Origin of the sequence: Flavobacterium sp. (genome assembly GCF_046153165.1) — a bacterium.
GTDB lineage: Bacteria > Bacteroidota > Bacteroidia > Flavobacteriales > Flavobacteriaceae > Flavobacterium.
The window spans coordinates 1-57671 of the sequence record NZ_JBJXEN010000011.1 but is presented as its reverse complement, the minus strand read 5'-3'; the positions used below and the strand labels follow the sequence as shown (position 1 = coordinate 57671).

At 31.9% G+C, this 57671-nt stretch carries 44 protein-coding genes and 1 pseudogene (1 of these 45 running past the window's edge); 9 read left to right on the top strand and 36 right to left on the bottom strand.

All coding sequences use genetic code 11. The annotated features are described in order from the left end of the window. The 17 genes from rodA to uvrC all read right to left on the bottom strand — a co-directional run. A protein-coding gene (gene rodA / locus ACKVOV_RS01850) for a rod shape-determining protein RodA (RefSeq protein WP_409205078.1) crosses the window boundary here: on the bottom strand, positions 1 to 1129 show its 5' portion. 128 nt of this gene lie to the left of the window's left edge; the window shows 1129 of its 1257 coding nt (coding positions 1–1129); its start codon is at positions 1127 to 1129; the stop codon falls past the left edge of the window. Then, on the bottom strand, positions 1130 to 3070 hold the full coding sequence (mrdA, locus tag ACKVOV_RS01845) for a penicillin-binding protein 2 (protein WP_409205077.1): 1941 nt from the start codon (positions 3068 to 3070) through the stop codon (positions 1130 to 1132). It abuts the gene before it with no gap. Beyond that, the gene (locus ACKVOV_RS01840; RefSeq protein WP_409205076.1) at positions 3067 to 3573 is read right to left on the bottom strand and encodes a rod shape-determining protein MreD; all 507 of its coding nucleotides are present in this window, start codon (positions 3571 to 3573) and stop codon (positions 3067 to 3069) included. Before ACKVOV_RS01840 ends, mrdA begins: the two co-directional genes overlap by 4 nt. Next, on the bottom strand, positions 3566 to 4396 hold the full coding sequence (gene mreC, locus ACKVOV_RS01835; protein WP_409205075.1) for a rod shape-determining protein MreC: 831 nt from the start codon (positions 4394 to 4396) through the stop codon (positions 3566 to 3568). Before mreC ends, ACKVOV_RS01840 begins: the two co-directional genes overlap by 8 nt. 91 nt (positions 4397 to 4487) lie before the next feature. Then, positions 4488 to 5516 carry a rod shape-determining protein gene (locus ACKVOV_RS01830; protein WP_409205074.1) on the bottom strand — a complete coding sequence of 343 codons (1029 nt, stop codon included), beginning with the start codon at positions 5514 to 5516 and terminating at the stop codon, positions 4488 to 4490. A gap of 53 nt (positions 5517 to 5569) precedes the next feature. After that, the gene (gene purH / locus ACKVOV_RS01825) at positions 5570 to 7102 is read right to left on the bottom strand and encodes a bifunctional phosphoribosylaminoimidazolecarboxamide formyltransferase/IMP cyclohydrolase (protein WP_409205073.1); all 1533 of its coding nucleotides are present in this window, start codon (positions 7100 to 7102) and stop codon (positions 5570 to 5572) included. A 142-nt stretch (positions 7103 to 7244) separates the two neighbouring features. Continuing rightward, a complete protein-coding gene (locus ACKVOV_RS01820) occupies positions 7245 to 8312 on the bottom strand; it encodes a fasciclin domain-containing protein (RefSeq protein ID WP_409205072.1) in 1068 nt (355 codons plus the stop codon). A 43-nt stretch (positions 8313 to 8355) separates the two neighbouring features. Continuing rightward, entirely contained in the window at positions 8356 to 11715 is a 3360-nt protein-coding gene (locus ACKVOV_RS01815; protein WP_409205071.1) for a carboxypeptidase regulatory-like domain-containing protein, read from the bottom strand. 166 nt (positions 11716 to 11881) lie between these two features. Further along, the gene (pgi, locus tag ACKVOV_RS01810; protein ID WP_409205070.1) at positions 11882 to 13528 is read right to left on the bottom strand and encodes a glucose-6-phosphate isomerase; all 1647 of its coding nucleotides are present in this window, start codon (positions 13526 to 13528) and stop codon (positions 11882 to 11884) included. Positions 13529 to 13713: 185 nt separating this feature from the next. Beyond that, on the bottom strand, positions 13714 to 14937 hold the full coding sequence (locus ACKVOV_RS01805; RefSeq protein ID WP_409205069.1) for a peptidoglycan DD-metalloendopeptidase family protein: 1224 nt from the start codon (positions 14935 to 14937) through the stop codon (positions 13714 to 13716). A 15-nt stretch (positions 14938 to 14952) separates the two neighbouring features. After that, on the bottom strand, positions 14953 to 15867 hold the full coding sequence (locus tag ACKVOV_RS01800; RefSeq protein ID WP_409205068.1) for a tryptophan 2,3-dioxygenase family protein: 915 nt from the start codon (positions 15865 to 15867) through the stop codon (positions 14953 to 14955). A 1-nt stretch (position 15868) separates the two neighbouring features. Beyond that, on the bottom strand, positions 15869 to 16639 hold the full coding sequence (locus ACKVOV_RS01795) for a DUF3108 domain-containing protein (protein ID WP_409205067.1): 771 nt from the start codon (positions 16637 to 16639) through the stop codon (positions 15869 to 15871). A gap of 295 nt (positions 16640 to 16934) precedes the next feature. Then, entirely contained in the window at positions 16935 to 18095 is a 1161-nt protein-coding gene (hppD, locus tag ACKVOV_RS01790) for a 4-hydroxyphenylpyruvate dioxygenase (protein WP_409205093.1), read from the bottom strand. Between the two features lie 46 nt (positions 18096 to 18141). Further along, the gene (locus ACKVOV_RS01785; RefSeq protein ID WP_409205066.1) at positions 18142 to 19302 is read right to left on the bottom strand and encodes a homogentisate 1,2-dioxygenase; all 1161 of its coding nucleotides are present in this window, start codon (positions 19300 to 19302) and stop codon (positions 18142 to 18144) included. 275 nt (positions 19303 to 19577) lie between these two features. Continuing rightward, complete coding sequence (locus ACKVOV_RS01780; RefSeq protein ID WP_409205065.1) at positions 19578 to 21056, bottom strand: amino acid permease; 1479 nt, start codon at positions 21054 to 21056, stop codon at positions 19578 to 19580. A gap of 104 nt (positions 21057 to 21160) precedes the next feature. Next, positions 21161 to 23449, bottom strand: a complete 2289-nt coding sequence (locus tag ACKVOV_RS01775; protein ID WP_409205064.1) for a patatin-like phospholipase family protein — start codon at positions 23447 to 23449, stop codon at positions 21161 to 21163. Between the two features lies 1 nt (position 23450). Continuing rightward, a complete protein-coding gene (gene uvrC / locus ACKVOV_RS01770) occupies positions 23451 to 25247 on the bottom strand; it encodes an excinuclease ABC subunit UvrC (protein ID WP_409205063.1) in 1797 nt (598 codons plus the stop codon). An 89-nt stretch (positions 25248 to 25336) separates the two neighbouring features. Between uvrC and ACKVOV_RS01765 the strand changes: the two genes are divergently transcribed. From ACKVOV_RS01765 to ACKVOV_RS01755, 3 genes are all read left to right on the top strand, one after another. After that, positions 25337 to 26320, top strand: a complete 984-nt coding sequence (locus ACKVOV_RS01765; protein ID WP_409205062.1) for a succinylglutamate desuccinylase/aspartoacylase family protein — start codon at positions 25337 to 25339, stop codon at positions 26318 to 26320. Between the two features lie 83 nt (positions 26321 to 26403). Next, a complete protein-coding gene (locus ACKVOV_RS01760) occupies positions 26404 to 27666 on the top strand; it encodes a pyridoxal phosphate-dependent decarboxylase family protein (protein WP_409205061.1) in 1263 nt (420 codons plus the stop codon). Beyond that, positions 27635 to 28198 (top strand): 5-formyltetrahydrofolate cyclo-ligase, encoded by a 564-nt coding sequence (locus ACKVOV_RS01755; RefSeq protein WP_409205060.1) that lies wholly within the window; start codon positions 27635 to 27637, stop codon positions 28196 to 28198. The genes ACKVOV_RS01760 and ACKVOV_RS01755 overlap by 32 nt, the downstream gene beginning before the upstream one ends. Positions 28199 to 28202: 4 nt before the next feature. Here the strand turns inward: ACKVOV_RS01755 and ACKVOV_RS01750 are convergent, their stop codons facing one another. From ACKVOV_RS01750 to gdhA, 6 genes are all read right to left on the bottom strand, one after another. Then, the gene (locus ACKVOV_RS01750) at positions 28203 to 28796 is read right to left on the bottom strand and encodes a lipoprotein signal peptidase (RefSeq protein WP_409205059.1); all 594 of its coding nucleotides are present in this window, start codon (positions 28794 to 28796) and stop codon (positions 28203 to 28205) included. A gap of 85 nt (positions 28797 to 28881) precedes the next feature. Further along, on the bottom strand, positions 28882 to 29262 hold the full coding sequence (locus tag ACKVOV_RS01745; RefSeq protein ID WP_409205058.1) for a TraR/DksA family transcriptional regulator: 381 nt from the start codon (positions 29260 to 29262) through the stop codon (positions 28882 to 28884). 7 nt (positions 29263 to 29269) lie between these two features. Next, complete coding sequence (ileS, locus tag ACKVOV_RS01740) at positions 29270 to 32728, bottom strand: isoleucine--tRNA ligase (RefSeq protein ID WP_409205057.1); 3459 nt, start codon at positions 32726 to 32728, stop codon at positions 29270 to 29272. Between the two features lie 200 nt (positions 32729 to 32928). Then, positions 32929 to 33642, bottom strand: coding sequence for a DNA repair protein RecO (gene recO / locus ACKVOV_RS01735; protein ID WP_409205056.1), 714 nt, complete (start codon positions 33640 to 33642; stop codon positions 32929 to 32931). Between the two features lie 5 nt (positions 33643 to 33647). Then, on the bottom strand, positions 33648 to 35927 hold the full coding sequence (locus ACKVOV_RS01730; RefSeq protein ID WP_409205055.1) for a two-component regulator propeller domain-containing protein: 2280 nt from the start codon (positions 35925 to 35927) through the stop codon (positions 33648 to 33650). A 127-nt stretch (positions 35928 to 36054) separates the two neighbouring features. Beyond that, the gene (gdhA, locus tag ACKVOV_RS01725; protein ID WP_409205054.1) at positions 36055 to 37398 is read right to left on the bottom strand and encodes an NADP-specific glutamate dehydrogenase; all 1344 of its coding nucleotides are present in this window, start codon (positions 37396 to 37398) and stop codon (positions 36055 to 36057) included. Positions 37399 to 37589: 191 nt separating this feature from the next. Between gdhA and ACKVOV_RS01720 the strand changes: the two genes are divergently transcribed. Together ACKVOV_RS01720 and ACKVOV_RS01715 are read left to right on the top strand one after the other, a co-directional pair. After that, a complete protein-coding gene (locus ACKVOV_RS01720; RefSeq protein WP_409205053.1) occupies positions 37590 to 38417 on the top strand; it encodes a THC0290_0291 family protein in 828 nt (275 codons plus the stop codon). 194 nt (positions 38418 to 38611) lie between these two features. Further along, positions 38612 to 39862: an ABC transporter permease gene (locus ACKVOV_RS01715; protein WP_409205052.1), complete on the top strand. Its 1251-nt coding sequence runs from the start codon at positions 38612 to 38614 to the stop codon at positions 39860 to 39862. A gap of 74 nt (positions 39863 to 39936) precedes the next feature. Here ACKVOV_RS01715 and accD read toward each other — a convergent pair whose 3' ends face one another. The 3 genes from accD to ACKVOV_RS01700 are packed head-to-tail and all read right to left on the bottom strand — an operon-like array spanning position 39937 to position 44480. Next, positions 39937 to 40791: an acetyl-CoA carboxylase, carboxyltransferase subunit beta gene (gene accD, locus ACKVOV_RS01710; RefSeq protein ID WP_409205051.1), complete on the bottom strand. Its 855-nt coding sequence runs from the start codon at positions 40789 to 40791 to the stop codon at positions 39937 to 39939. Positions 40792 to 40837: 46 nt separating this feature from the next. Then, entirely contained in the window at positions 40838 to 41905 is a 1068-nt protein-coding gene (gene fbaA, locus ACKVOV_RS01705; protein WP_409205050.1) for a class II fructose-bisphosphate aldolase, read from the bottom strand. 40 nt (positions 41906 to 41945) lie between these two features. After that, positions 41946 to 44480, bottom strand: coding sequence for a BamA/TamA family outer membrane protein (locus ACKVOV_RS01700; RefSeq protein WP_409205049.1), 2535 nt, complete (start codon positions 44478 to 44480; stop codon positions 41946 to 41948). Positions 44481 to 44516: 36 nt separating this feature from the next. Between ACKVOV_RS01700 and ACKVOV_RS01695 the strand changes: the two genes are divergently transcribed. Beyond that, positions 44517 to 45245 carry a TrmH family RNA methyltransferase gene (locus ACKVOV_RS01695; protein WP_409205048.1) on the top strand — a complete coding sequence of 243 codons (729 nt, stop codon included), beginning with the start codon at positions 44517 to 44519 and terminating at the stop codon, positions 45243 to 45245. On the opposite strand, the gene ACKVOV_RS01690 is transcribed toward ACKVOV_RS01695, so the two are convergent. The 9 genes from ACKVOV_RS01690 to ACKVOV_RS01650 all read right to left on the bottom strand — a co-directional run bounded on the left by ACKVOV_RS01690 (position 45242) and on the right by ACKVOV_RS01650 (position 52631). Continuing rightward, positions 45242 to 45952: a porin family protein gene (locus ACKVOV_RS01690; protein WP_409205047.1), complete on the bottom strand. Its 711-nt coding sequence runs from the start codon at positions 45950 to 45952 to the stop codon at positions 45242 to 45244. The genes ACKVOV_RS01695 and ACKVOV_RS01690 overlap by 4 nt on opposite strands. A gap of 8 nt (positions 45953 to 45960) precedes the next feature. Beyond that, positions 45961 to 46692, bottom strand: coding sequence for a bifunctional demethylmenaquinone methyltransferase/2-methoxy-6-polyprenyl-1,4-benzoquinol methylase UbiE (ubiE, locus tag ACKVOV_RS01685; RefSeq protein ID WP_409205046.1), 732 nt, complete (start codon positions 46690 to 46692; stop codon positions 45961 to 45963). 513 nt (positions 46693 to 47205) lie between these two features. After that, entirely contained in the window at positions 47206 to 47691 is a 486-nt protein-coding gene (locus ACKVOV_RS01680) for a dihydrofolate reductase (RefSeq protein WP_409205045.1), read from the bottom strand. Continuing rightward, the gene (locus ACKVOV_RS01675; protein WP_409205044.1) at positions 47691 to 48020 is read right to left on the bottom strand and encodes a 2TM domain-containing protein; all 330 of its coding nucleotides are present in this window, start codon (positions 48018 to 48020) and stop codon (positions 47691 to 47693) included. Before ACKVOV_RS01675 ends, ACKVOV_RS01680 begins: the two co-directional genes overlap by 1 nt. An 83-nt stretch (positions 48021 to 48103) precedes the next feature. Further along, complete coding sequence (locus ACKVOV_RS01670) at positions 48104 to 49066, bottom strand: alpha/beta hydrolase family esterase (RefSeq protein WP_409205043.1); 963 nt, start codon at positions 49064 to 49066, stop codon at positions 48104 to 48106. A gap of 19 nt (positions 49067 to 49085) precedes the next feature. Then, positions 49086 to 49910: a thymidylate synthase gene (locus tag ACKVOV_RS01665; RefSeq protein ID WP_409205042.1), complete on the bottom strand. Its 825-nt coding sequence runs from the start codon at positions 49908 to 49910 to the stop codon at positions 49086 to 49088. Between the two features lie 83 nt (positions 49911 to 49993). Next, a complete protein-coding gene (locus tag ACKVOV_RS01660) occupies positions 49994 to 50617 on the bottom strand; it encodes a bifunctional nuclease domain-containing protein (protein ID WP_409205041.1) in 624 nt (207 codons plus the stop codon). Positions 50618 to 50825: 208 nt separating this feature from the next. Further along, positions 50826 to 51794 (bottom strand): electron transfer flavoprotein subunit alpha/FixB family protein, encoded by a 969-nt coding sequence (locus ACKVOV_RS01655; protein WP_409205040.1) that lies wholly within the window; start codon positions 51792 to 51794, stop codon positions 50826 to 50828. A 90-nt stretch (positions 51795 to 51884) separates the two neighbouring features. Beyond that, a complete protein-coding gene (locus ACKVOV_RS01650; protein WP_409205039.1) occupies positions 51885 to 52631 on the bottom strand; it encodes an electron transfer flavoprotein subunit beta/FixA family protein in 747 nt (248 codons plus the stop codon). A gap of 200 nt (positions 52632 to 52831) precedes the next feature. Between ACKVOV_RS01650 and ACKVOV_RS01645 the strand changes: the two genes are divergently transcribed. From ACKVOV_RS01645 to ACKVOV_RS01635, 3 genes are all read left to right on the top strand, one after another. Beyond that, the gene (locus ACKVOV_RS01645) at positions 52832 to 53809 is read left to right on the top strand and encodes a pyruvate dehydrogenase complex E1 component subunit beta (RefSeq protein ID WP_409205038.1); all 978 of its coding nucleotides are present in this window, start codon (positions 52832 to 52834) and stop codon (positions 53807 to 53809) included. Positions 53810 to 53992: 183 nt separating this feature from the next. Next, positions 53993 to 56485: a DUF5686 family protein gene (locus ACKVOV_RS01640; protein WP_409205037.1), complete on the top strand. Its 2493-nt coding sequence runs from the start codon at positions 53993 to 53995 to the stop codon at positions 56483 to 56485. A gap of 240 nt (positions 56486 to 56725) precedes the next feature. Then, positions 56726 to 57334: a DNA-3-methyladenine glycosylase family protein gene (locus tag ACKVOV_RS01635; RefSeq protein ID WP_409205036.1), complete on the top strand. Its 609-nt coding sequence runs from the start codon at positions 56726 to 56728 to the stop codon at positions 57332 to 57334. Positions 57335 to 57429: 95 nt separating this feature from the next. Here the strand turns inward: ACKVOV_RS01635 and ACKVOV_RS01630 are convergent. Continuing rightward, positions 57430 to 57671: pseudogene (locus ACKVOV_RS01630) on the bottom strand (DoxX family protein); the annotation flags it as partial.

Here is a 57671-nt window from a genome sequence, read left to right as displayed (position 1 = left end):
TTACCATAGAGATATTTACAAAAAAGTGTGTAAATAATACAGATGCAACTCCGTAACCGTATACTCGGCTAAATTTTGTTTTCTGATTTTCGGCTAGATACAGCACCCTTAAGATAAGACCAACAAAGAGCAAAACTAAAACAGATGACCCTACAAATCCCCATTCTTCGCCTACTGTTGTAAAAATATAATCAGTGTGTTGTTCTGGTACAAAATTTCCTTTTGTTTGCGTTCCTTCTAGAAAACCTTTCCCAAACCATCCGCCAGATCCTATTGCAATTTCTGATTGATTAGTATTGTAACCTATCCCATTCATATCAACATCTTTGCCTAATAAAATATTAAAACGATCACGGTGATGTTGTTTAAATACGTTTTCGAAAACATAATCAACAGATAAGACAAAAGCAGACATTAATATTAGTATTATAGTACTGGCTATAATATTTCTGTTAATTTTTCTAGATTTAATATAATGTAATGCAACTCCTGAAAAAGCTATTAATATCACATATTGTGGCTTTATGACTAATGTTAGTACAAAAATAATTATGGCAATAAACCCTGTCCATAAATACCATGAAGGAAGTCCTTCTCGATTTAGTACTAATATGAACATGACAAATATTAATGCACTTCCTGGGTCTGGCTGTGGCAAAATTAATAATATGGGTAAACTCATAATTAACAAAGCGATAACTTGATGTTTCAAGTTCTTTAAATTTACCTGACTATCACTTAAGTATTTAGCTAAGGCTAGTGCTGTGGCAGCTTTTGCGAATTCTGAAGGCTGTAATGTAAATCCTCCAATGGCATACCAACAACGTTGTCCCGCAATTGTTTTTCCAAAGACAAATAAACCTGCTAGTAATATTAATGAGGCTCCAAATATAACACTAGAAAATTTTTCGTAAAACTTCGCGTCTACAGTTAAAATTACAATTATTAAAATCACATTTAGTGAAATGAAAATTAATTGCTTCCCGTAATTTTGATTAAAATCAAGATAATATTCAGAGCTTGTAGTCATATCGGCAGAGTAAATATTCATCCAGCCAATAGCCACAAGCGCCATATATATAAGTACTGTTATCCAGTCGATGTTATTTGAAACACTTTGATTTTTCATTTATGTCGTTGGTTTACTCTTCTTAATAGAATCTATTTTCTTTAGATTGTTTACTCTTAAAATAGAATCTTTACGAATTTTTACTTTATACATTGAATCAAGATATTTTTTAGTAAAACGGTTATATTCACCTTGGAGGCTGGTTTCTAACACACGTTTTTCTCTATCTTTCATAGTGATTTCTTTTTTAATGTATTTTTCAAGCATTAAAGTTGTAATTGGCCCTGCTACAGTTGCGCCAAAACCACCATTTTCAACTAAAACAGCAATAGCAATCTTAGGATTTTTTTTGGGTGCAAAAGCTACAAATACAGAGTGAGGTTTTAGCATAACTTTGCGTCCGTTTACTTTGGCAAAATTATCTGCGGTTCCTGTTTTTCCGCAAATTTCTATACCATCGACTTTTAGAAAATAAGCAGTCCCGGTTTTAAACACTTCTGCTAAGCCTTCTATAACAGGTTTGAAATATTTTTTATCGATAGTAGTTACATGCTTTGTTCTAAACTTTGGATCTATTTGTTGTCCTTTAATTTTTTTAATAATATGAGGAGTATAATAATAACCTTCATTTGCTACTGTCGCCATCATATTGGCTAGTTGTATAGGTGTCATTAAAACTTCACCTTGTCCTATCGAGTTTGACACGACAGCAGTAGCTCTCCATCCTCCGTTTGGATACATTTTTTTATAGGTTTCTGAAGTCGGAATTTTTCCTTTACGACCAGTAGGTAAATCATATCCCATAAATTGCCCTAAACCAAAACTTTTTACGTGACTGCTCCAAAAGTCAACACCTTCCGATGGAGTTGCAAATTTATTGATGGTTCGTAAATAAGTATTTCCAAAATAAGCATTACAAGATTTTGCAATTCCCATATGTAATTTACGAACACCACCACCACAGTGACATCCCATAAATCTTCCTCGAGCATAACTAAAACCATGGTTACACACAAAGGTCGTTGATGTATCTATTGCTTGTGCTTGTAAACCGGCTAGTGCTGTTAAGATTTTGAAGGGTGAACCAGGCGGATATTCGGCCAGTAAACTTCTATCGTATAGTGGTTTTGCTAACGAGTCATTATACAGTTTTGTGTAATTTCTAGAACGTTGTCTTCCTACTAAAATTGCTGGATCGTATGACGGGGCAGTAACTAAACATAAAATTTCTCCAGTACTTGGTTCGATAGCAATGATTCCACCTCGTTTATTCTTCATTAATGCTTCTCCATATTTTTGAAGTTCTGCATCAATAGTTAATGTAATATCTTTCCCTTGTGCGGCAATAGTATCGTATTTACCTTCTTTATAAGGACCAATTTCTCTATTAAAACGATCGCGCTGTATATGTTTTACTCCTTTGGTACCACGAAGTTCAGTTTCATAAGTTTCTTCAACCCCTTGTTTTCCTAGTAAATCTCCACTTTTGTAATATGGGTTTTGTTTTACCATTGCTTCATTTGCTTGGGTAATAAAACCAAAGACATTGGCTCCTGCGCTTAATTGATAATCTCTAAGAGAACGTTTTTGAATGTAAAACCCTTCAAATTTTCTTTCTTTTTCTTGAAAAGCAGCATATTCTAATTTGTTTAATTGTCCTAAAAATACTGATGGTAACATAGGACTGTAAACAACTGCTTTTTCTATTTTTTTTATAAAATCGGCTTTGGTAATATTTAGAAGATTACAAAACTCAAGAGTATCCATTTCTTTGGTTTCGCGAGGTACCACCATGATGTCATAAGATGGCTGGTTGGCTACCATAAGTTCTCCATTTCTATCATAAATATAGCCTCGTTCTGGATAATCATATTTAATTTTAATCGAAATATTTTCTGATTTTAATTTGAAAGTATCATCAATTATTTGCAAAAAGAAAAGTCTTGCAATGATAAGAATACCAGCAAATATAACTATTCCTGGAAGTAATAGCTTTCTCATCGTTTACTTGGCTTAAATAGATATATGATTATAATGCTTACTATTAACGTAAAAATAGTTGTTACAATTGTTCTTAGCAATGCATCTAGAATAAAAATAAATTTAAAATACTCTAACAAAAATAATATAAAGTGATGAGTAAGTATTGATATTAATATAAATGTAAATCTTTCTGGGGAAAGTCTATCGTTAATTCTAATTGTTTGATATTCATAGCTTAATCCAAATGCAAATTTGAAATAAGTAGGTCTTACATAGGCTAAAATTAGACAAGACGTGGCGTGTATTCCTCCTGAATTTGCAAATAAATCGACAGTTAGTCCTAGTAAGAAACTTGCTACTAATAATCCTGCTCTGTTAGAGTTTACAGGGTATAGTAAAATAAATAATACATATGGGTACGGGTTTATATAACCAAATAAATCGATATTATTAAAAATAACGATTTGTGCCGCAAGCAGGAAAATAAAACGAACAATATTTAGTATCAATGCGTTATTCATTAGCTTTGATTGTTTCTTTTTCTAGTTTATTTATTTCTGCACTTTCTTTGTTAGTGATAATATACACGTGATTTAGATTTGTCATGTCGTTAAACAATCTTACTTTCAGTGTAAAATAATTTGTTTCGGTATCAGTGTATATTTTGTCGATAATTCCAACTGGAATATTCTCAGGAAAGATTGTAGAACGACCACCAGTAACTACTGTGTCTCCTTTTTTTACTGAAGCCAATCTAGGAACATCTATAAGTTGTACATAACCTGCATTTTTCCCGTCCCAAATTAAAGAACCAAAATGGTTGGATTTTTTAACTTTAGCATTTATCTGAGATTTGATATTTAATACACTTAGTATTGTTGCATATCTTGGAGATGTTTTTTCTACAATACCTACAATTCCTTGACTGTTTACAACGCCCATATCTTCTTTTATCCCTTGAAGTGATCCGCTATTAATAGTTAAATAATTTTCAGGAACGTTATAAGAATTATTTATGACTCTAGATTGAATTACATCTATTTTGTCATAACCTTTCAAACTGTCTTTTTTTAGTGTCGAAGTACTGTCTTTCTGATTAAAAAGTATTTTTCTCAAGGAGGCATTCTCTCTTGCTAATTTATCATTTTGTTCTTTTAAACTAAAATAAGTATTTACTTTATTTATTTCTTCATATATACTTCCTGTTGCTGAGTTGGCGGAGTTTACTACTGTGCTTCGGTGATAGGAATGTGATTGTATGGTTAATGTTAATGAAGTTATCAAAAGCAGCAAAAACAGTAAACGAGTACTGTTTTTAAATATAAAATTAATTATTTGCTGCATCGTAAAAAATTATATTTTTTTAAATTTTTAACACTCAAATTCTAAAACATTTTTGATATATAATTTTTTCGAATTTGGGGTTCATTTTTTCTTATTTTAGTAATATACTTCTGTATTTTGCTAGATTTTTTAAAGCCATTCCAGTTCCTCGAACTACGGCTCTTAAAGGATCTTCAGCAATAAAAACAGGTAAATCAGTTTTTTGAGATATACGTTTGTCTAATCCACGAAGCATAGAACCACCACCTGCAAGATAAATTCCTGTATTGTAAATATCTGCAGCTAATTCTGGGGGAGTTTGTGATAATGTTTCCATTACAGCATCTTCAATACGTTGAATAGACTTATCTAGTGCTTTTGCAATTTCACGAGAAGAAACTTCAACTTGTTTAGGTTTCCCTGTAAGTAAATCACGTCCTTGAACGGACATATCGTCTGGTGGAGAATCTAAATCTTCTATTGCAGCACCTATTTCTATTTTTATTTTTTCGGCAGTTGTCTCACCCACAAATAAATTGTGTTGTGTACGCATGTAATAAATAATATCGTTTGTAAAAACGTCACCCGCAATTTTAACCGATTTATCGCAAACAATTCCACCAAGAGCAATGACTGCAATTTCGGTAGTACCACCACCAATATCTACAATCATATTTCCTTTAGGTTGCATAATGTCGACACCTATTCCTATTGCTGCGGCCATTGGTTCGTGTATCAGGTACACTTCTTTACCATTTACTCTTTCACAAGATTCTTTTACCGCTCTCATTTCTACTTCGGTAATCCCAGAAGGTATACATACAACCATACGCAAAGCAGGAGTAAATAAACGCTTTTGTAAAGCAGGAATGTTTCTAATGAGCATTTTTATCATTTGCTCTGAAGCATCAAAATCTGCAATAACTCCGTCTTTTAAGGGACGAATGGTTTTTATGTTTTCATGGGTTTTACCTTGCATCAAATTGGCTTCTTTACCTACGGCAATTATCTTGCCTGAAATACGGTCTCGAGCTACAATAGATGGACTATCTATCACAACTTTGTCGTTGTGAATGATTAGTGTGTTCGCGGTACCAAGATCTATCGCAATATCCTCGGTCATGAAATCAAAAAATCCCATATTTAGTAAGGGTTAAATTTGTTTATATTAATTATTGAACAAAAGTAATAAAATTAATGTTTAAAATGACGAATTCCTGTAAATACCATTGCAACATTATTTTCGTTGCAATAATTTATACTTAATTCGTCTTTTATAGATCCGCCTGGCTGAATTACAGCTGCTATTCCAGCATTTTTCGCAATTTCCACACAATCAGGAAAAGGGAAAAAAGCATCGCTTGCCATTACTGCTCCTTTTAAATCGAATTTAAATGAAACTGCTTTTTGAATAGCTTGTGTTAGCGCATCAACTCTCGAGGTTTGTCCTGTCCCTGAGGCACATAATTGTCTGTTTTTTGCTAAAACAATTGTATTCGATTTTGTATGCTTGCAAATTTTTGATGCAAATAGCAAATCTTCAACTTCTTCCTTAGAAGGTGAGGTTTTTGTTGCAGTTTTCAAATGCGCTTCATCATCGGTAATTAAATCTTTATCTTGAACCAAAATACCATTCAAACAACTTCTAATAGAGGTTTCTGGTAAACTTAATTCTTTTTGAACCAATATAATTCTATTCTTTTTTTCTTCTAATAAATCGATAGCATTATCATCGTAACTTGGTGCGATAACTACCTCACAAAATAATTTATTTATTTCTTCTGCAGTAGCCAAATCGATATTTCCATTAGCAATTAGAACTCCTCCAAATGCTGATGTTGGATCGCCAGCTAATGCATCTAAATAAGCAGCTTTCATTGTTTTTCTAGTTGCAATTCCGCAAGCGTTATTGTGCTTTAATATGGCAAATGTTGGCTCATTATTTTTAAATTCATTCATTAAATTTACAGCTGCATCTACATCTAGTAAATTGTTATATGACAATTCTTTACCATGTAATTTTGTAAATATTTTGTCAAAATCACCAAAGAAAAATCCTTTTTGATGTGGATTTTCTCCGTAACGTAATACATCAGCTTTTGTCTCACTTATTTTTAAAACAGTTTCTTCTTTATTTTTGTTGAAATAATTAAAAATAGCTGAATCGTAATGTGAAGATACATTAAAAGCTTTTGTTGCAAATTGCTTTCTCTCTTCTAACGTAGTTTGTCCGTTATTATTTGAAATAATATCTAAAAATAGAGTATATTCATTAACAGAAGGTATAATCACTGTGTCTTTGAAGTTTTTTGCAGCAGCACGTATTAATGAAATTCCACCGATATCAATTTTTTCGATAATATCTGAATCAGATGCGCCAGAGGATACTGTTTTTTCAAAAGGATACAAATCGACAATAACCACATCTATTTGTGGAATATTGTATTCTTGCATTTGTTGTACATCAGTCTCATTGTCTTGACGGTTTAATATTCCTCCAAAAACTTTTGGGTGCAATGTTTTTACTCTTCCGCCAAGGATTGAAGGATAAGAGGTTACATCTTCTACAGGAACTACAGGAATTCCTAGATTTTTAATAAAATCTTCAGTTCCTCCAGTCGAGTAAATAGTAACGTTTTGTTCATGTAATTTTTTTACAATTGGTTCTAGACCTTCTTTGTCAAACACTGAAATAAGTGCCGATTGTATTGTTTTTGTAGTATTCATTGTGTTGTTGTAGTTTATTTTGCAAAAGTAGTTTTTTTGCAATTAATTTTGAGATAATTTTTCCGTAAAAACAATTAATTATAAACAAAAAAAGCTGCCTAAATTTTAGACAGCTTTTGTTTTTTTAGTGTTTTACAAAGTCTTATGGTAAGATAGGTTGTAAAACTCTGTCAATAGTGTGAATATTACCATTTGTAGCTTGTATGTTTACAAATTTGATATTACTTGCAGGAACTGCAATTGCTGGAAATTCTTTAATTTTTAAAGTTCCTAAAGTAATTTTAAAAGTTTGTGCAGTAGCCGCTAAAGTTGTGATTGTAACATCAGTAGTTGCTGATGATGAAGTCCAAGATGTTGCAGAACTAGAAGTTAAATTTCCATTTGATAAATGGTATCTCAAAATTTTACTAACGTTAGTTGGAGTAGCATTCGTACCTGTTAGAAAACCTCCAGCTGCAGTTGCAGTGTTAAACGCATCATTTAAAGGAGCGAAAAGCGTTAGTGGCCCAACTCCATTTAAAGTTGCTAAAACTGCTGATTGATCTCCATATGTTCCAGTTGCTGTACTTGAGACTACAGAGTATAAAGTCGATAAATCAGGATTTGCTATTATATGGTTTACTAATTTTGGTAATTTTATAACTGCATCTACAATATGAACGATACCATTACTAGCATCAATATCTGCTGTAGTGATTGTTGCACCCCCATTTGTTGCGCCCCCATTTACTAATATATCACTAGCTGGTTTGTTCACAAACATACTTAAAGTTGTACTTCCTTGTCCTGGAGCAAAAGTTTTTACGTACCCAGAAACTGTACTAGAAGCTATTAAGTCATAAGATTTAGTTCCTACTGCTAATACGTGGTTTTGTAGAATTTTTTTCAATTCAGCAATTTGCGCAGTACTTAATGTTGTTGGTTCTACTACTGTTGCATCATTTATTCCTGTAGGGAATAAAGTTGATGTGTAAGCTGCAAATGCAGTGTTTGTTGGAGCAAAAAGTGTATATGATCCAGCTGAACTAAAGTTAGTTATACCAGTAATTCTTAGTGATTTTACTAATACACTAAAGTTTGCATCTGCATTTAATGTTTCAGTAATCGTTGGCAATTTTGCAATTTCCTTATTGTTATCATCGCTTGTACAAGAGAAAGTTGTAAACACTATTGTAATAGCGAATATTAATTTTATGATTTGATTTTTCATATTTTTCATAATTTAAATTTATTATTATGTGATTTTTATTTTATTATTTACCAAAAGTATATCTTATTGTAAACTGCGCTTGCCATACATCAGCTATAGAAGCATTTTTTTGAAACGAATCTTTTGCTAAAAAGCGTTTTCCTTGCTCATCTGTTTGTAATGCCATTTGATAACCAGGAATGTAGTTATTACTACTTGAAGGAGCTTGAGATACTGTTAAAATACTTGGAGCAGTTGCTCTTTGTGAAACTCCCCAGTCTCTATTTAACAAATTAGTAAAGTTTAAGATATCTGCTCTAAACTGAAAACTATTCTTTTTACCCGCAATTTTAATATAAACATCTTGAGTAACTGATAAATCTATTTTATGTAACATAGGCAAAACATTGCTGTTTCTGTCTACATATTGACCTCTTTTTGTTGACAAATAAGGATCTTGATCAATAAAAGCATCAAATGCTGCTTCTTGTTGTGCTACGCTATAAAGCGTAAGTGATTGTCCACCTACTGTTTGTGTAATGTCTACAAAACGTAAATCAGACGCTTTGTTAGGGACATATAATAAATCATTACCACTTATTCCATCGCCATTTAAATTACCAGAATAAGTATATGAAAATGGACCAGATTGTTCTCCTATATAACCAAGGTTTATAGAAGTAGCTGCACCTAGTTTTTTACCATATTCAATTTTATACCCAATAATACCTACTACTCTGTGTGGTGTATTGTTATTAGATGCAGATAGTGATGCGTTATTGTTTCCATTTACAGATCTTATACTACTAAAAGTAGCTGCAGCTGTAGAACCAGCAGACATTAAATCTTCAGCTTTAGAGTGTGTATAAGAAACAGAACCCCAAAGACCATTTTTATATGGATAGTCTAGTTTGAATGTAGTAGAGTAAAAATATCCTTGATTTGTATTAGAAAGTACAATACCATTAATAACATTATTGTTTATTCTAAGACCATTATCTGTTCCTGCATAAAGTGGTCTATTATCTCCACTTGCAGAACCATTTATTGTTCCTACTGGTGCTGCTAAATTTGCATTATAGTAAAAAACTTCATTTATGTTTTTACTAAATATTCCTTCAATAGTTCCTACAAAACCAAATGGTAGTTTCTGATCTAAAGCAATTGTAGTTTTCCAAGCTTGAGGAAATTTAAAGTTTCTGTCTGTGAAATTTAAATCAAGTGTAGAAGGAAGTGTTGGTGTAGCTGGAGTAAAATATTGTGCTGGATTTGATGTAAAACCATATCCTCCAGCAATTAAACCATCTCCTGATACATCAACCAATCCAGTTAAGACACCATTGTTCCCAATAGCATTAGATAAGAAAACCATAGGAGGTCTTCCCGAAAAAATTCCTGTTCCTCCACGAACTTGTGTTTTAGCATCTCCTGTAACATCTAAGTTAAACCCTAATCTTGGTTCAAAAAGATATTGTGTTTTAGGCATTTCGCCAGTATTAAATTTTTCGCCATTTGCAAATGTCATAGCAGTTACAACAGGATTTTCTAAAGCTGTATCTTCAAAAGAAACTCTAGTTGCTCTAAGGCCTAAAGTTACTCTAAGATTATCATATACTTTAATCTCATCTTGAGCATATAAATCTATTTTATTAGATTTTAATGTTTGTAACGGATCTGCGCCTCCTGGTAAAGCAGAATATCTGAATTGAGTTTTTATTGGTAGATTAGCAGTAGAAGGTGCTCCTCCTGATGCTAAAGATTCGTTTGCTGCTAAATAAAATTCATCAAGCGAGTTGAATACAAAAACTCCATTAGATCCAGGGAAAAATGAATTATTTGATTTAAAGTGCTCGAAATTAGCTCCTAAAACAAAAGTGTGATTCCCAGAATGTCTTGTTAGATTATCTGTAAAGTGTAAAGTTGAATAGTCTAATAAATTTCCTTGTGTAAATGGATCTAAACCTGCAGAAATAAAACTATTATTACTAGTAGTGTAACCTGTTAGAGGTAAAGCATTAGGCACACCATTTTTAATGTCAATAGTTGGAAAAAAACCACCTCCTTGTAAATCTCTATCTTCATTTTGATAATCATAACCTCCAATGAAGTTATTATTCCATTTATTTGATAGTTTACTGTCTAATTCGACAACAATAGATCTTGAGTTATCTTTAATGATATAACCACTATTTTTGTAAGCCATTGAGAATTGATTCCCAGTTCTATTTCCAAATCCTAACGAGTTCGAACCTGACACACCTTGATCCGCATTAGAATCGTGGTGAATATATCGAACAGTTAATTTATGATTGTCATTAATATTCCAATCTAATCTAGCAAGAAATTTTTTAGATTCTTTTACAGCATCATAATTTTCCCAAGGACCAGTTGTGTAACCAAACTTGTCTTGTAAAAACGTTGAAAGTGTTTGCATTTGCGCTGTAGTTGGCGCAGATATTTGAGAACCTTTTAATGGAGAATCAGAAGTTGTCCAGTTTGTTGCAGGACTTGTGTTGTCAACTGTTTCAAAATTTCCAAAGAAAAATAATTTATTTTTTATAATTGGAGTACCAAAACGAACACCATATATTTTCTCATCAAAAGCAGCTGGTTCTATAGCAACTTTACCTGCTTTTGTACCTATAAACTCCTTTTTATTATTTCTAAATGAATGGTAAACAGATCCTTCAACATCATTTGTTCCACTTCTTGTAACTGCATTTATACCAGTTCCTGTAAATCCTGATTGACGAACGTCAAAAGGGGCAATATTCACCTGTACTTGCTCTATTGCATCAAGAGAAATAGCTGTAGATCCAGTTCTTCCTCCTGCTTGTGCAGTAGATCCAAGACCAAAACCATCATTGAAGGCAGAACCATCAATCGTAAAATTATTCATACGAGAGTCTTGACCTCCAAAAGAACCGTTAGAACCTGAGTTTGCATTGTATTTAGTAATTGCACTTATAGAACGAGATCCTAAAACGGGTACTGCATTTATTTCTCTAGTTGAAAACTGTTGAGAAGCACCTGTTCTTCCTTTAGAGAAGGCACTGTTAGGTTTTTTAATCGCTACAACAACTTCTTGTAAAGCATTTAGTTCATCTTGCAAAACAACACTTACATTAACATTATTTCCAAGTGGAGCATTAATGTCTGTTATTTCGGCTGTTTTCATACCCATAAAGGAGATTTTTACTAAATAAGGACCTCCTGGTCTTATCGCTGGAATTGCATAATTACCTGAAAAATCGGCATTTGCAAAATATTTTGTTCCAGTCGGTTGGTGTACAACTTCTATCGTTGCACCTGGCAACAATTCTCCTTTACTAGATTTTACAGTACCAGAAATTGAAGATTTGGTAACTTGAGAAAACCCGAAAGTGGATAGAAATAAAAGAAAAAGAATGAATACTTTTTTCATATAATTTGATTTATAAAATTTTAGCAAAGGTCGCCCAATATTTTTTTTCGAATGTTAACTAAACGTTAATAATCTGTTTTTAATAATCAATTTTAAATTGCGGTATTCTTAATAATGAATCTATATTAAACAAAAATAATATGGAATAATATGATATTGTATTTATTTAATGATTATTTTTTATAAAATGATTCAACAAGAACTCTGTCGAACTATCGTGATTTTTAACCTCTTGAGTGTTAATTTCTCTTAAAATTGAATTTGCTAATTGTTTGCCCAATTCTACTCCCCACTGATCATAACTAAAGATATTCCAAATGAGTCCTTGTACAAATATTTTGTGCTCATACATGGCAATTAATGAGCCGAGTGTTTCAGGAGTTAGAGAATCTATTAAAAATGTATTTGTAGGTTTGTTTCCTTCAAAAACTTTATAGGGAAGCAAGAATTTCGCTGTTTCTGATGAAATATCTTGTTCTTTAAACTCTGTAGCGACTTGATTTGAGTTTTTTCCATGAAGTAAAGCCTCTGTTTGTGCAAAAAAGTTAGACATGAGTTTGTCATGATGATCTTTATTGCCATACAAAGATTTTGAAAATCCAATAAAATCTGTAGGAATAAGTTTTGTTCCTTGATGAATTAATTGAAAAAAAGCATGTTGAGAATTAGTTCCTGGTTCTCCCCAAACAATTGTACCTGTCTGGTAATTTACTGTTTTTCCGTCACGACCAATACTTTTTCCGTTGCTTTCCATGATGCCTTGTTGTAAATAAGGAGCGAGTTTTTGCAAATATTGTGTGTACGGAATTATAGCTTCACTTTCTGCTCCAAAAAAATTATTATACCAAATACTCAATAAAGCTAAGATTACAGGAATATTTTTATCAAAAGATTCAATTTTAAAATGAGTATCCATTTTGTTTGCTCCAGACAATAATTTATCAAAATTATCAAAACCAACGGCTAAACTAATAGTTAAACCTACTGCGCTCCACAATGAAAATCGACCTCCAACCCAGTCCCACATCGGGAAAATATTGTTTTTATCTATCCCGAATTCAGTAACGTTTTTTATATTGGTAGAAACTGCCACAAAATGTTTCGCTACATCTTCTTGTTTTGCAAATTTTAAAAACCAGTTTCTTATAGTTTCAGAATTTGTTAATGTTTCTTGTGTAGTAAATGTTTTAGAAACAATTACAAATAATGTTGTCTCTGGAATTAATTTTTGAATAATTTCGCTTACATGATCTCCATCTACATTAGATACAAAATGGGTGTTTAAATGATTTTTGTAAAACTGTAATCCTTCGACTACCATTGCAGGACCAAGATCTGAACCACCTATTCCTATATTTACAATATCTGTAAAAGATTTACCTGTAAAACCTTTTTTATTTCCTGAAATTATATCTTCAGAAAATGATTTTATTTTATTTTTTACTTCAAAAATTTCAGGAATTACATTCTCACCATCTACTAAAACTGAGTCGTTTTTATTGGCTCGCAAAGCAGTGTGTAAAACTGCCCTGTTTTCGGTTTGATTTATAATATCTCCCGAAAAATAAGAATTAACACCTTCTTTTAACCCTATCTCGTTCGCTAAATCTAACAATAAATTGATAGTTTTTTGATTGATTCTGTTTTTAGAATAATCTAAAAGAAATTTATCCCACTTAATATGAAAATTTTGTGTTCGCAACTTGTCGTCTTGAAACATTTGTTGCATGGTTACATTTTCTATTTCATGGAAATGCTTTTCGAGTGCTTGCCATGCTATGGTTGTGGTAGGATTTGTATTTTGTAAAGACATTTATTATTATTTTACAGATTTGTAACTAAAAAGCGAATTTACGATTTTAAGATATATAATGTAAAATGGAATAAAAGAAAATTATTTTGGAATGTAATCTTTAGCCTTGATGGAAACGGCATCCTTTTCCTTTTTTCTTTAGAAAGGAAAAGATATAGTTGTACAGCAGGAATGGCTCCTAAAAATTAATTTAAAGCTGCTATACTGTCTAATTCTCTTTTTAATGGAGTCATAAACTCAATAAATCTAGGCTTATTCTTGCTGTCCATAGGTGCCGAATTTGGCAATTTAAGTTTTAAAGCATCTACTTGTTTGCCGTTTTTCCAGAAGCGATAACAAACGTGAGGGCCAGTGGCAAGGCCTGTGCTTCCTACTTTTCCAATGATTTGACCTTGAATTACATGCTGTCCGCGACGAACCAAGATTCTAGACATATGCAAATATTGTGTAGCGTAAGTTTTGTCGTGTTTTACTTTCACATAATTTCCGTTTCCTATAGAATATCCAGCTTTTTCGACAACACCACTTGCTGTTGTCATAATTGGTGTTCCTGTTGGCGCAGCATAATCGGTGCCACTATGTGCTTTCCACCTTAATTGTACTGGGTGAAATCTGCTTTTTGAAAATTTCGATGTAATATTTATCGATTTTAATGGCGCTTTTAAGAAGAAGTTTTTTAATGCCTTTCCTTCATCATCATAATAATCTACTTTTTTGTCTGATGTATTTTGCTTGAAAGGGAATGCGTAAATTTTCTTGCCTTTGTATTCAAAAAAAGCTGCTTCTAGAGAATCTATTCCATCATATACTGTATCATTTATAAATCTTTCGGTAAATGTTACGGCGAATTTGTCTCCTTTTTTAGATTTAAAAAAATCGATAGACCATTTATAAATTCCTATTAATTGACTTGATAATGCTGCCGATGCTCCTTCGTTGTGTAGTGTTTCTGATAACGAGCCATTTAATTCACCTGCAATTGTTCTTCTTTTGAATGTTACTGGTTTTGTTTTTTTACTTGCCAATACAATCGAATCTCGAAAATCGACAATGTAATAGCTTAATTGATCTGGCTGATATATAAAGTATTGTAATTTTTTAGATTTATCCTTGGAAAGGAGCATGGTATATGGTTTACCAATTCTTACTATTCGTACATCAAAGGTATCTTTAACTTTAGCAACAATGTCATATACTTGTTTGCTGTTTAAATTTTGTTTTTCGATAATGCTGCCAAATGTATCTCCGGATTTTATAGTGTCATTTATGACAAAAAAATCATTAAGTCGAAATCCAAAATCATAACGAATTGGTTCGGCTTTTTTTGTAGGTAAAAGCGACTTCTCATTGTCTTTTTTACATGAAATAATTAGTAGCGCAATGACTAATAGCGTTATAATCTTTTTCAAATGGAATGGTATTTTTTAGAGATTTTCTCCCCAAGTTTTTAATTCTTCATCTGTCCAAAGTTCGGGAAAAAATATTCTTCTTTGGTGTTTTGGATGCATATATTTTTTCCAATCGCTTCCGCCAGTTGCATCACCATCTCCAATATATTTTCTTGCTGCATTTAAATGTCCCATGACCCAAGTAATATTTACCGTTTTGTCATAATGGCGCATTGCTGCAATTAATTCTGTATTTTTTTGATCTTCTTCAGGTAATTGTTTAAATTTTCTCCAAAGATTTATGGTGTTATATTCTTCCATATAACGCAAAAATTCGTCTTTATATTTTCTTTCAAATTCAAGAAGTAAATATGATTTTTCTCCTGTTGTATGATCTTTTCCGGCAGCTTGCCAATACAAATGTTCGAAAGCATGTGTATAAGGCGTGTTTCTATCTATAGTCGCTCTAAATCTGTAATCAATTAAGTTTATTAAATCGGTTGAAGAAAATTCGATCATACGATATTGTGCGCTCTGAAAACCACTTGCTGGTGTTAGTGTGTGGCGAAATTTCATGTATTGTTCTACTTCCATTCCGTCTCCCATAATATCAAAAGAAGTGGTTAGCATATCAAAATAACGACTAATTCGCATTAACCTTTCGGTAAAAAAAGTAGTTGTTGGTTTTTCTGTATGCGACAATTGGTTAATTTCCCACAAAATCATTTTAAACAATATCTCATTTACCTGATGGTACATTATAAATACATTTTCATCGGGTAAAGTTGTTCTTTGTACTTGAAGATTTAGTAGAGCGTCAGTTTGTATATAATCCCAATATGTAATTGGTTTAGCCCAAAGTAAACCTTCTAGATGGGCTTCGGTTTTCTGATTTATTGCCTTGTATTTTTCGTCAATTTCTTGAACTATATTTTCAAATTTATTTGTCATATTAATTAATTACCATAAATGGATTTTTTAATCCTTTAAAAGTTTCTAAATCTGCTTTTAGCGAACCTACAGCTAGGCTGGCTTTAATTCTTAAGGGTATTTTATTTTCGTCGTCTGAGATCCAAACGGTTAAACTTTCTTCTTCTTTAAAAACCCTTCCAGATTGAACGAGAGGTCTAAAAATCATTGTTTTTACCTTACCGAAGTTTGTTTTTATTGTTTCTCGACCAATAAATTTTAATTTAAATTTAGTGATTTCATCATCAAAAAACATATCTATCATAATTGATTCTCCAACATTTAGTTTGTCTATGTTTGGATGATTTCTTAAGTAATAAAATGCAGAGACAATATCTTGCACGTTTTCACTTACGGGAAATGTTTTTTCGGTATTGTTCTTGTAGTCTTTAACTAGTATTGTATTTTTATCTTGGTTAAAAAAACCTTCTTGGTTTTTTGTATAACCTCCTTCGTCAATTTTACGAAGAAACTGATAAGGTTTGCTTGATGTTTTGTCTATAAAACTTTGGTAATGATCTTCTACTTTAAAGAAAGTTTTTGCCATTCCAGACGTATAGCCGTGCCCAACAGCATAAAAAACTTTTTTATTATTTATTGCAGCTTCTTTTACTTCTAGAGTAGCGTAACCAGCGGTTATCATACCATAGTGAATCCTGAATTTAAACCATTCTCCAACATCAAAAGCACTTTGATTTTGAGCGAATGTGTTTAATGAAATAAATAATGATAATAATAGTATTTTCGTTTTCATTTTAGGTTGATTTATATTCGTTTTAACAAGGAATACAAAATTCATTCCAAATGTACTAAAAAAACAAAAAACCCAGTCAAATAAATGACTGAGTTTTTATGCTTTAACCAACCAAAAAACTATAAATTATGAAAATTTATCAATTTTCAGGGAACCACCCCCTCAATTGCGAGTGCAAAAGTAGTGCGTGAATTCGTTTTTATCTAATGGAAAACCAACTTTAACATATTTTTATCAATTTTATTAACGCTACATCGATGTATGGTGGTAATAATGTAATAAAAAAGCGTTTTTGTTATAAAGTCCCTCTTTTTTCTTGTTCTCTTTCTATAGATTCAAATAGAGCTTTAAAGTTTCCTGCTCCAAAACCAGTCGCTCCCATTCTTTGTATAATTTCGAAGAAAAGAGTAGGTCTGTCTTCTACTGGTTTTGTAAATATTTGAAGTAAATAACCATCTTCATCGGCATCGACCATAATGGCTAATTTTTCTATCTCTACAAGATCTTCTTTCATCATATCCATGTGAACTCCTAATCTTTCAGGGATTGCTTGATAATATGCATGAGGTGGTGCTGATAAAAATTCGATTCCTCTAGCTCTTAGATCTGTTACAGTTGCAATAATATCATCTGTAGCTACTGCAATATGCTGAACTCCTGGTCCACCGTAAAAATCTAAGTATTCTTCGATTTGAGATTTTTTGTTCCCTTTTGCTGGTTCATTTATAGGGAATTTGATGCGTCCATTTCCGTTGCTCATTACTTTACTCATTAAGGCAGAGTATTCGGTATGTATTTGTTTGTCATCAAAGGAAAGAAAATTGACAAATCCCATGACATCTTCATAAAATTTTACCCAAGTATTCATTTCTCCCCAACCTACATTTCCAACCATGTGATCTATATATTTTAGACCTGTTGGTTTCGGATTGTAATCGGATTTCCACTCTTTGTATCCTGGCAAGAAAACACCATTATAATTTTTACGTTCTACAAAAATATGAACTGTTTCTCCGTAAGTATATATTCCAGATCGCACTACTTCTCCAAACTCATCTTTTTCGACAGTTGGTTCCATAAATGATTTTGCTCCACGTTTTGTTGTCTCTTGGTAAGCTTTAGTTGCATCTTCAACCCAAAGTGCTACTACTTTTACACCATCTCCATGTTTTTTTAAATGGTCATTGATTGGTGAATCTTCATTTAATGGAGTGGTTAATACTAAACGGATTTTGTCTTGTTTTAAAACATAAGACGCTCTGTCTTTAACACCTGTTTCTAATCCTGCATAAGCCAATGATTGGTAACCGAAAGCTGTTTTGTAATAGTGTGCCGCTTGTTTTGCGTTTCCAACATAAAACTCTACATAGTCTGTTCCTAGTAATGGAAGGAAATCCTGTGCTCCTTCAAATATTTTTTCTAATCCGTATTCTACCGATTTTACTTCTTTTGCCATAATATAATATTGTTTTAGTCCGTCTTGGACTTTAATTTTTTTTAATTTATTCTTGTAACCAAGATTGATAATATGTGTCATCTGCAATTTTCATAGCATCTTCTGTAACCATAAGTGGTTTGAAAGTATCTACCATAACTGCTAATTCTAATGTTTCTTTTTTACCTATACTTCTTTCTGCTGCTCCTGGGTGTGGCCCATGGGGAATCCCTGCTGGATGCAAGGAAATATTTCCAGGTTTCACATCATTTCTACTCATAAAATCACCATCTACATAATATAAAACTTCATCGGCATCTATATTGCTATGATTGTATGGTGCAGGAATTGATAATGGGTGATAATCATATAATCTCGGGACAAAAGAACAAACTACAAATGCTGTTGTTTCGAATGTTTGATGAATAGGAGGAGGAAGGTGAATTCTTCCTGTAATTGGCTCAAAATCATGAATTGAAAATGCATACGGGTAGTTATAACCGTCGTAACCAATGACATCAAACGGATGTGTAGCATAAACCATTTCGAAAATTTCGTCTTTCTTTTTTACTTTGATTATAAAGTCTCCTTTTTCATTGTTGGTTTCTAATTCATAAGGACGACGAATATCACGTTCACAATATGGTGAATGTTCTAATAATTGTCCGAACCAGTTTCGGTATTGTTTTGGAGTATAGATTGGCGCATGAGATTCTACTATAAATAAGCGATTATCTTCGGTATCAAAATCGATTTTATAGATAATCCCTCGAGGAATTATCAAATAATCTCCATATTTGAAATCTAAATTTCCATAAATTGTTCGCAGTTTTCCTGTTCCTTTATGGATGAAAATCATTTCGTCAGAATCGGTATTTTTATAAAAATACTCTGTTGTTGATTTTCTTGGTGCTGCTAAAACAATATGGCAATCAGAATTAGTAAGTACAATTTTTCTGCTTTCTAAAAAGTCATCTTGTGGCTCGACTTCAAAACCTCTTAATTTATAGGATTGAATGTTGTTTGTTTTAGCAATTTTTGGTGCTACGCTATATTGCGAACGAATTTCTTTTACTTGTGTAGGGCGTTGTTCGTGGTAGGAATTGGTCGACATTCCGTCGAAACCAACAGTCCCAAAAAGCTGTTCATAATACAAATCTCCATTTGGTTTTCGGAATTGTGTATGACGTTTTGGGGGGATATTTCCTAATTTGTGATAAAATGGCATAATTTTTTAAATTAAATAATTAGATAATTTGTCAAGAAAATAAATTATTTTCTACTTGACGCATTGATTCATCGCTTTTTAAGCAATTCATTCTGGATTTCTCTTAATAAGAAATTTCAGAAAACCTAATAAACCTACCCATGTTGTTTTCATAATAACAAATATCGGAAATATTTAAATTTCTTCTTAATTTATTTGAAACTATTTATAAAAGTAAAAAGGCATTAGAAAATGATTAATCATTTTTTAATGCCTTTTTACAATTTTTGTATTCTTTATTTTTTGTCTGGATTGTTTAAAACACTATTGTTTTTGCTATATCCAAAATAGATAACAAGTCCTATTAATAACCAACCAGCAAGTCTTAACCAATTTGTCCAGCCAAGTCCATAAATCATTGCCAAACAAACTATGATTCCTAAAATTGGTACAAATGGCACAAAAGGAGTTTTAAATTCACGTTTCATTTCTGGATTTGTTTTTCTTAATACTATTACAGAAATACAAACTAAAATAAATGCAAACAAAGTACCAATACTTGTCATATCTCCAACAATATCTCCAGGGATAAATGCCGCAAATAAACCTACAATTACTAAAATTACAAGATTTGCTTTGTATGGTGTTTTGTATTTAGGATGTAAATCTCCAAACACTTTTGGTAATAAACCATCTTTACCCATCGAGTAAAATACTCTTGACTGACCTAAAAGCATTACTAATATAACAGATGTGAATCCAAATAAAATTGCTACTGTTACGAACTGTGCTAACCATCCATAACCATCCATTGCAGATGTAATTGCGTTTGCAACTGATGCTTCTTTTCCACTTGTTCTAAAAAACTCTACAGATTCAAGTCCAGTTAAAACGTGTGCAAAAAGAATGTATAAAACAGTACAAATAGCTAATGAACCTAAAATACCAATTGGCATGTCTCGTTTTGGATTTTTAGTTTCTTGGGCTGCTGTACTAACCGCATCAAATCCGATAAAAGCGAAAAACACAGTTCCTGCGGCTCCTAGAATTCCCATTATTCCTCCGTAATTATGGCCCACACCCGAGTCATCAGTAAATACTGAAGCTTGTGGTATGTATGGAGTATGATTTATTGGTTTTATATAATTCCATCCAAAAACAATAATCATTATTACAATAGAAACTTTTATAATCACAATTATTCCGTTTACAAATGCAGATTCTTGAGTTCCTTTAATTAATAATAAACTTATTACTGCTACTATAAAGAATGCGGGAAGATTTATTATACCGTGTTCTCCTGATGCAGAAATTTGAAAAGGAGAATGTGATAAAGAGTAAGGTATTGGACTAGTATGAAGCACATTTATGAGTAAATTATTTAGATATTCACTCCAAGCAATTCCAACAGTTGCTGCTCCCACAGCATATTCCAATATTAAATCCCATCCTATTATCCAAGCTAATAGTTCGCCCATTGTAGCATAAGTATAAGTATATGCACTTCCTGAGATAGGGATTGATGAAGATAATTCAGCGTAACAAAGTCCTGCCAAAGCACAACCTATTGCAGCAACAATAAAAGCAATAGTTACTGATGGACCTGCATTTTGAGCAGCTGCAGTAGCGGTTCTTACAAAAAGACCAGCGCCAATAATAGCACCAATACCAAGTGCAATAAGCGACCAAGCTGTTAATGTCCTTTTTAATCCTTTTTCAGATTCTGTAGCTTCTGCCATTAAAAGGGCAATTGATTTTTTCTTCCAAATAGACATAAAAATAAAAATTTTGTGTTTTAGTTCCCCAAAAATAGACTTTTTTGAAAACAATTAAGCAAAAAAAACATATTTATGAATTTTATTTTAAAATAAGATTGTTTTTAAAACCAAAAACCTACAGTAAACCAAGTGAAACTTTTACCTGTTTCTGGAGACCAACTTTGTTTTATTTCGATAGGTCCAATTAGTGTTTCCATACCATATCCTAATGCATATCCTGTATATTTTGGACTAGAAATCCATTCTTTACTATCAAAAATATTATTACCAATATTTGCAAAATTCGAAGCTATGTTAATGTGATTCTTTTTGACAAATTCATAATCAAAAGACAAACTGGCTTTCACGTAACTATTGCCTGAAAGAGCTAAATAATTATAACCATAAAAAGGTTTAAAATTATTTAGTTGATTAAAACCATAGCCACCCAAAACATAATCGAAAACACTATTGTTTTTTGTTCCGACTATAAATCCTCCTTCGGTTTGAATTTTTACCGAAATTTTCTTAAAAAGAGTTTGTACTATTCCAGTATCTGCTTTTAGATTTGTAAAACGAGTAAAATTATCGGTAGTATAATTTGACGCAGAAAGAAATGATTGAACATCACCCATAAAATACCAACCTTTTTTTGGAAAATATTTATTGTTAAAAGAATCGTATTTCAAAAAACCTATTAATGAGAGATAATTGTTTTTTTCTAAATGGGTTGTTGTATTTGCAATAAAATCGGTGGTTAAATCTACATGCTTATATTCTAATCCTGCTCCAAATAGAAATTTTTGCGCAAATATAGTTTGTAAATAGGCCTGATTAGATAAATCTAAATAATCTATATTTATACTATTCATGCTATTTAAACTATTTAATGATGTTAAAGCTAATGTTTGACCTCCGTTAAAATCGATTTTACTAGTTCTTTTAAACTGATTTAGTTTCGATTTGAATCCAAAACTCCAGTGAAAACCGTTGTCTATATAATAATCTAAATTGTAACGGATATTATCACCTAGAATAAAATCGAAAGAAGCTACGTCATTTTTAAAGAATAAATTTTTCTGAGTAACGTTTATAAGTGCACTCGATTTGAATAAATCATCATAGTGAACCCCTAATTTAAAATACGTTTTTACTGGGTTTTCTTTAACATTAATAATTAAGTTATCTTGAGTTCCTTCTTTTAATAATTTATAACTTAAAGAGCTAAAATTTTGAGTAGCATTAAGATTGTTTATACCGCTATGTAAATCAGTATAACTAATTTTTGTTCCTGGTTTAAATCTGAGTTTTCCAATAATATAAGAACGTGTATAGTGGTCATTACCATTTATACCAATGCCTTTGATAAATAAACTATCTATTTCTTTTATGCTTTCTGGTTCTTTTTGATAGTTTGTTCCTAATTTATCTAAAAGGTTTTTCATTAACAAAGCGGCATCAATTCCCTTTTGTACGATGGCACTTCCTTGATCGAAAGAGACTACTGAAAATCCTTCAATGTTTGGTTTGATATAAATGTCTGTTAGCTGTTTTTTTTCTTTCATTTTCTCAATCATCTGAAAATTTGAAATTTGGGTTAAAATCCCTAAAACACCACTTAATTTGTTTCTATGTTTCAAATCGTCTTGTACATCGACACCTATAATAATATCGGCTCCCATTTTTCGAACTTCTTCTACAGGGTAATTATTAGAAACACCTCCGTCTACATATAAATCACCATCGATTTCTACTGGCGAAAATAAGGAAGGAAATGCGCCACTTGCAGACAAAACTAATGGCAAAGATCCATTTTTAAAAACTTTTTCTTCTCCAGTTTCTAAGTTTGTAGCAATACATAAAAAAGGAATTTTAAGTTTGCTAAAATCTTGAATATGGCGAACATTATGAGTTAGCTTGCTTATTAAGTTGTAATTATACATTCCTTTAGATAGTCCTCTGGGAATTGAAATTTTAAAATGTTGAAACGGTAATGAAATAGCATATAATTCATCATTACCTTTTTCGTAGAAAGTTTTGTTTTTTCGAGGTACAAAATCTTGTACTAATTCGTCAAAATTCGTTCCTTTAAATATAGAATCTAATTGATTTGCGTTGTATCCGCTGGCATATAATCCGCCAATTATAGCACCCATGCTTGTTCCGCCTATATAATCTATTTTTATTCCTGCTCGTTCTATTTCCTTTAGAACTCCAATATGAGCAAATCCTTTCGCGCCACCACCACTAAGGACTAAACCTATTTTTGGTCGTCTGATTGAATCTTGAGCTTGTGAATTAAGAGAAAAAAGAATAGAGAAAAGAAGAAATACGTAAAAAACATATAAAACAGGACTCAAAAAAACTTCATTTTTTGCTTCTTGTTTCTTGTTTCTTGGAGGAATTCTCATATTAATTATTTTTAAGGTAAAAGTCGGTAATTTTTTTGGCTTTTGAAACACCTATAACGTCAGAAATTTCTTTTTCTGTTGCTAATTTCAATCTTTTAACACTTTTGAAATGTTTTATTAATGTCAACATGGTTTTCTCGCCAATTCCTGGAATAGATTCTACCGACGAATTAAGTGCTGCTTTACTTCGTTTGTCTCTATGAAAGGTTATCCCAAATCGATGCGCTTCATTTCGCAATTGCTGAATTACTTTTAATGTTTCCGATTTTTTATCCAAATATAAAGGAACTGAATCGCCAGGATAAAATAATTCTTCTAATCGTTTTGCAATTCCTATAATTGCTATTTTTCCTCGCAAATCGAGTTCGTCCATGATTTTGAGTGCCGATGATAATTGCCCTTTTCCACCATCAATAATAATTAAATTAGGCAAAGGTTGGTTTTCATCAAGTAAGCGTTTGTATCTGCGATAAACAACTTCTTCCATTGAAGCAAAATCGTTTGGCCCTTCTACAGTTTTTATATTAAAATGGCGATAATCTTTTTTGCTTGGTTTCCCGTCTTTAAAAACCACACAAGCCGCAACAGGATTGGTTCCTTGAATATTCGAATTGTCGAAGCATTCTATATGTCGTGGCTCGACCGAAAGGCGCAAATCTTTTTGCATTTGTGCCATAATTCTATTTACATGACGTTCTGGATCTACAATTTGTAGTTGCTTAAGTTGCTCTATTCTGTAAAACTTCGCATTACGAATTGATAATTCTAAAATTTGCTTTTTGTCACCTAATTGAGGAACGGTTACTTTTATATTTTCACCAACTTCAACTTCAAAAGGAACAATAATTTCTCGTGAAAGTAACTCAAAACGTTCTCGAAGTTCAATAATAGCTAATTCTAATAATTCCTGATCGGTTTCGTCTAATTTCTTTTTTATTTCTAAAGTATGGGAACGAATAATCGAACCATGCGAAATTTGAAGGAAATTAATAAATGCCGCAGCTTCGTCCGAAACAATAGAAAACACATCGATGTTAGTGATTTTCGGATTGATAATAGTAGAACGTGACTGATAATTTTCTAGAATTTCTATTTTTTCTTTTATTTTTTGAGCTTCTTCAAAGTGCATATTCTGAGCCAAATTGGTCATCACTTTTTTGAAATCTTTCATCGATTCTTTAAAATTTCCTTTCAAAATTTCACGAATGGCGTTTATTTGCGTTTGATAATTTTCTAGCGTTTCTAAACCTTCGCAAGGGCCTTTGCAATTGCCAATATGATATTCTAAACAAACTTTAAATTTATGATTTTCGATATTTTTTTCGCTCAAATCGAAATTACAAGTTCGTAAAGGGTATAATTCTTTGATTAAATCTAAAATCGTGTGAACAGTTTTAAAACTCGTATAAGGACCAAAATATTCAGAACCATCTTTAATCATTTTTCGAGTTGGGAATAATCTCGAAAAAGGTTCTTTTTTAATACAAATCCAAGGGTATGTTTTGTCATCACGAAGTAAAATATTATATCGTGGTTGCAGGGTTTTTATGAGGTTGTTCTCTAATAACAAAGCATCTGTTTCACTAGGAACAACAATATGTTTTATAGTTACAATTTTCTTAACAAGTACATTTGTTTTTGCAGTGTCATGTACTTTGTTAAAATAGGAAGATACTCTTTTTTTTAGATTTTTTGCTTTGCCAACATACAAGATTTTGCCTTCTTTATCATAATACTGATATACTCCGGGATTATCCGGAAGCGTTTGTATTTGTAATTCTAAAGATGGAATTGACATTTTTTGATATTGGAATTTATTTTTAAAAACAGTCAAATTTACGATTTCCAAAATATTATTTCTACATTTAAATTCTAAATTTAATAATAATGAAAAAAGCTAAAGCAATTACAATTCTTGGAGAAAGTATTAAAGCTGGCGAAAGCAAAACCATCGATATGGAAATTGCTCGTTTGCACACGACCACCAAGTTAAAAATTCCAGTAATTGTTGAGCGTTCTACTATTGATGGTCCTGTTATTTTGTTTTCTGCGGGTATTCATGGAGACGAAATAAACGGTGTTGAGGTTATTAGACAATTGATAATTCAGAAAGTAAATAAACCAAAAATAGGGACTATTATCTGTATTCCTATTGTAGATATGTTTGGTTTTGTAAACAAATCACGCGAATTTCCTGATGGAAGAGATTTAAATCGTGTTTTTCCAGGGAGTAAAAAAGGTTCTTTAGCGAGTCGTTTTGCACACCATATTCTAGAAGAAATTATGCCAATTGTCGATTACGCTATCGATTTTCATGCTGGAGGAGCTAGTCGATTTAATGCCCCACAAATTAGACTTACACCAAATAATTCAGAATTAAAAAAATTAGCAGATGTTTTCGACGCTCCTTTTACCTTATACTCTAAAAACATTGCCGGTTCTTTTAGAAGTTCTGCCGAGAAAATAAATGTAAAAATGTTGCTTTTTGAAGGAGGAAAATCGCTAGATATAAACAAATCTGTTGCTGCTGAAGGTGTGAATGGAGCAAAGCGTATTTTGTCACATTTGGGTATGTTAAATGAGAATCTTACTGCCGAAAAACAAAAGAACAAAACTATTTATATTGAAAAATCAGGTTGGGTGCGAGCCAAATGTTCAGGATTATTTCACGATAATAATTTAATAGGTTGTTTTGTAGAAAAAGGTACAATTTTAGGCACAATTACTGATCCTTTTGGGAAATTTGAACAAAAAGTAAAAGCACCAACTAATGGTTATGTGATAAATGCAAATCATTCTCCAATTGTTTATGAAGGAGATGCGATTTATCATATTTCCAACATTATAGACGATGATGGGGGAATAAATTAAACCTGTTTTTCACATATTAAAGACTAACATTTATCATGTTTTTTTTATTTTAAAGGATTTACTTTTGAAATAAAATTAATTTTATGATAGTGTGGAAAAAACTTTCTCAAAAAGAACGTCAAGAACGTATTGAAAAAGCATTAGATGGGAATGTGAATTTTGCACACGATTCGTCTTTGGGATATCCAGCTTCCAAACTCGACGGAAAGGTTTTTTATAGTGATGCGCCATTTTTAAAAGATGCACCAACTCTTAAGGCTTATGTAGCAAATCCTAATCATATAGGATGTCATACTTTTGGTTCTTCTGAAAAAGCTTTTAGCGGAACACAAGAAATTGAAAGAGAGGTTTTAAATGTACTGGCTGTAGATATTTTTAAAGCCAAACCAGATTCCTTTGATGGTTATATTGCTCCAGGAGGAACAGAAGCTAATATTCAAGCTATTTGGATGTATCGTAATTATTTTATTAATGAATTAGGAGCAAATCCTAATGAAATTGTAATTATCGCTTCAGAAGATACTCATTATTCTATTCCAAAAGCATCTAACTTATTAATGATTAATTGGTTAAAAATTCCCGTAGCCTTTCAAACTAGACTTATAGACACAGATGCTTTAGAATCTATCATAGTAAATGCTAAAAACGAAGGAAAAAAATACTTTATTGTTGTCTCTAATATGGGCACGACTATGTTTGGAGCTATAGATAATCCTGATGATTATATCCAGATTTTAGAAAAATATCAGTTGGATTTTAAATTGCACATTGATGGCGCTTATGGTGGCTTCGTGTATCCAATAAGTAATAAAGATTCTGTTATTAATTTTGAAAATCCTAAAATTAGCTCTGTTACTATTGATGCACATAAAATGTTGCAAGCACCTTACGGAACAGGTATTTTTATTTGTAGAAAAGGACTTATTGAAAACGTACTTACCAAAGAAGCTGAATATGTAGAAGGAATGGATCTAACACTATGTGGAAGCCGTTCGGGCTCAAATGCAATAGCGGTTTGGATGATATTGTTTACTTATGGTCCGTTTGGCTGGTGCGAAAAAATAAGGATTCTACAAATGAGGACAGAATGGTTGTGCGAGCAATTAGACGCTTTAAATGTAAAATACTTCCGAGAACCTTTTATGAATATTGTGACTATTCAAGCAGAATATATTACAGAACAATTAGAAGAAAAATACGATTTAGTTCCTCAAAAACATGATGAAAATAATAAATGGTATAAAATTGTAATTATGGATCATGTAGAAGTAGATCATTTGAGTACTTTTATAACCGATTTAAAAGTTACTCTCAATGCTAAAAAAGGAATTAAGGATAAAGTATAAAGCACTTCGCAAGTTACTTTCAGAGCAGGAAATAGAAGATTTGAGTTTGGCAATTGCAAACCATTGTCTTTTATTGCCTATTTGGGATAAGACTTATTTTCATGTGTTTTTACCAATTGTAGAACAAAAAGAAGTAAATACAGAGTTTGTTTTGCATTTACTACAGGGAAAAGATAAAGAAATTATAATTTCGAAAGCTGATTTTGTCACCCGAAAAATGACACATATTCTTCTTACTGACAATACTAAAATTAAGAAAAACGAATACAATATTCCAGAACCTGTAGATGGTATTGAAGTTCCAACTCATAAAATAGATGTGGTCTTTGTACCGCTTTTAGCTTATGATAAAATGGGAAATCGTATAGGTTACGGCAAAGGTTTTTACGATAAATTTTTATCGGAATGCAAACCCGAAACCATCAAAATTGGACTTTCTTTTTTTGAACCCGAAGAGTTTATTTCAGATGTTTTTGAAAATGATGTTAAATTGAATTTTTGTGTAACTCCAAAAATAATATACAGTTTTTAATTAATTATTTCCCAAATGCCTTTTTATTAAATACTATCAAAATTCCAACTCCAGTAGATATTGCCATATCTGCTACATTGAAAATAGCATTAAAAAAAGTAAAATGTTTTCCGCCAAAAAACGGCAACCATGTTGGTAAATCGCCGTCCCAAATAGGAAAATAAAACATATCGACTACTTTTCCATAAAACCAGGAACCATAAGGTTTATCGTTAAACAATGTTGCTAGATTATATGAACTATCATTAAAAATTTTGCCATAAAAAACAGAATCTATAATATTCCCGAAAGCGCCTGCTAATATTAATGCGATTGCAATAATCAACACGTTTGAGCCTCTTTTTTTTACAGAATCCCAAAGCCAATAACCAATTCCACATACGGCAAGAATTCTAAATAAGGTTAGAGTTAGCTTACCATAAATGCCGGGAATTTCGACACCCCAAGCCATACCTTCGTTTTCTATAAACAGTATTTTAAACCATGAGAATACTGGAACTTCTTGGTGTAAAACAAAATGTGTTTTTACATATATTTTAGAAATTTGGTCTATTAGTAAAACCAAAAAAACAATAAAATAAGCTTTCTTTAAATTCATTTTAAATTTATTATGGGACAAAAATAAACAATATTATATAAAAAACGCCCCAAAAAAGGAGCGTTTAGTAATTTATTAAGATATATTATTTCTGTAAATTTTTTGCTTCAATACTCATTGTAGCATGTGGGACAATTTTTAAACGTTCTTTGCTTATTAATTTGCCTGTTACTTTACACACTCCATAAGTTTTACTTTCTATGCGAACTAGTGCATTTCTCAAGTCACGAATAAATTTTTCTTGACGTATAGCCAGCTGTGAGTTTGCCTCTTTAGACATCGTTTCGCTTCCTTCTTCAAATGCTTTAAACGTTGGCGATGTATCATCCGTACCGTTGTTTAAATCATTCATGTAAGCACTTCGTATTAAGTCTAAATCTATTTTAGCTTTGTCTAATTTTGCCAAGATTAATTCTTTGAATTCTGCTAAATCCGCATCAGAAAATCTTATTTGTTCATCTACCATAATTTCTTTATTTTGAAATTAAAATCATTGTTTTTATATCATCAAACTCAATAATCGTACCGTTTTCGATACTTTCTAAAAGAATTAGTTCTTTTGTAAGTGTTTCAGATTTTATATAGTCTTGGTTGTCTAAAATGGCTTGATTTATCTTGTCATTTTTTTCGACCGAAACCGTAATCTTATCAGTCACATCGTAACCCGAATCTTTTCGCAAATTCTGAATTCGGTTTACTAACTCTCGGGCAATTCCTTCTTTTCTTAATTCATCAGAAATTGTAATGTCTAATGCTACGGTAATTCCGCCTGAATTTGCAACCAACCAACCTTCAATATCTTGCGATGTGATTTCTACATCTTCTATCGATAAAGTTATGTCTTTTCCTGAAATAACAATATCTAACGTTCCTTCCTTGTCTAATTGATTAATTTGAGCTGCTGTGAAACCTTGTATCTCTTTGGCAATCAACCCCATATCTTTCCCAAAACGTGGTCCAAGAGCCTTAAAATTTGGTTTTATTTGCTTTACTAAAATACCTGAAGCATCGTCTAAAAGTTGTATCTCTTTTACGTTTACTTCAGCCATAATCAAGTCCGAAACCGCTTCTATTTCTGCTTTAAATGCGTCGTCAAGTACTGGAATCATTACTTTTTGTAATGGTTGTCGTACTTTTATCATTTCTTTCTTTCTCAGCGATAAAACTAGTGATGAAATCGTTTGTGCTTTTTGCATTCTGCTTTCTAACGATTTATCAACAAAGTTTTCAACTGATTTTGGAAACTCAGCCAAATGTACACTGTCATATTTTTCTGACTGTGTTGTTAAGGTTAAATCTCTGTAAAGTTTATCCATAAAGAATGGTGCAATAGGCGCTCCAAGCTTAGAAACAGTCATCAAACAAGTGTATAATGTTTGGTAAGCTGCAATTTTATCTTGTGCATAATCTCCTTTCCAGAAACGTCTTCTGCATAATCTTACATACCAATTACTTAGATTTTCTTGAACGAAATCTGATATAGCACGAGCAGCTTTCGTTGGTTCATAATCCGCATAAGCGTCATCAACCACTTTTATAAGCGTATTTAGTTCCGATAAAATCCAACGATCTATCTCGGGTCTTTCGTTTAATGGAATTTCTGCTTCGGCATATTTAAACCCGTCAATATTGGCATATAACGCAAAGAAAGAGTAAGTATTATATAAAGTTCCGAAGAATTTACGGCGTACTTCTGCAATACCTTCTAAATCAAACTTCAAATTATCCCAAGGATTGGCGTTCGAAATCATGTACCAACGCGTAGCATCTGGACCATATTCTGCCAAAGTTTCAAACGGATCTGCGGCATTTCCTAGACGTTTAGACATTTTTTGTCCGTTTTTATCTAAAACCAATCCGTTAGAAACTACGTTTTTATAGGCAACTTTATCGAAAACTAATGTTCCAATAGCGTGCAAGGTATAAAACCAACCACGAGTTTGATCGACACCTTCGGCAATAAAGTCCGCTGGAAAATCTTTATTTTCGTCAATTTTGTCTTTATTTTCGAAAGGATAATGCCATTGCGCATAAGGCATAGACCCTGAATCGAACCAAACGTCAATCAAATCAGATTCTCGTTTCATTGGTTTTCCTGAGGCAGAAACTAACGTGATTTCATCGACTACATTTTTATGCAAATCGATTAAATCATAGTTTTCTTCACTCATATTTCCAACCTGAAAATCTTTAAAAGGATTTTCCTTTTGAAAACCTGCTGCGATAGATTTTTCGATTTCGTTGTATAATTCTTCAACAGAACCAATTAGAATTTCTTCTGTTCCTTCTTCGGTTCTCCAAATAGGCAACGGAATTCCCCAGAAACGAGAACGAGAAAGGTTCCAGTCATTGGCATTTTTTAACCAATTCCCGAAACGACCTTCGCCAGTTGCTTTTGGTTTCCAGTTAATGGTTTCGTTGAGGTCGAACATTCTATCTCTAACTTCTGTGATTTTTATAAACCAAGAATCTAGTGGATAATATAGAATTGGTGTGTCGGTTCTCCAACAATGCGGATAACTGTGCACGTATTTCTCTACTTTAAATGCTTTATTTTCTTCTTTTAACTGAATTGCAATTTCTACATCAGCAGAACGTTCTGGAGCATCTCCATCGGTATAATATTCGTTTTTAACGTATTTCCCTGAATAACTTCCTAAACCATCGATGAATTTACCTTGTAAATTTACTAATGGCACAGGATTTCCGTTTTCATCAAGAACCAACATTGGCGGAACTTCTGGCGTTGCTTCTTTTGCCACTTTGGCATCATCTGCTCCAAAAGTTGGGGCTGTGTGTACAATTCCTGTTCCGTCTTCGGTAGTTACAAAATCACCAGCAATCACTCTAAAAGCATTTTCTGGGTTTTGGTATGGCAAAGCCAAAGGCATTAATTGCTCGTAACGAATTCCTACTAAATCCGAGCCTTTGCATTCTGCTATGATTTGATATGGAATTTTTTTATCGCCTTCTTTGAAATTTTCAAAATCAGAAGCTTCAGTACTTTCAAAAAAACCTTTTGCAAATTGTTTTCCAACTAAGTTTTTAGCCAAAATAACATTTATATGTTTGAAAGTATATTGATTGAAAGTTTTTACCAAAACATAATCTATTTTAGGACCAACAGTCAAAGCAGTATTTGACGGTAAAGTCCAAGGTGTTGTTGTCCAAGCTAAAAATTGGAAAAGCCCTCTCATTGAACCTTCTCCGAAGAAAAGAGGATAATGTAATTTGAATGCTTTTTCAACTGTATTTTCTGGTGTTTCTCCATTAATATATAGCTTTGCTTTAAACTGTGCTACAACCGTTGTATCGGTAACATCACGGTAAGAACCTGGCTGATTGACTTCGTGGGAAGATAATCCTGTTCCCGCTTTTGGCGAATACGGTTGTATGGTGTAGCCTTTGTACATCAAATCTTTGTTATAGATCTGTTTTAGAATCCACCAAACGGATTCCATGTATTTGGGTTTGTAGGTTACATAAGGATCTTGCATATCGACCCAATATCCCATTTTTTCGGTCAAATCGTTCCATACGTCAGTGTAACGCATGACTGTTTTCTTACAGGCTTCGTTATATTCTTCGATAGAAATGGTTTTTCCTATATCTTCTTTGGTAATTCCTAATTCTTTTTCGGTACCTAATTCTACTGGTAAACCGTGCGTGTCCCAACCTGCTTTGCGTTTTACTTGAAAGCCTTTTTGGGTTTTGTAACGACAAAAAATATCTTTGATAGCACGTGCCATGACGTGGTGAATTCCTGGTAATCCGTTTGCTGATGGTGGTCCTTCAAAAAATACGAATGGCGTATTGCCTTCGCGAGTAGTTACACTCTTTTCGAAGATGTTTTCTTTTTTCCAAAAATCAAGGATTTCTGATGCTACCGTAGGTAGATTAAGTCCTTTGTATTCAGTGAATTTAGTGCTCATTTTGTCCTTTTCTTAAATCGTGGTGCGAAAGTAAGAAATTAAGTCGAAAGTCGAAAGTCGAAAGCTGAAAGTTTGTGCTTTGCGTGAGGGATTGAAATGAAAAGCCCACAGCCTGACGAAGGAAGTGCGAGGACTTGTAATGGAAAGCCCGACCCTTTTCGGGTCACGCCATACTTCGACAAGCTCAGTGTGATAATAAGTTAAGAGAAAACTTCTTTTAGAACGTCTAATGATTTTGGTTTTTTGAAGCCGTCGAGATGAAAACTGTAATAATCGATTAGGATTTTTAATAAAATTTGACGTTCGATGATATGGAAAGATTTTTGATCGTTGTCGAACTTTAAATCAATGAGTTTTTTGAATAAATTAGTCTCGTGTTCTGTGAGCGAACTGATGGCATGAAAAGGAGAAAAAACACCTTCGGTTATTTCGAAAAATTTGTATTCAGAGTTTGAAATATCTGGATAAAATCCTAAATATTTTGTGGTTTCTAAGAGTAGAATGAGATGGAAATTTGCAATCTCATCATGATTATCTAACCAATGTAAAGCGGTTTCGAGAAAGGTAAAAAAAGCTTCGTTTTTTTCTTCTTCGTGAATGGAATGGTGTAAAATTTCGGAAATAAACATCACGATAGTACTTTTTACTACATCTGAATGTATGGAATGAAAAGGTGTGGCAATTTTTATTTCTTTGAAATTCTCTAAAGTGCCTTTGTTCTTGTGAACGGCTTCGATTTCTAGAATTGTTAAAGGCTGAAAATAGGCGATTTTTTGGTTGGATTTTCTAGAAGAAAACGCGTCACGAACAAAATACGATTTTAGTCCATCGGAAAGCGTAAAACATTTGACTATCAAGCTTTTTTCTTGGTATTTGATAGAGGAAATTACGATGGCTTTGGTTTTTATTTGCATCTACGTTACCTGACAATCATTATTTTTTTCACTTTGGTTTCTCCGCCATCATCAGAAGAAAGAAAAATCATGTAAACTCCTGAGGCAACTTTATGTTTTCCTAAAGCTTTTGTGTCCCAAAGCATGGTTCCACCTTCGGAAATCCCTTCATGAACCAGATTGCCTTCAATATCAGTAATTTTTACGTTGGCTTTGTTCATAAGTCCAGTTATAAAAACACTTCCATTATATTCTGGTCTTACAGGATTTGGATAAATTATTACATTTTCGAAGTTTTCGGCACCGTTTGTAGCTGTTCCTTTAAATGATACCATTCCTTTTTCTGTAGCTATAAAGACCTCTCCTGTTAGGATATTAATATCAATATCGGTTATTGTGTTGCTGGGTAGTGGAGAGTTTTCTTTGGTGAAAATATTGAATGTCTTTTGTCCATCAGAGGATAGGTAAAATACTCCAGCGCCTGCAGTTCCTATCCATTTATTATTTGCGCCATCTACTACAATATCGGTAATGAATTGTTCGTAAAGAAGTTCTTGTGCTAAATTGTCTTCGAGAATTATAATAGAATTTGTAGTTAAGCTACTTTGTGTTAAAAAAGAATCTACATTTTGTAATATTCTAAGTCCAGCTGTAGTCCCTATCCATAGTTTGTTTTTATTGTCTACCGCAACTGCTCTTACATCCCCGTTTGGTAAGTTACCTCCGTCTTGTCCTTCATTAATGCTAATGCATTTGTTGTTGTATTTTTCATTGAAGCCTACTAAACCGCCAGAGTTTGTACATATCCATTTTGTATCATTTTTATCTATGGCTAATCTTCCATAATTTGTAGAAAATGGGGATAAAAGACTTGGTAAAGAAAATCCTTGCCATTGGCCATTGGCCTTTAAAACATGAAGTTCCTTGTTTACTAAAGAGTTAGTTATCCATATATTTCCTTCTTTATCAAAGGCAGAACCATTTACTCTAATGTCATCAGGTACTTGTCCGGTAATCGTTTGTAAGCTACTATTTGAGGTATTAAAGATTGTTGTTGGGACACCATTATCAAACTTTAATAGACCAGAATAGTATGAGCTAAAATAAACTTGATTCTCATTTTTTGGATTTATAGCAATTCGTGATATTGATTTAGCATTAAATAAATTTTGGTAAGGAGTTAATGTCCATAAATTATTGGAATCGTATTTACTTACACCAAAAGAATCTAAAGGATATGGATTATAATAAACACTATAGTCACCATATACAGCCCACAATCCGTTTGAAAAAGATTGGATTGCAAAGAGTTTGTTTTTGTCAGGACCATTTGGCGTTATGTTTTCAAAAATAGTTGGATTATTTAGAGATGTTGCAAAAAAACCATTTTCACGTGTTCCTATATATAATTTATTATCTATAACCGTGGCACAAGTAAAATTAGCAGTTATGTTTGGAATGTTTGTTATATGTAAAATTTCGGATAATGATTCATTATATACATAAATATTGTTTTGAGTGGTTATAATTAAGTGTCCATCATTGTGTCTAGTATCTAAAGGGATCTGAGGATAACTTGTAATAAGTACAGGATTGTCGTTAATTAATTTATAAATAGAACCATTTAAATTTACGGCTACTAATGTTGTACTAGTTGCCTCGACACTCGTCCAATTTCCAGCTGAAACGTTTGTCCATTGGTTAAAATCAATAAGATTTGGGTTTGTAACGGATGCTTTTAGAAGTCCATAACCATTAGCAACGGCATAAATAAATCCGTTGTAAATGGTTGTCTGTAAAATTTCGACATTTGAACCTCCAGAACCAATAAAATAAGTGTCGCCAAATTCTGAAAGATTTAAATCATATACGGAAATACCAAAATCTGTCGAAATGTAAACTTTACCATTATGTTCCATAAAATGGTTTATTCTTTTTTTGTTAGGAGGGACGGATGGTTTGTTTAATATATCTACTACATTAAGCATGCTTCCGTCTAGTTCATTAACAACAATTAATAATCCATCGGTGTGACCTATAAGTGTTTTTTTGTAGATTTCACTATGATAGATTTGAGAGATATCTTGTCCGGATAATCCTTCTATTGTGGATACTACTGAGATTTCATTTGTATTTATATTTTTTTTAAAATAAGCATTTTCTGCTGCCCCAAAAACTTGAGTTGTACTTTGTGAAATGTCTTTTACAGCATTATAAGAGAAGTAACCTTTCCATAGTTTGTTGTCTTGGGAAAATCCAGAGAATATGGTTAATAATAAAATAGTATATATATAAACGTTTTTCATTTAAAAAAAATTAGCAATTACAAATATAGAATAAAAACGATTTTATTTTGGTTTTAATATACTTGTGTATAAAAAAAGTGCTCGTCCAAGACGAGCACTTTTAAATTTATTTGTAAAAAAAGGAATATTAAACTACTCCTTGACCTAACATTGCATCGGCTACTTTTACGAAACCAGCAATATTTGCACCTTTTACATAATCTACATATCCGCTTCCATCAGAACCATATTGTACACATGCTTCGTGAATGTCTTTCATAATAACTTTCAAACGATCGTCAACTTCTTCTGAAGTCCAGCTTAATCTCAATGAGTTTTGAGACATTTCAAGTCCTGAAGTTGCAACTCCACCAGCGTTAGATGCTTTTCCTGGGGCAAATAATATTTTTGCGTTTTGGAAAACAGTAACTGCTTCTGGAGTAGAAGGCATATTTGCTCCTTCAGCCACACAGATACATCCGTTTGCCACAAGAGTTTTAGCTTCTTCTTCGTTTAGTTCGTTTTGAGTTGCACAAGGTAATGCAATATCACATTTTACATCCCAAGGACGTTTTCCTGCAATATATTTAGCATTTGGATATTTAGTTACATAATCAGAAATTCTTCCGTAGTTTACGTTTTTGATTTCCATAACGTAAGCCAATTTTTCAGCATCAATACCTGCTTCATCATAGATATAACCGGCAGAATCTGACATGGTTACTACTTTTCCGCCTAATTGTGTTGCTTTTTGTGTAGCATATTGCGCCACATTTCCAGAACCTGAAACTACAACAGTTTTACCGTCGAAGCTTTCTCCTTTAGTTTTAAGCATGCTATATGCAAAATATACATCACCATAACCTGTTGCTTCTGGACGGATTAATGAACCTCCAAAAGAAATTCCTTTACCAGTTAGAACTCCGGTAAATTCGTTTCTAATTCTTTTGTATTGACCAAACATATAACCAACTTCTCTTCCTCCTACACCAATATCTCCAGCAGGTACATCAGTATCAGAGCCAATATGCTTGCATAATTCTGTCATAAATGCTTGACAAAATTTCATAATTTCGTTATCTGATTTTCCTTTTGGATCAAAATCAGCTCCACCTTTTCCTCCACCCATTGGTAAAGTAGTTAAGCTGTTTTTGAAAGTTTGCTCGAAAGCTAAAAATTTAAGGATACTTAAATTTACTGAAGGATGAAAACGAATTCCTCCTTTGTATGGCCCGATTGCAGAACTCATCTGAATACGGTAACCACGATTCACTTGAGTTTTCCCAGCATCATCTAGCCAAACTACTCTAAACATGATAACACGCTCCGCTTCGACCATTCTTTCCAAAAGCATTTTGCCTTCGTATTTTTTATTCTTTTCAATAAAAGGAATTACTGTTTCAGCAACTTCTTTAACTGCCTGCATAAATTCAGGCTCATTTGGGTTTCTTTTACCTACTGCTTGGATGAAAGCATCAATACTTTGTGACATGATTTATAGATTATTAACGTTTAAAAAAACGTTTTCGTTACGAACAGCAAATATACATTTTATAAAAATATAGCAAAGAAATTTTATATTAAACTCTCATTAGAATTTAATATGTAAAAAAAACTCCTTTTTTTTTTGAAATGTTTGATGTTTTTATATATTTGTCATATAATGAACAAAATCTTTTAATCATGCCCAAATATTTTAGCTTAATCTTTTTATTCCTGCTAGGATCAATCAGTTCGATACAAGCACAATTTGGTTTTTCTCACGAAGTGGGGGTAATTGCAGGACCTGTAGCCTTTCAATCTGATTATGGAGAACGACATGATTTTCAGACAAATGCTGGAAACACAGGTATTGGTATCGGTTTGGTTCATTATCTTAATTTTTCATACAGAGCAGATTGTAATTGTTATACTCCGGAAACTTATTTTAATGATCACTTTAAACTTAGAAGTGAATTGTCTTTTAACAAGACAAAACTTAATATGTTTGGGGAATGGGTTACTCCAGAAAAGGTTAATAAACCTGATCCTGCTCCTGGTATTCCTAATGATGCAAAACAACTAAAGTCAATGGAAGGAAGTACTTCTGTTACAGATATTGGTATGCAACTAGAATATTATCCTTGGAGTATTAGGGATTTTACAGCTACTACTGGAAGTTTTGCTCCTTTTGTGAGTTTAGGTGCGCATTTTAGTTTTTTTAGCCCAGAAGTTCATTCAACTTTAGGGAAATTAGATGCAATAAATGTTCATCCTAAATATTGGGCTCCATCCGATGGTCAGAAACATGGGTTTTCAAATGAAAGCGGAAGTACTTGGTCTGTGGTTTCAAGTGTTGGAACTCGATATAAATTGACACCATTGTCTGATTTAATATTAGATTTACGTGTACAATACTATTTTTCAAATTGGGTAGATGGTCTAAATCCTAATCCTGCAGTTTATAAAGAAAATAAATCTAACGACTGGAATATTTGGTTAAACTTTGGATATATTTATTATTTAGATTAATCATCTAAATAATTTTCATACAAGAAAGCCTGTTCAAGTTTTTGAACAGGCTTTCTTGTTTTTTTATGAATATATTATATTTAAGAACCTATTTGAATTATAATCATTGGTTTTAAATATTATGAGAACTAAATTCCTAAATTTTGTAACATTTTATATGTAAATCATACTTATATATAGAAAAATAAATGCAGATGGTAGTATATATTCGATTATTGAAAGAGAGTTTTGGGTTTGCAATTAATGCTTTGCGAAATAATAAGCTACGTACGTTACTTTCGCTTTTGGGAGTTACAATTGGAATTTTTTCTATAATTGCAGTGTTAACAGCTGTTGATTCTTTAGATAGAAAAATTAAAAAAGATTTAAGTACACTTGACAAAAACACTATTTATTTAATGAAATTTTCATTTGGACCATCTGAAATTCCAAAATGGAAAAGACAACAATTTCCAGATGTAACTTATGAGGAATATCAGTATTTGAAATATAATGTAAAAGGAGCTGAAAATGTATGTTTCCAATTTTTCACAAAACCAGAGACTTTAAAATATGAAGGGAATACAGTTAGTAATATCAATGTGGTTCCAGTTTCAGATGAGTTTGATGATATCCAAAAATTAGATTTTAAATCTGGTCGATTTTACAATGAATCTGAATCAAATTCAGGATTATTATTAACTGTTTTAGGGAATGAAGTCGCTAAAAACCTTTTTGATAATATTGATCCTATAGGAAAAAAGATACGAATGTATGGACAAAATTTTACTGTTATTGGAGTATTAAAGAAACAAGGAGCAGGGCTTTTTGGTGATAGTGATGATACATCTGTTTATTTGCCTTCCAATTATCTGAGAAAAAAATATGGAGATAACACAGATTTTTTAACTCCAGTAATACTTTTGAAACCTGGAGAAGGAGTAGATATTAATGCGTTTAAAGCAGAAATCACTCAAAAGTTAAGAAACTTGAGAGGAGTTAAAACGGGAGAAATAGACAACTTTTTTATTAATGTACTTTCTGGATTTACAGATTTATTGGACGGAATTGTAGGACAATTAAAAGGCGGTGGAATATTCATAAGTTTATTTTCACTCCTTGTTGGTGGATTTGGTATTGCAAATATCATGTTTGTTTCGGTAAAAGAACGCACAAACTTGATAGGTATTCAAAAATCATTAGGAGCTAAAAATAAGTTTATTTTATTTCAATTTCTATTTGAGTCTGTTATTTTATGCTTATTTGGTGGTATTATAGGAGTATTTTTTGTTTGGATAATATCTTATATTTTAACCAATGTTTTAGATTTTGAGTTTGTTCTAGGTATTGGTAATATTATTTTTGGTGCTGGAGTTTCAGTTTTTATAGGAATTATTGCTGGAATTATTCCTGCATACATGGCTTCAAAATTGGATCCTGTTGAGGCAATTAGAAGTGGAATGTAGATTCATATTAAAATAAAAAACGCACTCAATTTTATTTGAGTGCGTTTTTTATTTCCTATATTTTTAAAATAAATTTATCTAACTTCTGTATTCAAAATTAAATCTAAATATAAATTTATTTTATCCTTTAGTTCTTTTCTTGGCGTTATAAAATCTAAGAAGCCATGTTCTAGGACAAATTCTGCTGTTTGAAATCCTTCAGGTAAATCTTTACCTGTGGTGTCTTTTACAACTCGAGGTCCTGCAAAACCAATTAAGGCTCCAGGTTCGGAAATATTTACATCACCAAGCATTGCATATGAAGCAGTTGTTCCTCCAGTTGTAGGATCTGTACATAATGAGATATATGGAATTTTTGCTTCGGCAAGTTGTGCTAATTTTGCTGAGGTTTTTGCTAATTGCATTAGTGAATAAGCAGCTTCCATCATACGTGCTCCACCTGATTTTGAAATCATAACAAAAGGAATGTTGTTTTTGATAGAATGATCTATTCCGCGAGCAATTTTTTCTCCTACAACAGCTCCCATTGAACCTCCAATAAAAGCAAAATCCATACAACAAACGACTAAGTCACGCCCTTTAGATTTCCCTACAGCTGTACGAACAGCATCTTTTAGCTTAGTTTTGCTCATGGCATCTACTAAACGGTCAGAATATTTTTTTGTATCAACAAATCCTAGTGGATCTTTGGAAGTCATGTTAGCATCAAGCTCTGTAAATTCGTTATTGTCATACAATATCTGAAAATACTCAGCACTGCCTATGCGAACATGAAAATCATCTTCTGGGCTTACCCAAAGATTTCTTGCTAGCTCATCGGCATCAACAATTTTTCCTGTAGGAGATTTGTACCATAGTCCTTTTGGCACATCCATTTTGTCTTCGGTAGCTGTAGTAATCCCTTTTTCTTTTCTTTTAAACCAACTCATATTAATTTCAGATTTCAAATTTCGGAAATAATTCCTAAATCGTAATTTATAGTGTATTAATGTTATTCAAATCGGCAAAAGCCTGTTCTAATCTTTTATTAAATGTTATTTCTCCTTCACGAAGCCATTTTCTTGGGTCATAATGTTTTTTGTTAGGCGAATCAAATCCATCTGGACTACCTATTTGGGTTTTTAGATAATCTATGTTTTTTACCATATAATCACGAATTCCTTCGGTAAAAGCAAATTGTAAATCGGTATCAATATTCATTTTTATAACACCATAACCTATTGCTTCTCTAATTTCTTCTAGAGTTGATCCTGAGCCACCATGAAAAACAAAATCTACAGGATTATGACCTGTATTGAATTTGTTTTGAACATAGTCTTGAGAATTTTTTAGGATTTTAGGTGTCAGTTTTACATTTCCAGGTTTATAAACACCATGAACATTTCCAAAAGAGGCAGCAATAGTAAAACGAGGACTTATTTTAAGTAATTCTTCATAAGCATAGCATACTTCTTCTGGTTGCGTATATAGTTTAGAACTATCTACATCAGAATTGTCTACACCGTCTTCTTCTCCTCCAGTAATTCCTAATTCTATTTCGAGAGTCATTCCCATTTTACTCATTCTAGCCAAATAAGTTTTGCAAATTTCAATATTTTCTTCAATAGGTTCTTCAGATAAGTCTATCATATGGGAAGAATATAATGGCTTTCCTGTTTCTGCAAAATGTTTTTCTGATGCATCTAATAAACCGTCAATCCAAGGCAAAAGTTTTTTAGCACAATGATCTGTGTGTAAAATTACTGTTGCACCATAAGATTCCGATAGAGTATGTATGTGTTTTGCACCAGCAATTGCACCAGCAATTGCAGATTTTTCGTTAGTGTTGGATAATCCTTTTCCAGCATTAAATTGAGCTCCTCCATTTGAAAACTGAATAATTACAGGAGCATTTAGTTTTGCTGCAGTTTCTATTACACAATTTATAGTGTCTGAACCTATTACGTTTACTGCTGGTAATGCAAATCCTTTATGTTTGGCATAATTAAAAATTTCCTGAACTTGATCACCTGTAGCTACACCTGATTTTATATTATGTGTCATTTTTTTAAATTTAAGATTTACAAAATTACTAATTTAACTTTTAGAATGGATAATTTATACCAATATTTGGAACAGCTTTGCTTAAATTTAATTCTTTAAACCATCTTTCGTTTTCGTCTTTTGCTGGATTGTAGGTTTTAAAACCAAAATCTAGCCTAGCTAAAAAGAATTTAAAATCATATCTCAGTCCTAATCCAGTACCTAATGCCAAGTTTTTTAAAGATGAAATTCCTGAAAAAACTTTAGCTTCATCTTGTTCGTTGTCAAAGACATTCCAAATATTACCACAATCTGCAAAAAAAGCACCATTTAGATTTCCAAATATTTTGTATCTAAATTCAGCACTAAACGCAATTTTCATATTTGCTTCATTAAAATCATATGATTCTAGAGAACTTCCAGGACCTAATCCATATGATTGCCATGCACGATTGTCGTTAGAACCTCCTGCAAAATAACTTCTAGAAAAAGGAATAGATTTAGAGTTGCCATATGGAATTGCAATTCCAAAGAAACTTCTCACAGCTACTGTTTTTCCATTTGTTAAATCCCAATTTTTTACAAAATCAAATTCTGCTTTTGCATACTGAGAATATTCTAAACCAAATATACTTCTTGTACCATCACTATTTCTTGGTTGTTTTGAAAGATTTGCCACGAGTGATAATAAATTACCCGCTGCTTCAATTTTACTTCTAAAACTATAAAATTCCTTGTCGAAAAAATCTGTTTTTGAATCTTTTGAATAACTAAAATTACCAGCAAATATCAAGTTATTTTCAGTTAATCTATCTTTTCTCTCTTTAATGCTTTTTATAGTTTTGTAATCTGGATTTGAAGCGGTTAGAAATGGATATGTATTATTTAATGTGTTGTTAATGAATATGTCAGCACTTCCATCCTCAATTCCTAGATTGCTGTCGGCATTAACAATGCCGTAAGTACGAGCTAAATTATTTAGTCTATTATAAGAAGAACCGTAAACATTAAAATAGTTATCAATATTAATATTTTTTATATATTGAAGGTTAACTAAATCAAATTTTGCAGTTACATTTTTTTTGGGTGTCCAATTATAATTTATGGCGGCTGTAAAACTTTCTTTATCTAAACCTATGTTTTTTTGCTTTGCAAATCCTGCACTAATTAGACTAGAAGGAAACATGCTTTTTGGAATAATTCTCTCGGTTTTAAATGGGAGAAATAATCTTGGAAAACTTAATCGCATATCGGCTCCAATTTCTAAGATATCAAAAAATTTATTGTCAGGACTAGATGATCCTTTAGAAGATCCTATATTTCCTCTTAATCCCAATTCTAATATTTCGGCACCTCTAAAAATATTTCGGATAGAAAGTGATGTAACTCCCGAAATTCCTATATCTTGAATATTAGAATGTGTTACATCTAGACTTGGCCTGAGGTTATATTTTGATTTTGAAGTTAAATAGATATTTGTTTTTAGAGTTTGTGTCAGTGTATCTTCTACAAACTGTATACTCGGATAATTAAAAACTTTTAAGTTGCTTAAAGAGCGTAAGGTTAATGTTCTATTGTCATCACTATACAAACTGTCTTTTTGAATAAAAACAGCATCTGTAATAGCTTTAGATCGATATCTTAATTTGTCTGTACTATAAAGATTAAAATTTTTGTAAGTTGCACTATCAGCAATTTTTTTTTGATTTTTGTTATCTAAATCAGTTGTAAAAATGTTAACAGCACCAATTTTATATATTTTATATGGTTTGCTTTTTACTGAATCGCCAAATTTTGTTGCTTGATTGGCAATTGAAAGTTTTACAGGTGCTTTTTTACTAGTAGTGTCAATTACAAAACTAATACTTTGTTGCTGAAAATAGTATGCACCATGATTCCTGAAATTAGATGTAATTCTAGAACGTTCATCATTAAAGTTGTCCAATTTATATTGTTGACCTTGTTTTATAAATGATTTAGATTTAGAAGACATATACAAAGAATCTAATGCTGGAGTTTCAATATCATACGATATAGTATCTAAGAATGTTGGTTTTCCGGTTATTACAGTATAACTTATTTCACCTCGTTTTTTTTCTAAATAATTTATTTTAAACTTCGCTTCAGTATCAAAATAACCATGGTTAAAATAATATGCTTTCAATCGTTTTATAGATCTTTTTGTTTTTAATGTATCTATTATGACAGGAGGTTCGCCAGTTCGTCTCAAAAAACTATGCCAACCAGAATACCAAAAAGACTGTCCTAATCGATCAACTTGTTTTTTTGAAAGCCATTTTGCTTTTCTTTTGTATTTAGCAGGATTGGCTGTGTACTTTGCCTTAAAAATAGAATCAGTATTATTCTTAGCTAAATTATACATGTTTAGCCTAAGTTTATATCCAAGAAGCGATGTATTGGGTTGTTGTACTAGCTGAGAAACAATAACATCTTCAGAGTTTTTCCTCTCGTTTACTAAAATTTCATTTTTAATTAGTAAGTATTTTTCGTCGGGAACTTTTTTTACCACATCGCAGGCAGTAATAAGTACCGAAATTAGAATAAATAATGATATTTTTGTATTAATATTGTTCAAACGATTCCAAAATTTACTTCAAAAATACACTTTTTTATGGTTAGTAAAAACCAAATAAAACTTATAACGAGTTTGGTTCAAAAAAAATACCGAAAACAACATCAATTATTTCTTGCAGAAGGAGTAAAAGTAATTGAGGAATTGTTGCGCTCTAATTTCGAATTAGAGAATTTATATGTAACTAAACCAATGTTTCCTGAGGTTTTAGAGTCAAAAAAAACAATTATTTCCGATTCTGATTTAAAAAAAATAACTGCATTAACTACTGCAAATGATTGTTTGGCAATTTTTAAAATTCCGCAAGAAAATGAAATTGAAAATGAAGGATTGATAGTTGCTCTAGATGATATTCGTGATCCAGGAAATTTAGGAACAATAATAAGATTATGTGATTGGTTTGGAATTTCTCAAATTATATGCTCTGAGCAAACTGTCGATGTTTATAATCCTAAAGTAGTCCAAGCTACAATGGGGTCAGTAGCTAGAGTTAATATTTCTTATGTAGATTTAAAACTTTATTTGGCAAAATCGAAATCACAGATTTTTGGAACTTTTATGGGTGGTGAGAATATTTATAAAAAGCAATTGCCAACTTCTGGAATTATAGTTTTGGGTAATGAAGCTAATGGGATTTCTAAAATAATAGAAGAACAAATAACGCAAAAAATCACCATTCCTCGTTTTGGGAACTTACAACTCACGGAAAGCCTTAATGTTGCAAGTGCTACAGCAATTGTTTTAAGTGAATTTAGGAGAACTTGTTAATGAAAGGCAAAATTTATAAAAATACCTCTAGTTCTAATTTGGTCTATATTTCCTGTCCAAGGACTATTCGGATCTTTATCTGAAATCAACTCGTTTTTCATACCAAAGATTCCTCTAATTGAAGGTGAAAATTTAAAGTATTCAAAATATAAATCTATTCCGAGTCCCATTTCATAATTACTAGTGCTTTTAGTCATTCTGAATCTATTACTCGAATTATCATCTGGTGAATCGGCATTACTAGATAAGTTCATGTCCGACGAAATACCGCCAAGTACATAAGGTCTAACATTTCCAATTCTTTTTGATGAAAACTTAAGTAGTAAAGGAAAATGTATATTAGTCGTTTTTACCTCACGAAGCGCATCAACTTTGTCTGTAATATGAGGAAAATGTAAATTTCGTTGACCATAAGATAAACCTGGTTCGAAACGAAGGTTAATGAATTCGGTAAGACGTAAGTCGGTTATTAAACCCACATTAAATCCTGTTTGACTATCTACGATTATATCTTCGTCATCATATTTTTTATCAATTTTAAAATCATAATTATTAAAACCTAGATAAAAACCAAAATACACCCTTTGTTTATCGAAATTTTCAAGATTTACAAGTGCATTTTTAGCAAACATACTTCTGCTAAATACCTGAGCATTGCTAACAAATGAAGTTATAATTAGTAATATTAATAAGAGTTTTTTACTCATTGTGAATCTTATTTTTTAGAAGCTGAATATATTGTTGCTACTCCAAACGTTTGAGGTAGATGCTTTATTTCTATAAACCCAATTTTTTGTAAAATATTGTTTAGTTTTTCGCCATAAGGAAAAATAGAAGCAGAATCTGATAAATATTGGTAAGCTACTTTGTCTTTAGAAAACATTTTACCAATAATAGGTAAAATATTTTTAGTATAAAAACGATAACCTTGCTTAAAAGGAAATTTCTCAGGAACCGATGTTTCTAAAATAACGAAAATGCCATTTGGTTTTAGTACACGCAATATTTCGGTTAGACCTTTTTCCAGATTTTCAAAATTTCTAATGCCAAAAGCAACAGTTACAGCATCGAAAGCATTGTCATCAAAAGGCATTTTTTCTGAATCTCCAAGAATCATTTCTATTTTGTTAGATAAATTTCTGTCTGCTATTTTTTGTTTTCCCACCTCGAGCATTCCTGCCGAGATGTCTAAACCTATAATTTTTTTAGCATCCGTATTAGATAATAATATAGCTAAGTCACCTGTTCCAGTAGCAATATCGAGAATGCTGTTAGGATTTTTAGCAGCAATCATTTTCAGGATTTTTTTGCGCCATTTTACATCAACACCAAAAGAGATAACTCTATTCAGATTGTCATATTTTGATGAAATGGTATCGAACATTTTTGCGACCTGTTCTTTTTTCCCAAGTTCAGAGTCTTTGTATGGTTTTGTGCTAATAGACATAAAAAATATTTCAGCAAATATAAAACTAAATTCCGAATGTTTAGAAAATGGTAAGTCATCGGTAAATTAAACTTCTTAGTCGCCTTTCTAACTAAAATTGGTTACATGTAAAAATACCAAATATCTGGTATTGTGAGGTTTTAAGTGTTTTTTTAAATTTATAATCTAATAAAGTTCTTTTGATGGTTGTTATCTAATGATCTTAGATTAATATAATGAATTGCACAATTTGTTATATTTCTTCATTCAGAGTCGACAATTGATTCTTTTTCAATTGATTTTAAAGTGCACAAACGTTCTTTGGTTAAATTTGTTTTTGGAAATTTTAGTTTCATACTTTCTTAGTGGTATTTGGAAGTGAAACTTTAGATATTTTTCTCCTCTTTTTATTGGCTTATATAACTTTGGTTAAACAATAAAAAGCAAAATAGATTTTGACTGTCGAATTAGATTTTTATCAAAATTATTTATTAGGGCAAAAGACACTTCATTTTTGAAGTGTTTTTTTTGTGACTAAACTATTTTATAAGTTTCAAAAGCAAAAGAATAATCATGTTTCTCGTCTTTATCATGAAATTGGGAAGAGACTAATTCCCATTTTGTTAAATCTATTGTTGGGAAAAAAGCATCAGCGTCAAAAGTATTATGCACACGAGTTAGTTCTATACAATCAGCCATATTTATAGATTGTTTGTAAATCTCTCCGCCACCAATAATAAAAATAGTTTCATTTTCAGGGCAAATAGCTATAGCGTTTTCGATAGAATCGACCACAAAACAGCCTTCAGGAACATTGTAGTTTTTGTTTCGAGTAATTATAACGTGTGTTCTATTGGGTAATGGTTTTGGGAAACTTTCAAAAGTTTTTCTTCCCATTACAATATAATGACCTGAAGTTATAGCTTTAAATCTTTTGAAATCATCGGGCAAGTGCCAAATTATTTGATTGTCTTTTCCTAATTCGTTGTTCTCGCCAGCAGCTGCAATAATTGTAATCATTAATTATTATTTTGGTCTAAATCTTTTTGTAGTTGCTCTATTTTTCGTTCTTGTTTTGCAATAAGTTTGTCAATTTGTGTACGTTCCCAATTTTTGTTCATAAAACTATCAGTAATAAAAACCCGAATAAAATGTAATACAAATAAGAAGCTTAAAATGGTAATTACCCACAAAAACCAATGTGTTTCTGGGTAAACACCTAATAATTTATTAATAATTATAGAAAATATACTTAGCAATACAAAAAAAACAAAATGATAATACAGTCGTTTTTTTTGCACCAAACGTTGTCTAGCATATTCGTATTGTTCGTGTTGGTTGGTATCCATAAATGTTGTTTTACGGATTTAAAGGTAAGATTTTTTTTGGAATTTAATATAGATTTATTTCTTGTCTACTTGTCTGAAAAGTTTTATTTTAATAAAATCCCAAATTCTTTTGCGGTTTGATAAGTCGAATGATAGCCTTTGTTTACTGCAAAATTTCTCATGCTTCCTCCTTCGTCGTCTTTATCTCCTGGTTTTATCATTAATTGATGACCTAAATTTGCTACCTCGTACAAAAATATTTTTGGTTTCCCTAAAGAATCATTATATGTCATTCTCGTTATATCATTAATTCCCAAATAAAAATATTCTGTATTATCAGGAATTGAATCAATATTATTAATGCCAGCCCATTGATTTACTAATGACAAGGCATTTTTTGGATTTACAATTTTATCGTTCAATCCTTGATATATCAATAAGATAGGAAATGGGCCAGTAAAATTTGGGTTTTGTTCTTTGATATTATTAATTAATTTTTTCTGATCAACATCATCTTTACTAGACATTGCTTGAATAGCGGCAAAAGGATTTGTTGCTATTTTATAAGCTCCTCCAGCAAATATGGCAGCACTTTGAAATAATTCTGGATGCGTTGCAATCATAGCCACACTCATGAAGCCTCCAGCAGAAAGGCCTGTTATGTATATGCGATTACTGTCTATATTGTATTGTTTTTTTGCAAAAGCAATCATCTCATAAATAGATTCACACTCTCCTTTGTTTTTTTCAATATCATTGTTTCTAAACCAGTTAAAACATAATGAAGGATTGTTTAATATCTTTTGTTGCGGATATAAAACAACAAAATTATTTAAATCGGCTAATTTATTCCAGCCAGTTAATTCGGAAACATTTTTTGCATTCTGGCTACAGCCATGAAGCACAATAACTAAAGGAGGTTTTATTGAATCTTTGATGATGTTGTTGTGAATAAACATTTTAAGATTTCCTGGATTTTCTCCAAAATGTTCAATCTCAATTAAGCTTTGACTATAGATATTATTTAAAAATAGTATTAAAAATAAAAGAAGATAAGATTGTTTCATAGCTTTAGGATTTAGTTGTTTAAACTGCAACTGCTCCTTTTATATGTGCATGTGCTTCGTAACCCTCAAGCGTAAAATCATCAAATTTAAAATCGAAAATATTTTTTACTTCAGGATTCAAAATCATTTTAGGTAATGGTTTCGGCTCACGTGATAATTGTAATTCGACTTGTTCGAAATGATTGTTATAAATGTGTGCGTCTCCAAAAGTGTGAATGAATTCCCCTACTTGTAAATCGCAAACTTGAGCAATCATCATTGTAAATAGGGCATAAGAAGCAATATTAAAAGGAACTCCTAAGAAAATATCGGCACTACGCTGATACAACTGACAAGATAATTTCCCTTCTGAAACATAAAACTGAAAAAAAGCATGACAAGGTGGTAAAGCTACTTTTCCGTTGGCAACATTTTCTGCAAATGATTTTGTAGTATCTGGCAAAACCGAAGGATTCCAAGCAGAAACGAGCATTCTACGACTATTTGGATTTGTTTTTAAGGTTTCAATTAGCTCTGTGATTTGGTCAATTTCTTCGCTATTCCAATTGCGCCATTGGTGTCCGTAAACGGGTCCTAATTCGCCATTTTCATTAGCCCAATCATCCCAAATTTTTACTCCGTTTTCTTGAAGATAAGCAATGTTGGTTTCTCCTTTTAGGAACCAAAGCAATTCATGAATAATAGATTTTAAATGCAGCTTTTTGGTTGTAACCATAGGAAAACCTTCGGCAAGATCGAAACGCATCTGGTAACCAAAAACACTTTTTGTTCCAGTTCCTGTTCTATCTCCTTTTTGTGTTCCGTTTTCTAGAACGTGTTTTACTAAATCTAGATATTGCTTCATTTTTTGATTATTCGGTTATTCGGTTATTTGTTTAATCGGTTCGCAAAGCGGTTAAACGATTAAACAAATTCACGATTAAACTATTACAGTTCTCTTTTCGAGATTTCGTCTCTTATTTTGGCTGCTTTTTCGTAATCTTCATCATTTACTGCAGTTTCTAACATTTCATGAAGTTCGGATAAGCTGTGTTTTGCAAACAAATTCTTACTATCGTTACTTTCTTCTTCCAAAAATGGTTCTGTCGACGAAAGAACGCTATCTAAATCATGTTCTGGATTTTCTGAATCTGGATTTATTTTTAGAAAAATACCCGCTTTGTCTAATATGTTTTTGTAAGTAAAAATGGGAGCATTAAAACGCAATGCTAAAGCAATCGCATCAGAAGTTCTCGCATCGATAATTTCTTCAATTTTGTCACGTTCGCAAATCATACTGGAATAAAAAACACCATCTACTAATTTATGAATAATAACTTGTTTGATTACGATGTCAAATCTATCGGCAAAGGTTTTAAATAAATCGTGAGTGAGTGGGCGAGGTGGTTTTATTTCTTTTTCCAAAGCAATCGCGATTGATTGTGCTTCGAAAGCGCCAATTACGATTGGTAATTTTCGATCGCCATCTACTTCATTCAAAATAAGTGCATAAGCACCATTTTGTGTCTGACTGTATGATATTCCTTTTATTGTTAGTTTTACTAAACTCATTTTTGGATTTTAGATTTGCTTCGCCAACTCGCTGCCGCTTGGATCTGATTTTAGATTTTTAAAATCAAAAGCTATTATTTATAAAGACTTATTAAAAAGCCTAAATTTTGTATTGCAAAGTAACAAAAAACTTTTGCTTCTAAAAAGAAAAAACTATCTAATAAAATAATTAGATAGTTTTTGTGGATTGTAATTTTCTAATTGAAAACTAGCTATTTTGTGCTTTAAAAGCTTTTAATTTTTCGGTTAATCTTGGTAAAATATCGAAAGCATCACCTACGATCCCATAATCAGCAACTTTGAAGAAAGGCGCATCTGCATCAGAATTAATAACTACTTTTACTTTTGATGAATTGATTCCTGCAATGTGCTGAATAGCTCCAGAAATTCCTACAGCAATATATAAATTAGTTGCTACGGGTTTTCCAGTTTGTCCTACGTGTTCACTATGAGGTCTCCACCCTAAGTCAGAAACTGGTTTAGAACAAGCAGTCGCAGCACCAAGAACAGCTGCTAAATCTTCGATTAATCCCCAATTTTCTGGACCTTTCATTCCACGACCACCTGAAACCACAACGTCAGCATCAGCAATGGTTACTTTCCCTGAACCTTTTTCTACTGATTCTACTTTGACACCAAAATCGGCATCAGAAATACTTGGAGCGAAATCTTCGGCAGTTGCTGAACCAGAATTTTCAAAAATTCCATAAGAGTTTTTACTTAAACACAATACTTTTATGTCTGTATTTATTTCAGTAATATTGAATGCTTTGTTAGAGAAAGCAGTTCTTTTTACTTGAAAAGGAGACATGCTTACTGGTAATCCTGTAACATTTGAAGCAAAACCTGCATCAAGTGATACCGATACTAATGGAGCAAGATACAAACTATCTGTCGATGAAGATAATAAAACTAATTTTGCATTTTCTTTTTGAGCAGCTTGTTTGATAGCATCAGCATAAGCTTTTGCTGTAAAATTAGCCAACTTGTCATTGGTAATTTTTAATACTTTATTTACTCCGTATTTTCCAAGTTCTGAAACATCATTCATGTTTACAGTTATAGCTGTAACAGTTTGTCCTGTTGTTTCTGCGATTTTTTTAGCATAAGAAACTAACTCGAAAGCTACTTTTTTAAATTTTCCTTCTGCAGATTCTGCGTATATTAATATTGACATAATTTTTTATTTAAGTCATAAGTTTTAAAGTCATAAGTCTTAAAGAAAAGTTGTTATTTCTTTCTACTTTTGACATTCTACTTTTGACGGTTAGATTACTTTCGCTTCGTTGTGTAATAAGTTGATTAATTCATCTAAATTGTCAGGACTTATTAATTTTACCGCCGATTTTGCTGCTGGCTTTTCAAATTTAATTGCTTTAGTTTCTGACGCTGCGCTAATAGGCTCAAGAATTGTTAATGCTTTAGTTCTTGCAGTCATAATTCCTCTCATGTTTGGAATACGTAAATCTTTTTCTTCTACCAGCCCTTTTTGACCGCCAACTATTAATGGTAAAGTGGTTGAAACGATTTCTTTTCCACCGTCAATTTCACGAGATGCTTTTGCAGTAGTTCCATCGATATTTAATTCTGTACAAGAATTTACAAAATTCATACCTAATATTCCAGCAATCATACCAGGAACCATTCCGCCATTGTAATCTAATGATTCTTTACCAGCAATAACAAGGTCATAACCTCCAGTTTTTATTACTTCTGCTAGTTGTTTTGCTACAAAAAAACCATCGGTTGGATTTGCATTAATACGAATCGCTTCGTTAGCACCAATAGCCAATGCTTTTCTTAGAGTAGGCTCAGTATCTGGACCTCCAACATTTACAACAGTTACGTTTGCACCCTGTTGTTCTTGGAACCAGATGGCTCTTGTTAAACCAAATTCGTCATTTGGGTTAATTACAAATTGTACACCATTGGTATCGAATTCTGAATCACCATTGGTAAAATTAATTTTTGAAGTAGTATCAGGAACGTGGCTGATGCAAACTAATATTTTCATATGCTGTGTCTTAAATTGAAACACAAAAATATGATATTATTTTAAATAATATACTATGCGCGCATAATATTTTTTTAAAACTATTTCGTTTTCGAAATGATTATTTTAATAAATTGAAGTATCAATAGATAATTATGCTTTTATATGATTTTTAATTTTTACTTTTGCTGTTCAATTTTACAGATATACATAAAAAATATATGAGAACGATACAATTTAGAGAAGCCATTTGTGAAGCGATGAGTGAAGAAATGCGTCGCGACGAATCAGTTTACTTAATGGGAGAAGAAGTTGCCGAATATAACGGTGCTTACAAAGCTTCAAAAGGAATGTTAGACGAATTTGGAGCAAAAAGAGTTATCGATACACCAATTGCAGAACTTGGTTTTGCTGGTATTGCAGTAGGATCTGCGATGAATGGTTGTCGTCCTATTGTCGAGTATATGACTTTCAATTTTTCGTTAGTAGGTATCGATCAGATCATCAATAACGCAGCAAAAATGCGTCAAATGAGTGCGGGACAATTTCCTATGCCAATGGTTTTTCGTGGACCAACTGCTTCGGCAGGACAATTGGGAGCAACACATTCACAAGCTTTCGAAAACTGGTTTGCTAATACTCCGGGACTAAAAGTTGTTGTACCGAGTACTGTTTATGATGCAAAAGGGTTACTAAAAGCAGCTATTCGCGATAATGATCCAGTTATTTTTATGGAATCAGAGCAAATGTACGGAGACAAGGGAGAAGTACCGGAAGGAGATTATATTATTCCACTTGGTGTTGCTGATATAAAAAGAGCAGGAACTGATGTTACTATCGTTTCTTTTGGAAAAATCATCAAGGAAGCTCATATTGCTGCCGACGAATTAGAAAAAGAAGGTATTTCATGCGAAATTATCGATCTACGAACTGTTCGCCCAATGGATTATGAAACTATTTTAACTTCTGTTAAAAAAACAAATAGATTAGTAGTTTTAGAAGAGGCTTGGCCTTTTGCTTCTGTAGCTTCAGAGATTACTTATATTGTACAAGAACGCGCTTTCGATTTTCTTGATGCGCCAATACAAAGAATCACAACAGCTGATACACCTGCGCCATATTCGCCAACTTTGTTAAAAGAATGGTTGCCTAATGCGCAAGATGTTGTAAAAGCAGTTAAAAAAGTAATGTATAAATAATTGACAATTATTATTTGTTAATTGTCAATTAATAAAATAACTATATTTGAAACTTCATCAGTTAATGATGAAGTTTTTTATTTACGATGTTTATGAAATATTTATGATGATTAAATCACGAATTAAAACGAGGATTTCCTCATAAATATACCATATTCAATAAAAAACAAATATTATCTACTTATGAAAAAAATATTTATAATCTTCTTTTTTTTACTTTCAATAAGTAATATAGCGCAAACTAAAGTAAGTGGAGTTATATATGATGACATGAACGGAACAGTTCCTTATGCAAATGTATGTTTTAAAGGAACTAGAGAATGTGTAACATCTGACGAAAATGGAAGGTTTTATTTAGAATCTGAATCTGATAGAAAAATTTTAATGGTTTCTTATGTGGGTTTTGAAGCCAAAGAAGTTATTCTTACAAAAGCAGTAAATTATAATATGAAAATTTCTTTTGCAGCAGCAAATACGCTAGAAGAAGTTAAAATATTTTCAGGAAAAACATCTAAAAAAAATAATCCAGCGCTTGATATTCTTAGAAAGATATGGGAACGCAAACGTAAAAATGGTTTGCATCAGTTCAATCAATATCAGATGAATAAATATGAGAAAGTAGAGTTTGATATGAACACTATCGATTCTGCTTTTATGAAAAATAGAGTTTTCAAAGGATTAGAATTTATTTTTAAACAAGTAGATACATCAAAAATTACAGGAAAAACATATTTGCCAATTTTTATAAATGAGTCATTATCTGAAGTTTATGGAGACAACACAACAGGAAAGACAAAAGAGATTCTTAAAGCAAACAAAAATTCAGGAATTGGGGAAGGAAATGGAGTTGATACATTTATAAAAGATTTGTACTCAGAATATGATATTTATAACAATTACCTTAATTTCTTCGATAAAAACTTTGTTAGTCCATTATCTAAAACGGGAATTAACACTTATAATTATGTTTTAAGCGATAGTACATTTATAGATAAAAAATGGTGTTATAACATTGTTTTTTATCCACGCAGAAAAAATGAACTGACTTTTAAAGGAGATTTTTGGGTAAATGACACCACGTTTGCTATTAAGAAAATAAACCTTACAGCTTCAAAAAGTGCAAACATAAACTGGGTAAAAGATATTTATATAGAACAAGAATTTGATGTGCTAAACGATTCTGTTTTTCTTTTAAAACGAGATCACATGATGTCAGATTTTGCATTAAACAAAAAAGAAAAATCGAAAGGAGTTTACGGAAAAAGAACAACTCTATATAGTGATCATAAATTTAATGAAGTAAAACCAGATAAATTTTACAAAGAAGATGTAAATAATTATGATCAAACAGTTTATAAGAAATCTGATGAGTTTTGGCAAGAAAATCGTGGAGAATCACTAAACAAAGATGAAGCTGGAGTTTATAAAATGCTCGACACGCTAAAAACAGTCAAAAAATTCAAACAATTATATAATATTGTTTCTATACTTGGAAGTGGCTATATAAACAAAGGATTTATAGATTATGGTCCAATTTTTTCAATATTTGGGTATAATGATGTTGAAGGACAAAGACTAAGAGTAGGGGGAAGAACCTATTTTGGTACAAATGATCCTTGGCGTATACAGGCTTATACAGCATACGGATTTAAAGACAATAAATTTAAGTACGGTATTTCAGGAAAATGGATGATTGACAAGAAAAATCGAATCATACTTTCTGGAGGAAATCGTCGTGATGTAGAGCAAATAGGTGTAAGTTTAACCACTTCAAACGATGTGCTAGGTCGAAGTTTTGCATCTTCTTCATTTTTTGCAAGTGGAGATAATAGTAAATTAACAAATGTAAATTTAAGCTCCTTTTCAGCAGAAATAGAACCTGTAAAAGATTTAATTTTTCAAACAGGATTTTCATATAGAACCCTGCAATCCGCATCTTCAACCTTTAGTTTAGATTATTACACAGACTTGCCAAGTGCTACTAATCCAAATGGAACAATAAAAGCTGATGTAAAACAAGCCGAAACAACAATAGGAATAGATTTTACACCCAATAGGAAAACAGTAGGTTACGGCGTCGAACGATTAGAAGTAGATAATAATTATTCTCGAGTATTTGTAAACTATAGCCAAGGTTTTAAAGGTATTTTTAATAGCGATTTCGAGTACCAAAAACTGCAATTATATTACCGTCAACCTATATATATGGGCGGAATGGGACGATTATTTTCAACGTTCGAAGTAGGAAAAGTATTTGGTACAGTGCCATTAGGATTGCTTGCCGTAGTTCCAGGAAATCAGTCTTATTTTGTGATAGACAACACTTATAATTTGATGAATTATTACGAATTCGTAACAGATCAGTATGCTTCATTGCATTTAGAACAACATTTCAATGGGCGAATTTTCTCCAGAATTCCATTTATGAAAAAATTAAATTGGAGAGAAATTGTAGGTGTAAAAGCAGTTTACGGAAACGTTTCCGAACAGAATAGAGCCATAAATGCTTCTGGATTAAATTATCAAGCACCAACAAATGGCTACTGGGAATATCATGCGGGAATAGGAAATATTTTCAAAGTATTTCGTATAGATTTTGCATGGCGAGGCAGTTATTTAGAACTTCCTGAGGCCAAAAGATTTACTGTAAAAGGTTCGTTCGGTTTTTATTTTTAGGAGCTTTTTCCAGCTTTGCACTACAAACGAAGTTCACGGAACTCCAATTAAAATAAACATTAAGTGAATAATCTTTATTTTTTTAAAGGAAAAAAATAAAGGATTTTCATTTCAATCTGGGCTAGAATCAACAGGATGATTCAAAAGGAACATTGTTCAAAATTTAAAATTCGTTGTCTAAATTTTAAAAATATTGAATTTAAAACAACGAATTTTGAATAATAAACGTTGAAATAAATCATGCAACAAGCTATCAATTATCTATCGGAAAAAGATACAATTTTCAAAACCATAATCGACCAATACGGAATTCCAGTAATTCCTTCACGACCACAAGGTTTTGAGACTTTATCATTGCTAATTCTCGAGCAACAAGTTTCTATCGACTCTGCAAAAGCGACTTATTTAAAATTAAAAAATAAAGTTCAAGATTTTAAGCCTCAAAACCTATTGTCATTTTGCGACGAAGAATATAGAGAATGTGGTGTAAGTCGACAAAAAACTAAATACATCAAATGCCTCTCGGAGGCTATTCTAGGCAAACAAGTTATTTTAGAAAGTTTACCTAACAAAACGGCGCAAGAAGTCCGAAAAGAACTGATTAAAATAAAAGGAATAGGCAACTGGACAATCGATGTGTATTTAATGTTCAGCTTGCAAGAAAAAGATATTATTCCACTAGGAGATGTTGCTGTTGTAAATACAATTAAAGAATTATTTCAGATTCAGGATAAACAAGAAATGGAAATTTATACGCAAAAGTGGTCGCCATATCGTTCTATGGCAACATTTTTATTATGGCATCATTATTTGCAAAAACGAAATCGAAAAATTACTTATCAGTATTAAAATAGATTTATTGTAGGTTACATTCTACTTAATAGAATGTAACCTTACTACTTTATTTAGGTTATTAAATGTGTAAATTATGTTGTCGTTATTTTTTATTTACTAAAAAATTTCGAATCTAGACTGTATTTTCCAACACCAGTAAAAAGCAATCCTAAGTAAATTGTAAAATAAACAAAAGCAGGATTAAATTCCATTCCGTTTTGTCCCTGATTTATAATAGACATTGGGAAAACTACCAAGAAAATGTAACCCATACAAAACATTAAAACAAAAAGGCTAAAACGAGAAAACAACCCGAGTATTAGAAATAAACTACAAACTAATTCGGCAAAAA

What these genes read in the sequence shown, in the direction of transcription:
- mrdA (WP_409205077.1), bottom strand. Translation starts at nt 3,070, where the DNA reads ATGAGAAAGCTATTACTTCCAGGAATAGTTATATTTGCTGGTATTCTT.
- ACKVOV_RS01840 (WP_409205076.1), bottom strand. Translation starts at nt 3,573, where the DNA reads ATGAATAACGCATTGATACTAAATATTGTTCGTTTTATTTTCCTGCTT.
- mreC (WP_409205075.1), bottom strand. Translation starts at nt 4,396, where the DNA reads ATGCAGCAAATAATTAATTTTATATTTAAAAACAGTACTCGTTTACTG.
- ACKVOV_RS01830 (WP_409205074.1), bottom strand. Translation starts at nt 5,516, where the DNA reads ATGGGATTTTTTGATTTCATGACCGAGGATATTGCGATAGATCTTGGT.
- purH (WP_409205073.1), bottom strand. Translation starts at nt 7,102, where the DNA reads ATGAATACTACAAAAACAATACAATCGGCACTTATTTCAGTGTTTGAC.
- ACKVOV_RS01820 (WP_409205072.1), bottom strand. Translation starts at nt 8,312, where the DNA reads ATGAAAAATCAAATCATAAAATTAATATTCGCTATTACAATAGTGTTT.
- ACKVOV_RS01815 (WP_409205071.1), bottom strand. Translation starts at nt 11,715, where the DNA reads ATGAAAAAAGTATTCATTCTTTTTCTTTTATTTCTATCCACTTTCGGG.
- pgi (WP_409205070.1), bottom strand. Translation starts at nt 13,528, where the DNA reads ATGTCTTTACAAAATACAAATCCTACCACAACCATAGCATGGCAAGCA.
- ACKVOV_RS01800 (WP_409205068.1), bottom strand. Translation starts at nt 15,867, where the DNA reads ATGACAAATAAATTTGAAAATATAGTTCAAGAAATTGACGAAAAATAC.
- ACKVOV_RS01795 (WP_409205067.1), bottom strand. Translation starts at nt 16,639, where the DNA reads ATGAAAACGAAAATACTATTATTATCATTATTTATTTCATTAAACACA.
- hppD (WP_409205093.1), bottom strand. Translation starts at nt 18,095, where the DNA reads ATGGCAAAAGAAGTAAAATCGGTAGAATACGGATTAGAAAAAATATTT.
- ACKVOV_RS01785 (WP_409205066.1), bottom strand. Translation starts at nt 19,302, where the DNA reads ATGCCATTTTATCACAAATTAGGAAATATCCCCCCAAAACGTCATACA.
- ACKVOV_RS01780 (WP_409205065.1), bottom strand. Translation starts at nt 21,056, where the DNA reads ATGTCTATTTGGAAGAAAAAATCAATTGCCCTTTTAATGGCAGAAGCT.
- ACKVOV_RS01775 (WP_409205064.1), bottom strand. Translation starts at nt 23,449, where the DNA reads ATGAGAATTCCTCCAAGAAACAAGAAACAAGAAGCAAAAAATGAAGTT.
- uvrC (WP_409205063.1), bottom strand. Translation starts at nt 25,247, where the DNA reads ATGTCAATTCCATCTTTAGAATTACAAATACAAACGCTTCCGGATAAT.
- ACKVOV_RS01765 (WP_409205062.1), top strand. Translation starts at nt 25,337, where the DNA reads ATGAAAAAAGCTAAAGCAATTACAATTCTTGGAGAAAGTATTAAAGCT.
- ACKVOV_RS01760 (WP_409205061.1), top strand. Translation starts at nt 26,404, where the DNA reads ATGATAGTGTGGAAAAAACTTTCTCAAAAAGAACGTCAAGAACGTATT.
- ACKVOV_RS01755 (WP_409205060.1), top strand. Translation starts at nt 27,635, where the DNA reads ATGCTAAAAAAGGAATTAAGGATAAAGTATAAAGCACTTCGCAAGTTA.
- ACKVOV_RS01750 (WP_409205059.1), bottom strand. Translation starts at nt 28,796, where the DNA reads ATGAATTTAAAGAAAGCTTATTTTATTGTTTTTTTGGTTTTACTAATA.
- ACKVOV_RS01745 (WP_409205058.1), bottom strand. Translation starts at nt 29,262, where the DNA reads ATGGTAGATGAACAAATAAGATTTTCTGATGCGGATTTAGCAGAATTC.
- ileS (WP_409205057.1), bottom strand. Translation starts at nt 32,728, where the DNA reads ATGAGCACTAAATTCACTGAATACAAAGGACTTAATCTACCTACGGTA.
- recO (WP_409205056.1), bottom strand. Translation starts at nt 33,642, where the DNA reads ATGCAAATAAAAACCAAAGCCATCGTAATTTCCTCTATCAAATACCAA.
- ACKVOV_RS01730 (WP_409205055.1), bottom strand. Translation starts at nt 35,927, where the DNA reads ATGAAAAACGTTTATATATATACTATTTTATTATTAACCATATTCTCT.
- gdhA (WP_409205054.1), bottom strand. Translation starts at nt 37,398, where the DNA reads ATGTCACAAAGTATTGATGCTTTCATCCAAGCAGTAGGTAAAAGAAAC.
- ACKVOV_RS01720 (WP_409205053.1), top strand. Translation starts at nt 37,590, where the DNA reads ATGCCCAAATATTTTAGCTTAATCTTTTTATTCCTGCTAGGATCAATC.
- ACKVOV_RS01715 (WP_409205052.1), top strand. Translation starts at nt 38,612, where the DNA reads ATGGTAGTATATATTCGATTATTGAAAGAGAGTTTTGGGTTTGCAATT.
- accD (WP_409205051.1), bottom strand. Translation starts at nt 40,791, where the DNA reads ATGAGTTGGTTTAAAAGAAAAGAAAAAGGGATTACTACAGCTACCGAA.
- fbaA (WP_409205050.1), bottom strand. Translation starts at nt 41,905, where the DNA reads ATGACACATAATATAAAATCAGGTGTAGCTACAGGTGATCAAGTTCAG.
- ACKVOV_RS01695 (WP_409205048.1), top strand. Translation starts at nt 44,517, where the DNA reads ATGGTTAGTAAAAACCAAATAAAACTTATAACGAGTTTGGTTCAAAAA.
- ACKVOV_RS01690 (WP_409205047.1), bottom strand. Translation starts at nt 45,952, where the DNA reads ATGAGTAAAAAACTCTTATTAATATTACTAATTATAACTTCATTTGTT.
- ubiE (WP_409205046.1), bottom strand. Translation starts at nt 46,692, where the DNA reads ATGTCTATTAGCACAAAACCATACAAAGACTCTGAACTTGGGAAAAAA.
- ACKVOV_RS01680 (WP_409205045.1), bottom strand. Translation starts at nt 47,691, where the DNA reads ATGATTACAATTATTGCAGCTGCTGGCGAGAACAACGAATTAGGAAAA.
- ACKVOV_RS01675 (WP_409205044.1), bottom strand. Translation starts at nt 48,020, where the DNA reads ATGGATACCAACCAACACGAACAATACGAATATGCTAGACAACGTTTG.
- ACKVOV_RS01670 (WP_409205043.1), bottom strand. Translation starts at nt 49,066, where the DNA reads ATGAAACAATCTTATCTTCTTTTATTTTTAATACTATTTTTAAATAAT.
- ACKVOV_RS01665 (WP_409205042.1), bottom strand. Translation starts at nt 49,910, where the DNA reads ATGAAGCAATATCTAGATTTAGTAAAACACGTTCTAGAAAACGGAACA.
- ACKVOV_RS01660 (WP_409205041.1), bottom strand. Translation starts at nt 50,617, where the DNA reads ATGAGTTTAGTAAAACTAACAATAAAAGGAATATCATACAGTCAGACA.
- ACKVOV_RS01655 (WP_409205040.1), bottom strand. Translation starts at nt 51,794, where the DNA reads ATGTCAATATTAATATACGCAGAATCTGCAGAAGGAAAATTTAAAAAA.
- ACKVOV_RS01650 (WP_409205039.1), bottom strand. Translation starts at nt 52,631, where the DNA reads ATGAAAATATTAGTTTGCATCAGCCACGTTCCTGATACTACTTCAAAA.
- ACKVOV_RS01645 (WP_409205038.1), top strand. Translation starts at nt 52,832, where the DNA reads ATGAGAACGATACAATTTAGAGAAGCCATTTGTGAAGCGATGAGTGAA.
- ACKVOV_RS01640 (WP_409205037.1), top strand. Translation starts at nt 53,993, where the DNA reads ATGAAAAAAATATTTATAATCTTCTTTTTTTTACTTTCAATAAGTAAT.
- ACKVOV_RS01635 (WP_409205036.1), top strand. Translation starts at nt 56,726, where the DNA reads ATGCAACAAGCTATCAATTATCTATCGGAAAAAGATACAATTTTCAAA.